Origin of the sequence: Allocoprococcus comes (genome assembly GCF_013300725.1) — a bacterium.
Classification (GTDB): domain Bacteria; phylum Bacillota; class Clostridia; order Lachnospirales; family Lachnospiraceae; genus Allocoprococcus; species Allocoprococcus comes_A.
Genome location: NZ_JAAIMM010000005.1, coordinates 1 through 57,671, shown reverse-complemented (window position 1 = coordinate 57,671; position 57,671 = coordinate 1). Strand labels below are relative to the sequence as shown.

Here is a 57,671-nt window from a genome sequence, read left to right as displayed (position 1 = left end):
GACTGTCTGTGGAAACACTGACCAGGATCATTCCTTTTACCGGCTCTTCCCCTTTTTTGACCGGGACTGCAACTTCAATATACCGGCTTTTTTTATCATAACTTGCCGGCTGCTCGCCGCGGAAGCATTTGACTACATCCTCGGAAATGATCGTCTTCCCTTCCTCCAGATCATAGGTATCTTCCACAATCCGGAATTCATCATCAATAACAAGCACTCTTCCATTGTAAATATTGGATAACTGTGATAGTTCTGTATCGATCACATCGGAAACTCCCGTTTCCAGATAATCAGAATTGACCAGCTGATTACTCAGAATCGTACACTGGTTTTGAATCTCTGCTGTCCGCACGGATACGGTTCTCTGGTCATAGCTTTGCAGAATCGCATTCATCAGGATCACACTGGATAATATGACAAATACGCTCAGGATCACCGTAACCCGCACTTGCAGACTTTTTATGGATTTTGGTACAAAAAATTTAAATTTAACCCCTGAAATAATAGCCAACTCCCCACTTTGTGTAAACGTATTTTGGATCACTTGGATTTACTTCAATCTTCTCGCGCAGTCGTCTGATATGTACATCTACCGTCCTTGCATCTCCCGGGTACTCATATCCCCAGACAATGTTCAGAAGACTTTCCCTGCTGTAAACCTTGTTCGGATTCATCGCCAGAAGCTCCAGAAGATCAAATTCTTTTGCGGTAAGATTCAGTTCCCTGTCCCCGGAAAAAACTCTCCGGCTTTCGCAGTCAATCTTCAGATCTCCCTTTACCACAACTTTACCGCTCGCGCTCATCCCATCTTTTTTAGCGATCCTGCGCATGATTGCCTTCATTCTGGCCTTAACCTCAAGAATGTTGAACGGCTTTGTGATGTAATCATCTGCGCCATATTCCAGTCCGAGGATCTTGTCCATATCCTCGCCCTTCGCAGTGAGCATGATGATCGGTACATCTGAGAAATCACGGATCTGTCTGCATACTTCAAATCCATCGTATTTTGGAAGCATGACATCCAGAAGGATCATATCATACTCTTTTCTTTTTGCCATCTCAAGTGCTTCCTCACCGTCGTATGCGCAGTCAACTTCCATATCATCCTGTTCCAGGCTGAACCTCAGTCCTTTCACGATCAGCTTTTCATCATCTACTACCAATACTTTTCTGCCCATCTTGCGCACTCCTCTACTCTACCGTTATCTGCTCCCGGATCTTCTGAAAGATTCCTTCTTTGATCCCGTCCACTTTCTTCAGATCTTCTATCTTACTGAATCCACCGCTTGTCTCTCTATAAGCAATAATTGCTTCCGCGCGGGACTCGCCAATCCCGCTTAGGCTTAAAAGTTCAGCCTTTGTCGCGGTGTTCAGGTTTATTTTTCCTGTGTCTTTTTCCGTACCGGCATCTGCCATACCCGATGGTGAACCTTCTTCTTTTAAAGTCTGTTCTTCTTCTCTGGATGGCACATAGATCCTTTGTCCATCTGTCAGATGTGCTGCCTGATTCAGATAAACCTGTCCTGCTGCCTCCGTCAGACCTCCCGCTGCTTCTATGGCATGCGTGATGCGGTCTCCTTCCTGCAGTTCATATACACCGGGTGATGCCACCTCGCCACATACATACACCCAGATCGAACCTTCTTTTTCTTCACCACCCGGATCTGCTTTTGCCTTATCCGGCTTTTCTTCGGCATCCTTTGATTCTGCCTCGTTTTTCTTATCCCCGGCATCCGCTTCTGCCGCAGCCACACTGGTAAAGGTCTCTTCTTTTTCATGGCATGCTGACAACATACAGCTGATTCCAAGGAAAATTCCACATATCTGATATAAAATCCGTCTTCTTTTCCGCATACATACTCCTTTTCCACAGAGCATGTCCCCTCGTACTTCCAAGACATGATTATTGTAACGAATTTTTTTCCAAAAGACAACCTATTTCCACTGAAAAATTGCCGTGCCGATCAGAGCGATCCCCATGCCGATCACTTTCCTCCAGGAAAATGGCTCCTTTTCCACACCAAATAATCCCGCCAGTTCAATCAGATACGCCACAATAAGCTGAGCCATAACAATCAGAAGTGCCGCCTTTGCAGGTCCGAGCTGCGCCATACTTTTGATCACAGTCCAGGTGATTCCTGCCCCGATCACACCGCCAAGCAGCATATATTTTGGCTGCACCTCTCCTATCGCGGCAACACTGTCCCTTCCCATGATCAGCCACATTACCAGGCAGATGGCAAATGCACTGAGCTGCACCCAGGCATTACTCACCCACATCCCTGTCGTCTTTGTCACCTGTGTGTTAAATACCCCCTGCACACTCATCAGCGCCCCCGAAATCAGGGCAATAAAAAATCCGGTCACCTTTCATACCTCCTTTTCTTCTGAAAGTATATCCGGTGACCGGCTCTTTTATTCCCTTATTCTAATCAGATTCCGACTTTATGCAAGTGCTTTTTTCAGGATCTCTGCCATCTCATCTACCTGTTCTTTACCAATAACAAGCGGTGGGATCATACGGATAACGTCTGTTCCTGCTCCAATGATCAGAAGCCCTTCTTCCAGTGCTTTTGCAGTCACTTCACCGATCGGCTTGGTGATCTGAAGTCCCTGGATCAATCCTCTTCCCTTTACTTTAACGGCTGCATCGCAGGTATCCACGATCTCCTGCAGTTTCTGTGTCAGATATGGTGCGATTTCATTGACATGATCGAGCATATGCTCTTTTTCAAAGATCTCAATAGTCTTACTGACCGCTGCACAGCAAAGTGGATTTCCACCATATGTAGTTCCGTGATCTCCCGGTACCAGCGAATTTTCTGCAACTTCTTTTGTCATCGCAAATGCGCCGACCGGAACACCACTTCCGATTGCTTTCGCCATCGTCATGATATCCGGTGTGATTCCCATCTGCTGCCATGCAAACCACGCACCGCTTCGTCCCATACCACACTGTACTTCATCGCAGATCATCAGGATTCCGTTTTCATCACAGATCTTGCGGATTCCCTGCATAAATTCTTCTGTTGCAGCGTTGATTCCACCTTCTCCCTGGATCGTTTCCAGAATGATCGCACAGGTTTTATCATTTACCAGTGCTTTTACACTGTCAAGATCATTGTAAGTAGCAAAATGTACACCTGGCATTACCGGTTCAAATGGTTCTCTATACTCTTTGTGTCCGGTAAGTGCAACTGCACCCATGCTTCTGCCGTGGAATGAATTTTCCATTGCGATAAATTCATAACGTCCGGTTTTCTTTGTGTAGGCATATTTTCTTGCAGTTTTGATTGCGCCTTCGATTGCCTCTCCACCACTGTTTGTGAAGAATACCTTATACATTCCGGTGATCTTTTTCAGATCTTCTCCTGCTTTTCCGCAGGTAGTATTATAATACAGATTGGATGTATGGATCATCTTGTCAATCTGAGCCTTTAAAGCATCATTAAATTCTTTATTGTTATATCCAAGAGAAGATACTGCATATCCTGCTGAAAAATCCAGATATTTCTTTCCTTCCGGATCATAGAGGTATGCGCCGTCTCCATGGTCCAATACAACCGGATAACGGTTATAAGTTTTTAAAATCGCGTCGTCCTCTTCCTGCATATACTGATTTGTCATAAGAATTACCTTCTTTCTTTGTCTTCCCGTTAATCTTCTTCACCGTTTCTTAAAATTGCAGTTCCGATACCTTTCTTCGTGAAAATCTCAAGAAGCAGGCAGTGCGGAATTCTTCCATCCAGAATATGGACTCTGGATACCCCATTTTCAATCGCTCCTACACAGTTCTGCAGTTTCGGGATCATTCCTCCCGAAATTGCTCCGCTTTCAATCAGTTCATTTGCCTGATCTACAGTAAGAGCTGTGATCAGGGAAGATTTATCCTCGTAGTCTCTGTATACCCCTTCAATATCAGAGAGGAACGCAAGCTTCTCAGCATGAACTGCCTTTGCGATCGAATAAGCTGCATCATCCGCATTGATATTATAAGTGTTGTAATCATCATCGATTCCGACCGGGCATACGATCGGGAGAAAATCTTTATCCAGAAGATCCAGAAGTACCTCTGCATTGACCTTCTTGATATCTCCTACAAATCCAACGTCCTGTCCTGTCATGGAAAGCTTTTTATCAACTCTTAAAAGTCCGCCGTCTTTTCCACTAACACCGATAGCACGGACACCAAGTTCTTCGACCATACGAACCAGATTTTTATTGACCTTGTTCAGTACCATCTCTGCAATTTCCATGGTCTCTGCGTCCGTCACACGAAGTCCATCGATGAATTTCGGCTCCATTCCGGCTTTACTTACCCATTTACTGATCTCTTTTCCACCGCCGTGAACGATGATCGGTTTGAATCCAACCAGTTTCAAGAATGTAACATCCTTGATGACATTTTTCTGGAGTTCTTCGTCCAGCATTGCACTTCCACCGTATTTTACAACGATGATCTTACGGTTGAAACGCTGAATATAAGTAAGCGCCTCAATCAGAACTTCTGCTTTGTCCAGATACTGCTGCATATCCTGATCCATTTTGCTTACCTCCTAGCTTCTGTAATCTGCATTGATGTCAATATATCCGTGAGTCAGGTCACATCCCCATGCGGTTGCGCTTTCGCTTCCCATCTTCACGTCTGCAACTGCCTTTACTTCTTCCTGCGAAAGGATCTCTGTTGCTTTTTCTTCACTGTAATCTACCGCTGTACCATTTTCGATGATCTGGATCTTACCTGCCTTGCTCTCAAAGAAAAGATCCACCTTTTCCGGATCAAACTGTGCTCCGGAATATCCCATTGCACAGAGGATTCTTCCCCAGTTTGCATCATGTCCTGCAATTGCTGTCTTGGTAAGATTTGAGCATACGATTGATTTTGCAAGTGTCTTTGCAGTCTCTTTTGTATCTGCACCAACTACAGTTACTTCAAATAAAGCAGTTGCTCCTTCTCCGTCCCCTGCGATCTTCTTTGCAAGGTATTCGTTGATCTCATGCAGTGCTTCCGCAAATGTCTTATAGCTTTCACTGTCTGCCGTGATCACTTCATTTTCAGCCATTCCGTTTGCAAGAAGAACAACAGAATCATTTGTAGAAGTATCTCCGTCTACGGAAATCATATTGTATGTATCATTGACATCATCACTGAGGGCTTTCTGAAGTGCCTCTTTTGTGATTGCTGCATCTGTCGTGATAAAGCTGAGCATGGTGCACATATTCGGATGGATCATACCAGATCCTTTTGCCATACCACCGATGGTAACGGTCTTTCCGGCAACCTCGATCTCTACTGCGATCTGTTTTTCACGGGTATCAGTCGTCATGATTGCCTTTGCTGCCTCTGTTCCATTTGCCAGTGTATCATTTTTCTTTTCAGCAAGAGCCTTTACACCTGCCACGATACGGTCAATCGGAAGCTGTTTTCCGATGACACCGGTCGATCCGATCAGTACACCGTCTGCGTTAATTCCAAGTGCTTCTGCTGCCGCATCTGCGGTGTCCTTGCAGTAGCCAAATCCTTCTGCACCTGTACATGCATTGGCAATTCCGGAATTGACGATCACAGCCTGTGCTTTCGCACCGCTCTTTACAACCTGCTGATCCCATTTTACGCATGCTGCCTTTACAACGTTTGTAGTAAATGTTCCTGCACATTCACATGGAACCTGGCTGTAGATCATTGCCATGTCGGTTCTGTCCTGATATTTGATCTTTGCTGCAGTTGATGCTGCCTCAAATCCTTTTGCTGCGGTCACACCGCCTTCGATAATTTTCATCGTATATAGCCTCCTTTATCCTTCTTCGATAAATGCTGTAATATTTTCTTCATTTAAAACGAATTCGTAGTAGTTCACATCCGGTCTCTTAGTCCATCCGATCGTACTCCAGAATGTATTGCCGATATCATTCTTGGTAAATGCGATCAGTGTGATCTTGTTGATGTGTTCGTCCTTCAGAGCTGACATTGCGTAGGCAACCATGCTCTTTCCGATTCCGTGACAGCGGTATGCCGGATCCACACATACATGATAAAAACATCCGGTTCTTCCGTCATGTCCGCAGAGGATTCCTCCTACTACTTTTCCGTCTATTTCGGCGATCACACTGGTTGTCGGATTCCTTTTCAGGAATCGTTCCACGCCTTCTTTTGAATCATCTATGCTCCGGATCCCAAATCCTTTGATCCTCATCCAAAGTGCATGAAGCTGGTCATAATCTTCTACTGTCATCGCACGAATAATTGTTGTCATATATCTCCCATTCCTTTTCTTTTTCTGCCGTGTTCTACGGGAACATCGGAACCAGATCAAGACCTTCACTCTCCGGAAGTCCGAAGATCAGGTTCATGTTCTGTACAGCCTGTCCTGCTGCACCTTTTACCAGGTTGTCGATCGCACCCATCATAATGATACGGTTTGTTCTCGGATCGATCTTAAATCCGATATCGACATAATTGCTTCCTTCTACCCATTTTGTTTCCGGGTAAACATCTTTGTCCAGAACGCGGACAAATTTTTCATTTGCATAATATTTATCGTAAACTGCTTTTACTTCTTCCCAGGTAACATCCTTTGTAAGCTTCGCGTACTCTGTTGCGAGGATTCCTCTGTTCATCGGAACCAGATGCGGTGTGAAATTGATCACAACCTCTTTGCCGCTTGCATATCCAAGCTGTTCTTCGATCTCCGGTGTATGTCTGTGTGTTGCCACACCGTATGCTTTCATATTCTCATTGACTTCACAGTACAGGTTCGGAACCTTTGCCCCTCTTCCCGCTCCGGATGTTCCAGACTTGGCGTCAATGATCAGCGTATCCATATCGATCAGTCCTTCTTTTGCCAGCGGATAAGCGGTCAGGATGGAGCATGTTGTATAGCATCCAGGATTGGCGATCAGTCTTGCGCCTTTGATATCTTCTCTGTTCACTTCACACAGTCCGTAAACTGCTTCTTCGATAAACTGCGGGCTCTTGTGCTCAATACCGTACCATTTTTCGTAGGTCTTGACATCTTTGATACGGAAATCTGCGCTCAGGTCGATGATCTTAACCTTTGATAAGATTTCTTCATTGACAAGTGATGCGCACAGTCCCTGTGGAGTTGCTGTGAAAATCACATCTACCTGATCTGCAAGTTGTTCCATATTGTCATCTAAACATACCGCATCTACGATCTGAAACATATTGCGGTATACATCTGCATATTTCTTATCAATATAGCTTCTTGAGCCAAACCATTTAATTTCTACGTCTTTATGTCCTGTTAAAATGCGAACCAGTTCTCCTCCGGCGTAACCGGTAGAACCGATGATTCCTGCTTTAATCATGTAAACCATCCTTTCGTAAATGCCGTATTTGTGTATAGATAGGCATAATCATAAATACTATAAACCCATTAATCCCTATTGTAAAGGGGTTCGCGGGAATTGGGGGAATGTTTTTTTGAGTGGTGAGGGGACGCTTCTGGGAGAAATCGTTTTGCACGCAACCGCGCTTTCGCTCCGCTCAAACGCAGCGGTACTAGGCGCGGCTTTGCTTACGCTCGCCTTGCCAAGTGCCGGCGTTTTCGAGGGGTTGCTTAGCAAAAGGATTTCTCCCAGAAGCTGTGCACTGACGAACGGGAACATTCTCCAATTGGGTGGGGCTGATGCTTGTCGACTCACTGTGGTGCGACGGGCGGGAGAGGCGGACAAAATTCTCATCTGCGTGCGCTTTTGCGCATGGCAGATGGGAATTTTGTCCTGTCTCCCTTAGAGAATGAAAAAATTTCATACTATGACACAAGCGATATAATTGTCAAAAGTATTCCATTTGTGCTCACATAAATAAGTAATTTATACTTATTGACACACCGGCAGTGAAAATGAGTAAAATTTAGCTTCTCTCATAAAAAGTAATCATTATACCTATTTTATTTTCCGATTGGTTTAGTATACATGGTTTTATTTTGGAAAGCAAGTGATTTTTTGATTTTTATGCATATTTCTGTGTATTTTTATGTGTAATTGCTTATTTTTATGCATTTATATTTATTTTTATGCATTGTTATGCATTTTTATTATTATAAGATGCATTAGGCCTGTATTCTTTTTATTGACTATTGTGGGAAAATGAAGTTAGTATTAAGGAAGTGATTGTAAAGGAGTTGTTATTTTATGGAACGGGATCTTACTTCTGGGAGTGTTTTTCGGAATGTGATTTATTTTTCGATGCCTTATTTTTTGTCTTATTTTTTGCAGACGCTTTATGGGATGGCGGATCTTTTTATTGTGGGGCAGTTTGATGGGGTTGCCAGTACGACGGCGGTTTCGATCGGGAGCCAGGTGATGCATATGCTGACGGTGATGATCGTGGGACTGGCGATGGGGGCTACGGTTTCGATTGGACAGTCTATTGGGGCGGGCGATAAGAAAAGAGCTTCTGTGTTTGTGGGAAATACGGTGACTTTGTTTATGGGGATTTCTCTGGTGCTGGCGGTTTTGCTTCTGTTTTTTGTAAAGCCAATTGTTTCGGTGATGTCTACGCCTGCGGAAGCTGTTTCCGGGACAGCAGCTTATCTGACAATCTGTTTTATCGGGATCCCTTTTATTACGGCGTATAATGTGATCAGTTCGATTTTCCGCGGACTGGGGGATTCTAAAAGTCCGATGTATTTTATTGCGGTTGCCTGTGTGGTGAATATTCTGCTGGATTATCTGTTTATCGGATTTTTCCATCTGGGGGCTTCCGGTGCTGCGCTTGGCACAACGTTTTCGCAGGCATTCAGCGTCCTGTTTGCACTGATTGCCATTAAACGCAGGCAGACCGGACTTTCTCTTTCCAGAGACTGTTTCCGACCACAGAAAAAAACGCTTGGCAAAATTCTGAATATTGGGATTCCGGTAGCGCTTCAGGACGGATTTATTCAGATTGCTTTCATTATTATTACGATCATTGCCAACCGGCGCGGACTGAACGCAGCCGCTGCTGTCGGCATTGTGGAAAAAATCATCAGCTTTCTGTTCCTGGTTCCGTCTTCCATGCTTTCGACTGTTTCTGCGCTCGCAGCCCAGAATATCGGTGCCGGAAAGTATGACCGTGCAAAGCAGACGCTTCGCTATGCCATGATGATCGCCATTGGATTTGGTCTGGTCGTCTCCATATTGATCCAGTTTATAGCAGCTCCGGTTGTCGGACTTTTCACTGCAGACGCAGCCGTTATTCTTCTCGGTGCGCAGTACATTCGCGGATATATCTGGGATTGTATTTTTGCCGGTATTCATTTCAGTTTCAGCGGATACTTCTGTGCATGCGGAAAATCTGGAATTTCATTTTTACATAATCTGATCGCTATTTTGTGCGTGCGTATTCCGGGTGTTTATCTGACTTCGAAAATTTTCCCGGATACACTGTTTCCGATGGGGCTCGCAACCGCTACCGGCTCTTTATTGTCTGTGTTTATCTGCATCATTGCTTACCGGTGGTTATGTAAAAAATCCGGAAAATAGAATACAGGATCGGACTCTTGCAGATTTCTCCAGATCATCAAAAATGGTGACTCACTACGAGCCACCATTTTTGATGATCACTTATCTGATATGCGCTTCCTCATGTGCAAGCAGCCACTCTTTCTTCTCAATTCCACCGGCATATCCGGTCAGACTTCCGTCACTTCCAATGACCCGGTGACAGGGAATGATCACAGAGATCGGATTATGTCCGACCGCACCTCCGACTGCCTGCGGCGAGATACTTTTCACGCCTCTTTTTACAGCAATGATCTTTGCGATCTTTCCATAAGTGATGGTGCATCCATACGGGATTTTTGCGATAATCTGCCATACTTCTTTCCGGAAATCACTTCCTGCAGGCGCAAGCGGCAACTCTTCCGGATCAGGATCCTGCCCTGCAAAATAACGGTCAAGCCAGTGTTCCGCCTGAACAAGCACTGGTAAATCCTTCTTTTCCTCGAAATCTTCTAGAATCTTGTCCATGTAGTATTTCTGTCCTTCAAACCATGCTCCCACCAGCATATCTTCCCGTGCACCGAGCGTAATTCTCCCGATTGGTGAGTCATAGTAGCTTACATACAGCATTTTTCATTTTCCCCTTTTATTGATCTGTTCTGATACATATGCTTTTTATAAAATCTGTTTTAAATTTCCCATTTTTTTACTCCGACAGATGTTTTCTCTGCGCTGCTTACCAGATTTCGTTAAAAACAAATTTGCACTATTTCCGTACCATTCAAATTATAAAATGGAGAATTTTTCCTGTCAATCTTCTTATCCGCGAATTTGTCCATTTCCAAAGATCACATACTTTTTCGTGGTAAGGGCTTCCTGCCCCATTGGTCCGCGGGCATGAAGCTTCTGGGTGCTGATTCCGATCTCTGCCCCGAAACCGAACTCATTTCCATCGGTAAATCTGGTTGACGCATTGACATACACTGCCGCCGCATCTACCCGCTCCTGAAAATACAGTGCATTTGCATAATCCTTCGTGATAATCGCCTCGGAATGCCCGGTATTCCATTTGTTGATGTGCCGGACGGCATCACAGATAGCTGGAACAATTTTTACAGAAATAATCGCATCCAGATATTCCTGTCCCCAGTCGCTTTCCTGCGCCCAAGTGATCCGTTCATCAATCTGCCTTGCCGCTTCGTCTCCCCGGATCTCCACACCTTTTTTCAAAAGCCGGTCACAGATCACCGGAAGCACTTCTTCCGCAATTTTCTCATGAATCACCAAGGATTCACATGCATTGCATACGCCAAGTCTCTGCGTCTTTGCATTCTCGATAATCTCCGCTGCCATCCGGATATCAGCAAATTCATCCACATAAATATGGCAGTTCCCCGTCCCAGTCTCAATCACCGGAACCGTACTGTTCTCCACCACAGATGCAATCAGTGAAGCACCTCCTCTTGGGATCAGTACATCCAGATATTCCTTCATCCGCATCATTTCCAGAGCCGACTCCCGGCTGGTATCTTCAACCAGAATCAGCGCATCCGGTTCCATTCCCTTTTTCACAAGTGCTCCACGGATCACCTCTGCTATAGCCCTGCAGGAATTTGCAGCCGCACTTCCTCCTTTTAAAATGGCGACATTTCCGGTCTTAAAGCAGAGTCCAAAGGCATCTGCAGTCACATTCGGACGGGCTTCATAAATGATTCCGACAACACCAAGCGGAACTCGTTTTTCTCCGATCTGCAGTCCGTTTGGCCTTGTTTTCATGGAAATGATCTCTCCCAAAATATCCGGAAGTGCTGCAATCTCCCTAAGTCCTTCTGCCATTTTCCGGATTCTGTTTTCATTTAGAAGAAGCCGGTCGATCAGTGGCTCTGTCATCTTATTTTTTCTTGCAAGCATAATATCCTTTTGGTTTTCTTCTATTATATATGCCTGTTGTGCCACCAGCGCATCTGCCGCCAGGATGAGCCCTTCCTGTCTTTGAATTACATTTAAAAATGCGACCGTTTCTTTTGCACTTACTGCACGCTTTCCAAGTTCTTCCATATAGATTTTTTTCTCTGCTCTCTGTTCCATTTCATTCACCTCTACTTTCCCACAGCCATCCGATACTGCATATTTCTTTTCAGTCTCCGCTCCATCCTGTACGCATCCCGTTCCGGTCCCAGCTCATTTTCCCCGTCATAGCGGTGATTTTTCGCAAGAAACAGTGTACCAACCTTCTTTCCAGCCATAATATCATTGATTGCGTAAATGTTGTCGCCATTTGCGATCACCATATCTGCTCCCGCTTCTGTTGCAATCTTGGCTGCCTCGATCTTTGTTGCCATGCCACCGGTTCCGACTGCGCTTCCGGCTCCTTTTCCCATCTTCTCCAGTTCTTCATCAATCCGGTTCACGGTATGCACAAATCTTGCTGCCGGATTGGTTCTTGGATCATCCGTATAAAGTCCCTCGATATCCGACATCATGATCAGAAGATCCGCCTCCACCAGCGCCGCTACATCCGCAGACATGGTATCATTATCGCCAAAATTTCCATAGCTGTCCTCATCCACGGAAATAGCATCATTTGCATTGACGATCGGAACCACATTCATTGCCAGAAGCTCTTCAAATGTTTCTCTCGCATGGATACGGCATGTCTTGCTGTAGACAGATTCTTTCGTCAGCAGAACTTGTGCGGTGAGCTGGCTGTATTCTGCAAAAAATTTCTCATAGATCATCATCAGCCGTCCCTGCCCTACTGCTGCACATGCCTGTTTGACAGAACCAACCGGTTTCTCACTGATTCCAAGGACATTTTTTCCGATACCGACTGCACCGGAAGATACTACGATCACTTCTTTTCCGCGGTTTCTGAGATTGATCAGTACACGGACAAATTTCTCCAGTTTTTCCAGATTGATGTTACCGGTTTTGGCATAGGTGACAGTGGAGGTTCCCACTTTGATGACAATTCGTTTCTTTTCCTTTAAAGTCGCTCTTAATTCCATTTCGCTTTTCCTCTTTTCAATTCATATTCTTAGCAGGTATAAATAAAAGAAGCAGAAAAAGAGTATGCGGCGATACCTTTTTCTGCTTCTTTTTTCACTGTCGAATCATAATACTTCAATGACTGAACGAAACCTGTCACTTTTTCAGTCCATCCGAAATGAACATTTTAAGCTGTATATATATTGGATACACGCATTCCCTGATCTGCAATATTGAATTTTCTGTTCTGTGCCCTTAAAGGACACGGTCGATGCGGGAATGTGGAAATGGAAAATACACTGCCTTCTGCCGACAGTGTCAGAACGAGATCAAATATGATGTTCTTATTCATTTTATGCATATCACTCATCTCGCCAGTTCCTTTCTTCCTTTAGCGTGTTACCTTGTTACTTTTTGTTATATTTTACGGATTTTTGTGCAAATGTCAAGTATTTTTCTGTTTTATCTTTATATTTTCTGTTTAATCTTCTTCTGTCTCTTCTTTTTTCTTATTACTTACGTTCTGTTTTTATACATATTTATGCATATTTTATGTATATTTTCGTTTTTATATGCATAAAAATAACATTTTTAAAAGTTTTTTCATTTTATTATTGCATAAATATAAAAAATGGTGTATAGTGAGTTGTGAATTGAATACGAAAGAAAATTTTTAGGAGGTTTATATACAATGAAAGAAAAAGTAGTTCTTGCATATTCCGGTGGTCTTGACACTACCACACTGATCCCTTGGTTAAAGGAGACATTTGATTATGAAGTAATCTGCTGCTGTATCGACTGCGGACAGGGCGAAGAGCTGGACGGTCTTGATGAAAGAGCAAAACTCGCAGGTGCTTCCAAATTATACATCGAAGATATCACAGATGATTTCTGTGACAACTATATTATGCCATGTGTACAGGCAAATGCTGTTTATGAAAATGCATACCTTCTCGGAACTTCTATGGCTCGTCCGGCAATCTCCAAGAGACTTGTTGAAGTAGCAAGAAAAGAAGGTGCTACTGCTATCTGCCACGGTGCTACCGGAAAAGGAAATGACCAGATCCGTTTCGAGCTTTCTATCATGGCTCTTGCCCCGGATCTTAAGATCATCGCTCCTTGGAGAATGACAGATCTGTGGACACTTCAGTCACGTGACGATGAGATCGCTTACTGTAAAGCTCACGGAATTGATCTTCCGTTTGACGCAAGCCACAGCTACAGCCGTGACCGTAACTTATGGCACATCAGCCACGAAGGACTGGAACTCGAAGATCCATCCTGCGAACCAAATTACGCAGATCTTCTTGTTCTTGGAAATACACCGGAAAATGCACCGGATGAAGATGAATATGTAACCATGACATTTGAAGAAGGTGTTCCGAAGACAATCAACGGCGAAGCCATGAAGGTTTCTGATATCATCCGCAAGCTCAACGAACTTGGCGGCAAGCATGGTATCGGTATCGTTGATATCGTTGAGAACCGTGTTGTTGGTATGAAATCCCGTGGTGTTTATGAAACTCCTGGTGGAACAATCCTGATGGAAGCTCACAAACAGCTTGAAGAACTGGTTATCGACCGTGCTACCATGGAAGTTAAGAAAGATCTTGGCAACAAACTCGCTCAGGTTGTATACGAAGGAAAATGGTTCACACCACTTTGTGAAGCTCTTCGTGCTTTCGTAAAATCTACCCAGAAATATGTTACAGGTGAAGTTAAATTCAGACTTTACAAAGGAAATATCATTAAAGCCGGAACTACTTCTCCATACTCACTTTACAATGAGTCTCTGGCAAGCTTTACAACCGGTGATATGTACGATCACCATGATGCAAGCGGATTCATCACTCTGTTCGGACTTCCACTGAAAGTTCGTGCTATGAAGAATCTTGAGGTAAACAATAAATAATTGTATATCCATATACTAGCAAATTCAAAGGACGTTGATATGAAAATATCAGCGTCCTTTTCTGAACAATGTCATTTTTATAATTATGTTATAGTAGTTATCAGCCATTTATGGTTCATATAAAGGCATATCCACCCCGTATTCTCTAACAATCCCCAGATAGATCGGCTCAGATATTGAATCTGACAGATATACACAGTACTTCCTGCTTCCAGACAGCTCTCCCGGTGATAATTTCCCCAACACAGCGCACTTCCAAGACCGGGAGCCTGGCGCAGGGTAAGATCATATTTCAGACAGTACTCCCCTGGTTTTATTCTGGGAAGATCCTGACAAAATTGCAGATCTGGCATGAATTTCATTTCCATTTCTTCTGCTTTCTATCAGTATATGTCGTCTTAATCCTACCGGTTCCGGGTTATTTTATGTTCATTTTTCTAACTGATGCCTCGTTATTTTTCATACAGAATCATGTCTTTACTCTTCAACCAGCCCTCTTTCTGCTGCATTTTCCACAGCATCCATCTGTTCCAGAATTTCTTCACGACGTTCATCCACAAGTAAGCCTTTGTTGTATTTGTAATACATCGCACAGTCATTTTCCCGCAGGAACGCAATGCTGTACACATTACTGTTGAGTTCGGTCACAAATACTGCCATTTCCTGGCTCTCGCCAAAGGCAGCTTCGAGAAATCCAAAGCAGTGATTCAGCGTTTCCAGTGTTGCCTCTGCCATCTTCTCTCTCTGCTCTTCTTCCGTGTCAAACGCTGCTTTTACAGATTCAAATTCCGGGGCTTTCTGATATCCTTCCATTGTCCGCAAAATACGCTCTGCACGGTGCATCTCTGCTTTTGTAAACTGTCCCGCAGCTTTTTTCTGTTCGTTTTCCTTATGAAGAGAGAGAATTCTCGCAGCAAGAACCTCTCCCGGAACTGCACCGTCTTTTTGCACTTCCTCTTTATAAGCACACAGCTGCACAAACAGTCCCTCCACAAATTTTTCCATCTCATATTCTTCTTTAAAAAGATCTGCCATCTTTCCGACCAGAAGATTTACCACGCTAAGCCGTTCATCGAATGGAGCAAATTTCAGGCGTTCCAGCGTATCTGCTTCATAATGTCCGGCAAGGATCCGCTCCAGTCCATACTCCTTCTGATACTTCTGATACAGCTCCAGATAATTTGCAAAATCCTTCGCCGTTTTCCAATGCTGGAGATACTGATGCACAACCTCACGGTCCACCTTTTTACCAAGCTTCTCATAGACCTGGAGCAGCCTTGATAAATCCTCCCAGCCTCTGGCTGTGACAAACATTTTCCCATCCACTGTATTTTCCATGCGGTAGAAATTCTCTTTTCGAAGTTCCAGATAAGAAAGTACCGCCGGATGGATTCCCACCTGATAAGCATATTCCTTCCAGACGTCAAAATTGGCTTCCACATCAATCCGCTTGATCCGGTCCAGTGTCACCACATCAAATTCCCGCACAGACTTATTATATTCCGGTGGGTTGCCTGCTGCCACAATGATCCAGCCTTCCGGCACACTCTGGTTACCAAACATCTTGCACTGTAAAAACTGCAGCATAGTCGGCGCCAGCGTCTCCGAAACACAGTTGATCTCATCGATAAAGAGGATTCCCTCTTTCATGCCGCTCTGCTCGATTTTCTCATAGACAGCGGCAATAATCTCACTCATTGTGTACTCGGTTACAGAATACTCTTTTCCGCCATACACCTTTATCTGGATAAACGGAAGCCCGATCGCACTCTGTCTGGTATGGTGCGTGATCGTATACGCAACCAGTCCGATCTCACATTCCCTTGAAATCTGTTCCATGATCTGTGTCTTTCCAATCCCCGGAGGCCCCATCAGAAGGATCGGTCTCTGGTGGATTGCCGGAATCTGATATTCTCCATATTCATCCTTCATCAGGTATGCCTGCACTGCATCCTTGATTTCCTGTTTTGCACGTTTAATGTTCATCTATCTCTCACTCCTTGCTTATCTTAAATCCTCTTCATCCAGAACCAGTTTCATCGCCCACGGTGGAACTTCCTGCTCTTCTGCTCCGTCGTCCATGAATACAAATGCTGTCTGGTATGGCGGCATTTTCTGAGGATAAATCCCCTGTCCGTCGGTAAAATAAATCACACCTTTCAGCTCGGTAAAACGGTGCGTCTCGATCAGCTCATCAATATAGGAAAACGCCGGTCTGAAATCCGTTCCACCTTCCCCGGCAAGATCCAGCTTTTCCATATATTCCTGTAATTCTTCTTTACAGGTGATCTTCCGGTCCGACTGCACCTGGTCATCACACTGTATAATGTGGATGTTGACTCTCTGAAAAAAGCTGCCTGTCTCACTTAAAATGCCATAGGTCTCCTCCAGGAATTTTTTTACCAGATCTCCTGAACAGGACATGGAGGTATCGATCACGATTGCAAAATCCTCCACTTTTTTCACTTCTTTCCATTCCTGCGGCTCGATCAGGGGCATATTTCCATAAAGGCGCAGTCCATAACTGTAAAATACATAATCAAAGCTGTCATCATCCACAGTAACCTCTTCCTTCAACACAGCAAATTTGCGCAGAAAGCCCCGGTAATCATACCGCTGCCGGTTCTCAACCCGGACCTGATCCAGAAAATGCCCCGTATTTGATGCTGCTTCTTTGGAAAATGTTTCCATATCGGTCTGCATTTTCTCACTGATATCCTGCCATTTCTGGTTCATTTCACTTTTTCGCTCATCATCCTCATCTTTTGCCCAATACTTGTGGTCATCCACCGTAAATTCCCGGATCATACGCTCCATTTCCCGGTCCGAAAGCTTCCATCTCACAAGTGCGCCATAGATTTTTTCCGCAGTAAATACCCCGATTTCCTCTTTCAGATCCCGGTAGGTTCTCTGCCTGAGCCAGGACTGGCTTTTTCGTATATTCGGGAGATTCCAGTCGTCAATCACAGATTCTACCGCAATATCCGCCGCCAGATTCCACATAAGCTCTTCCCTTCCATTTCTGCGAAATACATGCCGGAAAATACAGTGCAGCACCAGATGCAGATAGGCGCGGTTTACTCCGATCCGGTTCTGCCTGTACTCACCTCCCAGCATCTGCCCGTTAAAATACATTGTTTCTCCGTCTGTAGCAAGAAGGTCTACCGAAAAATCCTGCACATAATAAAACGCAGAAAGCGCCACATCCATAAATCTCATTTTCATATACAGTTCGTTCCTTGTCAAAACCAGAATTTTATGTCCGATTTCTTCCAGACTCTGTTCTAATGACATTTCTTCCAATCATTCCACCTTCTTTTACAATACAAACTTTTTCTTCTTTTTGGGAAAACTGCGGTAACGCTCGTCCATCAAAATGGCTGAAATTTCTGTCTGTCCGGCATCTGCCGCATAAGCAATCGTCTTTTCCAATGACTGTTCATCAAAATAATGCTCCTTGCAGCAAAAAAGCAGCACCTCCTGCGGATCTCCCGCGGCAATTTCACGTCTCTCCTTCACTGCACAGATACAGCTTTTCCCAATTTCTTCCATGTGCGCCTTCACATAATTCTCATAGCGCAGTTTCGCAGGCTCTTCCAGCTTCCACGGATATTTCAGCCGGATCAGTGCCACACTGAAAATTGCCTCCTCCGAATCTCTTGCTTCGGAAAGTGCAAACAGCCGGTCATATTTCCCATAATCCAGTTCCCGACGGTAAAAACACTCCCTGTACTCTCCACCGGAACCATAATAATGCGTCTCCACGATCCGCGCCGGCGTATTTTCCACCGCATCTGCATAATATTCCGGAAACAGGATCTTCGTCTCCGTCTCCTGATAACGCAGTGTTGCAATGATCTGATACCGGATCTCCGTCAGAATTTCCTTAAGGCAGGACTTATTTCCATCCATAAAATCAATCTCCACTTTTTCCAGACGGCATCCGGTAAACACACCGCTTCCCATCCGCACGATCGCATCTGTCCCATGGAAAAGCTTCAGATTCATACATCCGTAAAATGCATAATTTCCAATCGACTGTACGGTAGCCGGAAGATGGATCTCCCTTACCATTCCGCCACAGCAGAGCTCTTCCGGCTGCGCAAAACGGTCGTCCACTTCACCTTCTCCGGTCTGATAAACGAGTACATTTTTCTCTTCTTCATCCTTATGCATGGAAAATGTATATGGCGCAATCCGGATAACCGGGGTTCCCTCTATCTGCTCAGGCACTTTTATGATTCCTGAATCCTGCCAGATCCGAAGAATTTCAAGTCCGTTTTCTATTTTCTGATATTGTATCTTCATAAATTTCACTCCTGGAATTGATTCTGTCTGTTCTATCCAATTAAGGATTATAGCAAAAAGAGGCGGATTTTTCCATCCTATTCACTGAGTTTATCTGCCATTCCAAAAATAAGGTTCCACACAAAACAGTTCTCTGCTCTGTCTCATATTCTCTATCGAAATCTCACGAACTATATCGTTATGGACAAAATTATTTACATATCTTTAGAATTCCTTTATTCTATAATTAGATAGTCGATATGGATATTTGAAGGAGGTACCTATGTATGATGTCAGGCATGTCTTAAGAAAAGCCGGCCTTCGTTCCACCTATTCTGGTTATAATTATCTTGCCTCAGCAGTCGCCCTCGTTCTCAAAAATCAGGAATTTTACATGAAGAACGTAACCTCTAATCTCTACCGTGTTGTCGGCGAGCAGTATGGCGTTTCCAACATGTGCGTTGAAGCTGCCATCCGCACAATGATCAACAGTTATCGGAATCAGAATTCCAATAAAATTTTAAGCCCGCTGCTTGGTTATCCTGTATTTGACAAACCGACCGCATCCGAATTTATTTCAATGCTGGCTGATTATATCCAGGATCATTCCCCTCGTTAATTATAAGATACTGAGTAGAATTTATGCATTATCACATATCAGCATGGTATATACAGAATAACATTAGCAGGCAGGCATTAAAAAGGTGCAGCCTATGAGGTTGCACCTTTTTATCGAACCGGATTTTTATAACATAATTTTTATAATTGGGACATTTTTCCATACTCGCTGTTTTAGTTGCCACAGCTACAATTTGAATCCATATCAAACTCCGGATTGATTGCATAAAAGTTCTTACTGTTCAGATTGTCCTGAACGATTCTTAAACTTTCTCCGAATCTTTGGTAATGTACTATTTCCCGTTTTCTTAAAAAGCGAATTGGATCACATACTTCCGGGTCTTTTACAAGCCTTAAGATATTGTCATACGTTGTCCGTGCTTTCTGTTCTGCAGCGAGGTCTTCATGCAGATCCGTAATCGGATCTCCTTTTGACTGAAAGTATGTCGCTGTCCACGCCGGCCCGCTTGCCGCTACCGGATATAATGCAAGTGTATGATCAACATAATATTTATCGAAACCAGATGCTTTTATTTCTTCCGGAGACAGTCCTTTCGTAAGCTGGTAAACAATTGCACAGATCATTTCCATGTGCGCAAGTTCCTCTGTCGCAATGTCCGTCAGTGTTCCGATCACTTCTTTATACGGCATCGTATATCGCTGTGAGAAATATCGCATGGATGCACCTAATTCCCCATCAGGGCCACCAAACTGCGTAATAATAATCTGTGCAATTTTCGGATTGGTCTGTGTGATCTTCACCGGATATTGCAGTCTTTTTTCATAATTCCACATACTAGCATCCTCCTTCCTGCCACGGCCATGGCTCGTTGATCCAGTTCCATCTGTCTGAGCAGGAAGGAACAGCGGTATCTACTGTGAGTGGTCCATAATATTTTGCATATTCTTTCAACAACTGGTTCCTTTTTTTATTATGTTCATAAAAATAGTCCAGTGCTTCCTGATCACGAGGATGAGTATCCAGATAAAGCTTCACATCATCTACCGCAAAGCTCGCATGACCGATCTGCATCAGGAGATCTTTTCTGCAAGGTTTGGAATTCTGCATTTCATTCATGCGTTACATCCTCCTTTCCCCTTAAACGGAAGATCAAGCTCTTCGAATATAGTTCCTCTGTGGAATCCTTTTCCGGCTTCGTAAATGTGTCTCCAGCTCTGCCATGGCACATAAGCCATTGCGATCGGCATTCCATCCAACGCATCGTCCCGGTCGCTACATCCAGATCGTTCTCGATAAACAGGTACTGCCATCGATGGATTTCTTCCATCATTGTTCGCCATACATGAATTACTATTACAGCTATTGTTATTATTGCCACATCCACAATTTGCACGTCTCATATATGGATTATTGTTTCTGCAATTTTGCATCGTTTTGGCTCCCCTTTCTTATATCTGCAATATTATTGTATGGTAATTTTTTAAAAATGGTTCTGACTTTTGCATCCGGTATAATCTGATGCCCGTTTCCATTTCAAACAGGTCGTAACATCAATAATGCCGCCAGACCATTTCTGATCTGACGGCATCTTTCTTTAATATTTTATGATGTAACCGGATTGCTCCATTGCCATGCAATTCCCGCAGTCCTCGAACACCTCATACGCCCATAAAACGGCGTGTTCACATCATTTTATGAATTTTTACCAAGTGTAACCTTGATCTCTTTCTCTGTATATTCACCATTCTTATCCGGGATCTGTACGGTAAGCGTTACCTCTTCTCCTGCTTTATAATACTGAAGCTGTTCCTGAAGAGAGCTCATACCACTGATGGAACTTCCCTCAAAACCGGTAATGATCGATCCTTTTGTAAGACCGGCTTTCTCAGCTCCGCCACCACTCATGACTTCTTTGACATAAACACCGGTCGGCATATTGTACATCTGTGCACCTTCTTCAGATACATCGTAACCTTTGATTCCAAGATATCCTCTTTCCTCATCAGAAACCTTGCTTCTTGTCTCTTTATTCATCAGATTCTGGATAACATCACTTGCATCTGAAATCGGGATTGCAAATCCCATACCTTCTACAGCTGAACTGTTGATCTTCGCAGAGTTGATACCGATTACCTCACCATTGGCATTCAGAAGAGCTCCTCCACTGTTACCAGGGTTGATCGCTGCATCTGTCTGGATGTATTCTCCGTCAAATCCATCAATTGTACGTCCGGTTGCACTGACAATACCAGTTGTGACAGACTGTCCATAACCAAGTGCATTACCGATTGCAATTGCAGGTTCTCCAACCTTCAGAGAATCTGAATCTCCAAGTGTTGCAACCTTAATCGCATTCATTGTATCGTCTGAAATCTTATCAAGCGGAACGGCTACGACTGCAAGATCCCTTGCGGAGTCTGTTCCTTTAATCTGCGCTTCCACACTGTTGCCATCATTAAATGTAACAGTAAGTGTATCGCTTCCTTCTACAACATGGTTATTGGTAACAACCAGAAGTTCTGAATCATTCTGGCTGATGATGATACCGGATCCGGCACTTTCACTCTCCTGCTGGCTGGTTCCTCCGAAGAAATTCTGTACTTCCTGTACGCTCATATTTGTGATAGAAACGATTGACGGAAGTGTATTTTCCACAATGTCTGATACATCAGATGTCACTGTACTGGTAGATGTTGTAAGCTTTGCATTCGATACAGTCTTTGTTGTGCTTACGGTACTCTTTGTATTCTTTCCAAGCAGCTTACCAGTCAGATAACTGGTTCCCTGCATCGTCACACCGCCAACTGCCCCAAATAATACTGCGGCTCCTACAACAAGTGCGACTTTTTTTGTATACCCTTTTTTCGGTTTTGGAGCTTTCTGTGGTCCTGCTCCGAACCCCTGCTGCTGATTGTCTGCTCCTCTATTTTCATCTGAATCTGGTCTGTAATAATTGTATTGATTGTCCATCATTCAAGACTCCTTTCTTTTCCTTTTCTATAGTTAAGAGTTTAGCCTATAATTGTGATGAAAGTGTGATAAAATATGAAAAAAAAGATGAACGGCATATTTTTATGTCGTCCATCTTACTAAGCTCCATCTTATTTGATATTATGACTTATCCAAACTGCGCTTTTTCTTATTCAACCGTTACAGATTTCGCCAGATTACGCGGCTTATCTACATCCAGTCCTTTTGCAACAGATACATAATATCCCATTAACTGCAACGGAATCACTGCAAGGGATGCCTCAAAGTGCTCATCTGTCTTCGGAATATAAACCACAAAATCAGCGGTATCTTCAATGCTGTAATTGCCATAAGTTGTAAGTCCCATCAGATATGCACCACGGCTCTTGCACTCTACCATGTTGCTGATCGTCTTTTCATATAAATCCAGCTGTGTCAGCACACCGATCACAAGCGTTCCATCCTCGATCAGGGAAATGGTTCCATGCTTGAGTTCTCCTGCTGCATATGCCTCTGAATGAACGTAACTGATCTCTTTCATCTTCAGGCTGCCTTCCATACAGATCGCATAATCAATTCCACGCCCGACAAAAAATGCGTCCTTTGCGTTTGCCTGCTTTGCTGCAAACCACTGGATTCTTTCTTTATCTTCAATAATCTTTTCGATCTTCTCCGGGATTGCCTGTAATTCGGCAATATAATTTTCATACTGCTCTTCAGTGATTGTATTTTTTACTTTGGCAAACTGAATTGCAAGGATATACGAAGCCATCAGCTGTGTACTGTACGCCTTCGTTGTTGCCACAGAAATCTCCGGTCCTGCAAGCGTATAGAATACCTTATCCGCTTCTCTTGCAATAGAAGATCCGACTACATTGACAATTCCAAGTGTACGGATTCCCTGCGCTTTTGTCTCACGGAGTGCTGCAAGACTGTCTGCAGTCTCTCCTGACTGGCTGATAATGATCACAAGACCATTTGGATCCAGAATCGGCTTACGGTAACGGAATTCTGATGCCAGTTCCACGCGAACAGGAATTCTCACCAGATCCTCGATCACATACTGTGCCACCATACCTACATGGTAAGCAGAACCACACGCTACAATGTAAATCTGGCTTGTTCTCCGGATATCCTCTTCCGATAATCCGATATCTGTCAGATCAAACTTTCCTTCTTTTAATACAGAATTCAAAGTATCCTTAACCGCTCTTGGCTGCTCATGGATCTCTTTCATCATAAAATGCTCAAAACCAGCTTTTTCAGCTGCTTCTGCATCCCACTCGATGGTCTTCATCTCCTTCTGGATCTCTTCACCATCCAGATTGTAGAAAATGATTCCATCTTTGCTGATCTTTGCCATCTCCAGGTTGCCAATATAGTATACATTTCTTGTATATTTCAAAATAGCCGGCACATCTGATGCAATAAAACTCTCTCCATCTCCTACGCCAAGAATCATCGGACTGTCTTTTCTTGCCACATAAATTTCTTCCGGATAATCCTTGAACATCACAGCGAGCGCATAAGATCCACGGATACGGACCAGTGAATGGTTAATCGCATCTACCGGTGTTCCCTCGTATTTTTTATAATAATAATCGATCAGTTTGACAGCAACCTCTGTGTCTGTCTCAGAGTAGAACGTATATCCCTTACGGAGCAGTTTATTCTTTAATTCCTGGTAATTCTCAATGATACCGTTATGTACAGCAACCACATTGCCATCGTCGCTCATATGCGGATGGGCGTTGTTCTCGGACGGTTCCCCATGTGTTGCCCATCTGGTGTGACCGATTCCACAGGTTCCCGGAACTGCTGTACCGTTGTTGGTCTTCTCAGCTAATACTTTCAAACGGCCTTTTGCCTTAATGACTTCCGTCTCTTCGATTCCATTACGGACAGCAAGCCCTGCTGAATCATATCCACGATACTCCAGCTTTGACAATCCGTCCAGTAAGATCGGTGCAGCCTGCTGCGATCCGACATATCCTACGATTCCACACATTTATCTATATCCTCCAGTCTTTTTGTACGAAAATAAATTTTTACCCTTTTCGTTACATTGTAGCAAATCTGGAACTCTTTGTAAAGAATAAGCGGGAATAACAATCGTCATCCCCGCCTTTCTCTTTAATCCAGATCGATAAAATCCATCTCGAAAGTATCACCTTTTTTACGCTTTTCTTTCTTGATATTATAATCATCGAAGGAATCAAAATCGTCATCGTCAAAATAATCATCAAACTCGTCAACGCTGCGAGTATCATCACTCAGTCCTTCGTCATCATAATCATCGTCGAAGTCATCATCATAGTAATCATCATCATCGAAATCGTCATCGAAATCGTCGTCATAATCATCTTCGAAATCATCATCCTGTCTCTTCTTGAATTTTGATCTCTTTTCTTCTTTGACCGATGGAATCGGCTTTACCGGATTACTCTGTGGCTCATCATCCAGTCCATATTCATCATACAGATCATCCAACTCTCTGTTGCGGTTATGTAACTTCACAACGGAAACAAGAAGGAAGATTACCAGAAGAATAACGATAACTGCTGCCGCTGCTACAAACCAGATCAGATGATCGGAAATCTTTTCCAAAATTGCATCAAACTTGCTTGCACTCTTCTTATCCGGTGTAGTCGCAGACTTCGGAGTCTCCATTCTCTGATAAGTATGCTCTGCAGAGTCGTACAAATAAAGAGATTCTTCACCGTCATTATTTACCGCATATAATACATAGAAACCATCGCGGTCCGGTTCATCCCAAATTTCAAAAGTCTTGCCGTTGATCTCCAGATTTCCTTTTGAATACTTTGATGGCATGGACACTTTACTGCCTGCATCAAAAATCACAATCGAATAATCATCTGAAATTACAACCTGCTCTGCCGGAGAGAAGCTGCTGTCAGATGAATCATACATCCAGAAATCACCTTTTCCGTCACCATCTACCAGGTAAGCCATCTGAAGTCCTGTCTTTTCCTGGACAGCACCTTTATATGTCGAATCATTATAAGTAATCTCTCCTGCTGTAAATCCAGCCGGAATCATGCTGTCTGAAAAATCACCGGATAAGGTATACTCCTGACCATCAATCGTGACACTTGCTCCATTCGCAACATCTTTGATCTTGCTTGGATCTCCTGCCCCGATCACGACATCCGCATATCCTTCTTCACATGCCACGCTTTCTCCAATACTGTCTGTAACTGTCGCATTTCCCTGCTCCAGTCTTGTACTTCCTTCCTGAAGGGCCTGGAATTTCATTGTAAACTCAATCCGGTCACTGCTTCCGTCACCTGAGCCAGTAAATGTCAGATTACCATTGGTGTCTGCATTCACTCCATCTCCCTCTTCAAATCGCATATAAGAAGGATCGTAAGTCATATGAATCGTTGCATCTCCGATTGCATCTCCACTGACAACCGCTGTACCCGTGATCGTAAATTCATCCCCGACACTTGTCTCAAGATCAGAAAAGAATATCACACCATCTGCCGCCAGTACCATCATAGAAAAACATGGCACAATCAGACATACAGATAAAAGAATTGTCGCTATTTTTTTCGTAAACTTCATCTTCATGTACTTTCCTCTTTCTAACCATATAATTGTAAGTATAAATACTCTTAGACTCTATCTTACACTTTTTATGGGGAAATGTCTACTTGTTTGTAGAATTTCCCATTGTATCAATTTACAGACAACTCCGTTCTGCTTTATTTATCCGAAGAAAAACCCCGGCATAAACCGGAGTTCTTCGCTAATTTACATTTTCTGTTGTTCCGCCTGCATTGCTTTCTGCGCCTCCACCGGGATCTGGAGTTGGTGTTGAATCCGGTGCCGGATCTGGTGTTGGTGTCGGCTCTGGCGCTGGATCCGGTGCCGGCGTTGGATCTGGTGTTGGTTCCGGCGTTGGAGCTGGAGTCGGTTCCGGCGTTGGAGTTGGTTCTACATAAGTACTATCATCATATCCTCCATTCCATGAATTGTCCCAGGAATTTCCTCCGTCATACCAGTAATCATTCGATCCGTCATTATAATTATACTGATAATTATCCTGCGTATACCCCTGCCATGCATCCGGCGTTTCAATACCACTTGTATCTACACCTGCATCTGGCTGATTCATTGGCTGGTCCTGATTATCGGTATTTTCCTCCTGCTGGTTTTCAGCCTCTTCAGCTCTTTTCTTTTTCAAAATGTTAATATCTACATCGTTAATCAGCATATCGTAGAATGTAGATTTCTTTTTCAGTTCCTTATCTAATTTTTCTCTTCCGCATTGTTCTGTAAGAGTCTCCACACCTGAAAATAAATTCACACCAAGACCAAGTTTCTCTCCTGTAATCTCTGCTCCCAATGCTGCAAGTGTCGTTGGAAACATATCCATTGTAGAAAATTCTCGATTATGTGTTTTTTCAAAAGAAGTATCAAGATTCTCTGGTAAATTTATAAATGCATTATATACACTTCTCTCATAATCGTCACTCACATCATTACAAAAATCAGAATCCATTGTTAAATGATCCCCGCTTATTATAATTGTTGTATTCTCATAAAATGGCTGCTCCTGAATCCACTTAACAAATGCATCAACCTGTCTACTTGAACATGCCATTACATTTGCATATTGATTATCTCCAAATTCATTTTGACACTGCTCACATACATATCCATCTTCAAAATGAGTATCTACTGTCAACATTGTAAAATTAAATGGCTCGTCCTTTGTTCCTATTTCGCTTAACTTTTCTTTTGCATTTTCAAATAACTTTTGATCTTCATACCCCCACCATACCCAATAACCTTCTGGGATTTTTCCTTCTTCTACAGCCGTAGTATAATCAAATATTTCTGTTTTACCATGACTCTCAAAGTATGTTCTCCTTCCTCCAAAAGTAGCATCTGATCCAATCATAAAATATTGATTATATCCTTCTTCTGATAAAATATCTTCTAAATTTTTTGCTCTTGAAGAAAAGGATGTCTGCTCCGCTAATGTATCATTAATATCCTCATTCACATTTCTAATATCTTCTGTATTTTTTATTGGAATTCCAGATGTCTGAGCGAAAATTCCTCCCATCGTCCATGTGCATCCATACGCAGGATATCCTCCTCCCAACTTATCGCTTTGAGAAAAATTAGTATTTTCTTCTGCAAGAGTCGTCAATTCCGGAATACAGTTGAAATCCATTCCACCGCCATCTTCTTTTGACGCATAAGTGGATTCCATTGACTCCAGATAAATATAAATCAGATTTCTTTTTTGTTCCGGAAATGTAATCTTCGTTGTACGTGGATCCACATAATTCTGTTCAATAAAATGCGATTCTTTCTTCTGACTTACCAGATATTCTTTTACATCCAATTCATCATATACTTCATAAGCCGCCCTTCCTGCACTTCCACATGCAATCACAGCTACAAGAAATAACGCAATCATACATTTTCCATGCTTATTCCTTAATCCTATAATCAGGAAAATAGATAAAAATAATACTAATACTGCCAACGGTACGCATGCATTGATCCCATCCAGTACTACATCTGAGTTTGTCCCATCAAGCGGTACTTTCAGATGAAAAATAATTTCATCGATAGACAACAGCCCCCACGTGTCTAATACCCAGTTTCCCAGATTATAGAGAATAAATCCAAGAACAGATATTATGATCATTAGAATACAATAAAATCCATAGCCGATTTTTTTAATTATCTTTGGTTTTTTCATTTTCCTTTCATTTCCTTTACTTAGTATTTACAAACATACATAATGTAGTAAAGCATAAATATAAAAAAATTGCAATATTCACAAGCAATACAAATTCTAAAAAATGTTTCATTCTGTCATTGCTTAATAACTTACACTTAGTTTTTAAAGCCAAAAATTTTTCTAACCAAAGTAATCTTTGATAAAACAAATGCACCCCCTAAATCTAAAAGCACTTTACCAGCAATAATCAAAATCAACTGAATATTTGCTGACATTCCATTCACAACATATTTTTCTGTTATCTGCCACCACGGAAGAAGATCAAGTTCTACAATATGCACACACAATATCAACAAACTATATCTTCCAAGATATGCCAAACTTCCACCAATATATTTCGTCCTACACTCAATAATTTTGGAGATTAAAATAACAATCACACATGCACATATACAGCCAAAAATATCTATTATCCCTCGTCCAATATCACAATGCACTAACCAGAACGATTGGAAATTTTTTATAAATGAAATCCAAGTAAGTAGTACAAAAAGAACTGAAAAGATTTTCACTTCCTTTGGCAACTCACTAATTTTAGTCTTTGCGCCCCTCCAGAGATATCCCATATAAATGAACATTGTAGCACATGCTCCTGCCTGTATGCTAAAAGGAAACCAAAATATTCTTCTTGAAAAATATCCTACTGCAAACAAACCCACTATAAATAACAATCTAATATATTTATCAAACTTGAACGATATTCTCAAGAAAATACTTCCCCAGAAAGTTGCCCACAAAAACCATATTGCACCAATTCCCGGTATCCAGAATGGCTCTGTATATGTATCACCTGCTCCATATAAAGCTGCATAACACCAGTTTTGAAATTCATCAAAAGCATTATTCCACCATACGCCCTTTAACGTTCCAATAATGATTATGACTATGCTGCTTATTATATATGGAACAAGCAATGTTCTTGCCTTATTTTTTATAAAACCATTCAAATCGCGCTTCTTATTCGTAAAATATCCTGTAATAAAGAAAAAAATAGGAACATGAAATGTAAACACAATTCGATTAATACTGGCATTTCCTAAATGGCCTAATATAATACAGATCATTGCTATCCCTTTAGCTATATCTATATATTGCAGTCTGGTACTTTTTGTTTTCATAACATTTATCCCCACTCAATTTCCACATTTTCTCTGTCTTTTTCCGATATCCTTCACATCAAAATTCGCAAACGGAAGCATCAAAAACACATCATAATACGCTTCAAACATATGATGCTCCATTACTGAATGAATGCAGACAATTGCCATAGCCATTAACATATATGGAAGATTTAAGTTTTTGATCATTATAATTGAAATAATCAGCATAACCAGTATAAATACCACCAGTCCTAACCTCATCAAAATATTCACATAAGAACTATCAATAAAGAAATAGTCTGCTACCACTTCTGTTGATCCTCCATTTCCACGCATTGGAATGTCCTGTCCCCATATCTGAACATCATACCTGTCAAAAACTTCTTTTCCTAAAGAAAGTCTCGTTGAAAAAAGAGTATTTAATTTTGCCATCCATTCTATATCTGGTCGATAAAATCTTGATACTAAGATCATAAATCCAGCTAAACCATATGGTGCCACCAGACATAAAATTTTTAGTAATAGTGATGGTATATATCCCTTTCCTTTCTTTGCACCTAATTTGTTTCTAATTTTCAAATAAACAACACATATAATCAAAATCATCATTACAATTTCACTATTCCGTACATCACAATATTTTTCAAACAGAACCACACTGATTATCATCATTCCAATTTCTATCCATGTGCATCTTGCCTGTCGGAGTACAATCCATACTGTTATCATAAAAACAATACCCGCCGCAAAATCTGTAGGATAAATAAACCCAAATGACATCCGCACCTGATCTCCCCTATGGTAAACCAAATTCGTGATAACTCCTGTATATCCTACAATCATCGTACAGATTATCATCGGAATTTCTACAATCAAATATACCTTTAAAATTTTTCTATAATCAATATCATTTGCACCAGCAATCAATAATCTCGTTTCAAGCAATGCATCAGCTCCAGAATATCTCCTTGCAATTACAAATGATCCAATAATCAGAAATACAAATAATATTTTCTTCATATCCACTGGTCTCATCACCATATACCGGAACAATACTACCAGTCCAATCCCTATCTGAACACAGAAATAAAAAAAGGTGGCCACGGAATATGTGCCATCGTTGTCCAGCTGTAAGTCAAAACCAGCCATACGGCAAAAATTCCAAGAAAAATATTTCTGATAAATTACATTTGAATTCATAAGATGAATTTATCCATTTTCCCTCTACCTTATTGTTAATTTACTTTATCCAATTCATTTTATTTCCTCTCTTTACAGACAGTTTAAATCAGGATATGCTTTGCAACATATCCTGATTTATCCAAACCTTTTATAATTCCTCAGCCACCATCTCCAGTGCCGCCTCAATTACCTTATCCATATCATAATACTTATAATTTCCAAGACGTCCACCAAAGATCACATTCTTTTCCTGCTCTGCAAGCTTTCTGTATTCTTCAAACAGCTTATTGTTCTGTTCGTTATTTACCGGATAATATGGTTCCATTCCTACTTTCCATTCGGAAGAATACTCTTTGGAGATAACAGTTTTTTCCTGCTTTCCAAATTCAAAATGCTTGTGTTCGATGATACGTGTATAAGGAACTTCTCTTTCGGTATAGTTTACGACTGCATTTCCCTGATAGTTGTCTGTTTCAAGCACTTCTGTTTCAAATCTTACCGAACGATATTCCAGTGCTCCGAGCTTGTATCCGAAGTATTCGTCGATCATTCCGGTAAACAGTGTCTTCTCTGCGATATCCGGATTTTCTTTGATGAACTCAAAGTAGTCGGTATCTGTCTTTACTTCGATTCCGTCCAGCATCTTTTCAATGATCTTTGTATATCCGCCGATCGGGATTCCCTGATATCTGTCATTGAAGTAGTTATTGTCAAATGTAAATCTTACCGGTAAACGTTTGATGATGAATGCCGGAAGGTCTTTGCAGGCACGTCCCCACTGTTTTTCGGTATAACCTTTTACTAGTTTCTCAAATACATCTTTTCCTACCAGAGACAATCCCTGTTCTTCCAGGTTCTTCGGTTCTGTAATTCCAGTCTCTGCAACCTGTTTTGCGATCATGTCTTTTGCTTCCTGTGGTGTCTTGATGTTCCACATTTTGCTGAATGTGTTCATGTTGAACGGCAGGTTGTAAAGCTCATCCTTGTAAATCGCTACCGGTGAGTTAATGTAATTATTGAACTCTGCGAACTGGTTGATGTAATCCCAAACCTTTTTATTGGAGGTATGGAAAATATGTGCACCGTATTTGTGAACATTAATTCCTTCAATATTTTCACAATAAATATTTCCACCGATATGCGGACGCTTGTCAATTACCAGACAGGTTTTTCCTTTTTTCTTTGCTTCATGGGCAAATACTGCCCCATATAATCCTGATCCTACTACTAAATAATCATACTTCATAATACTAAATCCTCTCTTTTATTTCTTTGTAATTTTATCTTTTATCATCTTTCCCATTCCAACTACACTTCCTACTCCATAGCTTAAATGAAGCAAAAAGAAAATTCCCGGAAGCAAAAGCTGACATATATGCTTCATCTCATTTTTCACAGCAAGAACTGCCATTCCGATTGCACCACACCAGTAGGTAATCCACATTGCAATCGCCAGAAATGGCTTTTTCAGTGCTGCTAAAATTGATGTTACAATAATCGCAATCACAAATGCAAACGGCACAAAATGATAGATACTGAGACAGCTCGGACATACACCAAGCGTTCTTGCCACCCAGTCTCCATTACCGTATTTCTGCTTCATCATTCCCGGAATCGAACTTCTCACATACTGCCAGGAATGAATCTGCGGATCATAGCACAAACGGTATCCTGCCTGCCGGATCCGGTAATGCATTTCATTATCTTCCGTTCTTCCCAGATTCTCATTGAAAAGTCCAACCTTTTCAAATACTTCTCTCCGATAAGCTGCATGGAACATGGACTTTACATATTTCTTTTCATTCTCTCTCCGGAAACCTGCGATTCCACTTCCGAACATTGAACTTTCCGCACTCAGAAGCAATCTCTGCCACGGTGTATCCTTCTCCGGAAGATTTGGCCTTGGTCCCCCGGTGACATCCTCTCCGCTTTCCATACACTCCACATTCTTGGAAACAAAATCCTCTGGAATGCGTCCATGTGCGTCCAGACGGATAATAATATCTCCGGTTGAACTACGGATTGCCTGATTCCATCCGGATGCCTGATTGTTCCCCGGATTTTCCGTAACAAAGCAGTTATGATACTGCGGATTTTCTTCGGCAAAACGTTCCATAATCCGTCTGGTTCCATCTGTTGAACTGCTGTCCACCATCACAACTTCGATCTGCTCTGCCGGGTAATCCTGTTTTGTGATATCCTCCAGCAAGTGCGGAAGATACTCTTCTTCATTGCGCGCAATCGTGCAAACTGATACTAACATACATTTCTCCTATACTGTAGTTCTTATCGTAATACTGCAAATACTGTCATAAACATGGTCATAAAATCTCTCCACAGACTGTATTTGCGCAGATCTTCCAGATTATAACTCATCTTCTCCGGAAGCACTTCATGAATATAAGCATAATCCACATCTTCTACATGCTCCAGCATTTCACCCTCATCTTTGTAGCATACGCTGGCTCTGGAAGTGATTCCTGCCGGTAACAAAAGAGTCGCATACATTTCTTTAGTATAGCCTTTTACATACTTCACAACTTCCGGTCTGGTTCCAACAAAACTCATCTCTCCACGAAGAACATTGATAAGCTGCGGAAATTCATCAATCCTGCAGCCACGGATCACTTTTCCAACCCGTGTCAGTCTGGAATCCTGACTGATCGTAACCTGTGTTCCCATCTTGTCCGCATTCTGCACCATAGTACGGAACTTTAGAATGTGAAATTTCTTTCCATACTGTGTCACACGCACCTGCTTGTAAATCACCGGTCCCGGTGAATCCAGCTTGATTGCAATACTGATGACTAACATGATCGGTGATAAAATGACAAGCAAAATCATCGAAAGCAGAATGTCAAAATAACGTTTTAATTTTAATTCTTTTTCATGTCTGATCAGGATATCATAATATTTTTTTACTTCGTCCGTTCTCATAAACTTCGGAAGTTCTTCCCATTTTCTCATACAGCATTCCTATCCGATGCATTCCTTTAATACATCCGTCACGTATTTTACCTCTTCATCGGTAAGTTTCGTATGAAGCGGTAATGTAATTGCATTTTCAAATAAAGCATAAGCATTTGGATAATCTTTAATATCAAATCCCATATTTTTGTATGCAGATAACAACGGTAACGGTTTGTAATGCACATTCGTTGCTACGCCATGCTCTGCCATCTTCGTAATGATCTCATTACACTCTTCCCGCATTTTTCCCTGAACACGGATCAGATACAAATGTCCGCTGGACTTATGATCTGTATCAAAATGATTCAGTACACTCACAGGAAGACTTTCCAGTGCTTTATCATACATTCCTATGATTTCCCGACGACGTGCCAATAATGCATCATAGCGCTTTAACTGTACCAATCCAATAGAAGCCATGATATCGGTCATATTGCATTTGAAATAAGGTGCCACAACATCATACTCCCATGCGCCAAGCTGCGTCTTAGCAAGCGCATCCTTGGACTGACCATGCAGTGAAAAGAGCATATATTTTTTATAAATGTCGTCATCATCCACACCTTCGATTGGACGCCATGTAACTGCTCCTCCTTCCGCTGTGGTAAGATTCTTTACTGCATGGAAGGAAAAACTTGTGAAATCTGCAGCCTGTCCACATTTCTTTCCTTTTCGCTCTGCGCCAAATGCATGCGCTGCATCTGCCACCACAATCACTCTGCCAAACTTCTCCTGAAGTTCATTTGCCGGATGGAAAAGTGATTTCTTTGCTTCTACAATTTCAAATATCTTATCATAGTCACACATGATTCCGGCAAGATCTACCGGAATGATGACTTTTGTCTTTTCATTGATAGCGTCTGCCAGTTTTTCATAATCCATCTCATAGGAATCTTTCGCCACATCAATCAAAACCAGTTTTGCGCCCACATGTGAGACAACACTTGCTGAGGCACTATAGGTATAGGCTGTCGTGATCACTTCATCTCCAGGTCCGATTCCCAGAAGACGCAAAGTCATCTCCAGACAAGCTGTGGCTGAATTCAGGCAAACAACCCGATTAGTTCCCATATACTCGGCCAGCTTCTTTTCAAAGAGCTTCGTCTTTGGTCCGGTGGTGATCCAGCCACTTCTTAAAGTATCCACAACTTCTGCTATCTCCTCCTCTGTGATATCCGGAGGAGAGAAAGCGATATGCATGTTTTTCATAAAAAAACTTCTTTCTTCATAAATTTTAGATCTTTATTGATACTTTTCTAATTCTAAATACTCTTTCCAGAACTTATAAGATGTCAAATATTTTCTTCTGTTATAATAAGCTTTATCTACTTCTTTGTGAATTTTTTTATAACGCTTCACTGTTTCAAGATAGTATTTCATGACCTGTCTGAATTTCTTCTTATCCAGATATCTGATTTCTGCAGTATATGCATTTGGATTAATTGCAATGACACTATCTACAAGGCATTGTCTCTGTGGATTATAGAACCAGTCATGAGCAACCGCCGCCGGCCCTTTCCGTAACCATTTTTTTGGCCAGAAAAGCTGTCCATTAAAAGTCAGGCGATAAAGAATGGTATCCTTCAGACTTCTGTGATCTGTTTGATAAATAGAATCAATATCCACCCCATATTCATCAAATTCTGCAAGATCTGCCATATTTGCATTTTTTGCGGACATTGTTTTTAATCGTTCCTGACATTTTTCCGCTTCAATAAAAGCAGGTCCTTTTAAATAATCTCTGATTGCATCAACAATGATTTCTGCAGCATCATAATTAAAGCGCAGTATTTCCGTTAAAAACATACCATTAAAACGTTTCCAGATACGTTCTCTTCTGTTTCTGGACGGATTACATGCCTCTTCAATCAAAAAGTTACGGAATACTTGATAATATTCCATGAAATAATTGAACTTTAAAGTAAAGCCCATATGCCATACGCAAATACCGTTCATGGTAATAAATTTAGCATTATTACGGAAACTGAATTCCGTATCATCAACACGGATAAACAATGGTAATGCAAATCCGTTTTTCTCGATCATTGTTACCGGTACACAACAATACCACCAACCGGCATAGGAATCAGCCTTTTTCGTTTTTGCTTCCTCCTTTTGAAGCATTTCAGCCATCTCCACAATTTTTCCATGACCTTTTGAAGAATTCTGTCCTCCATCTGCTCCTAAAAATCCCACATCTTCATGGAAAACATCCATCTCTTCATAACAAAGCATGGCACCACTGATAATATAATCTTTATATTTTTCTTTTGCCAGTAACAATAATAAATATGTTCTTTTTATACTTTCTGATAAAACAACAACATCATCATCCATCAATAATACATGAGTTGCTTTTGGTTTCTGTCGAATAGATTCAATCATTCCTCGTGTAAATCCACCTGAACCGCCTACATTTTTATTTCTATGATAATAAATATGCGGACCTTCAAATTCTTCCGCCGACAATACTCGGCCTTCATCATTATCAACGATGTGCAAGTAAACATTTTTTCCAATGATATCATCCTGAGTTAAAATTTCATCCTTGATCATTTTAACATTTTTACGAATAAAGTCTTCTTTTTTAAATGTTGTCGTTGCGATTGAAAGTCTCACTTCATTGAAATCACTTTCATTTACCTCAGCATAATAACCGCCACCATATACACAGCACTCTGAATACATGCGGAGCTCAAATGCAATCAATGTGTCCTTATTTGATGGAATCTCAACAATAATTTCTTTTTTTTGATCGCAATGGTATTCTTTCTTTAACAAAACATTTCTTTTTGCTGAATTCTCAATTCTATGATATCCGGACAGAACCAGCTCAAAGTCACCTTTAATTTCAAGCTTCAACACCGTTTTGCCGATTTTTGTGTGTTTTTTCCATTTTTTCATAGAAAAGGCATTTAAATAAGCTCCAAAGTCACATGTACTATATTTTGAAAATACAAAACATTTTTCTTCAGCATCACGGATTCCTAATCCACCCTTATAAAAAAGATCGGCGTTATCTGTATATTCTTCTTTATCTGGAAATAGAATACTTTGTAATTTTAACTCCATTGTTTACATCTCCTTATTTTGTGCTTCTTTTAACTCTAAATAATTGCTCCAAAAATCTTTGCTTTCAAGTTTCGAATGATTTTTTCTATATTCTTCGCAAACCTTATCATAATGCAAATCTATTAATCGAAATACTTTTAACATTTTTATATATGCTTTCAGTAATTCTATTCTACTTCGCTTCACACAAATTGCATTTCCTGCTGCATCAGCATACACAACCTCATTCCAACGGAACAAGTCGTAAATATTTGGATTTGGTCTGGCTACTTTTGTCGCTCTGTTTTTATATGCAGGCAGAAAATGACCATTCATTGACAACATGATCAATATTCGTTTTAATTTACACGGTGGTTCAGCCTCCGGTCTACCACATGGATCCAGATCTTCCGGCTTGATTCCATTATGTCCTATAAATTCTTCTGCCGGCATAGACTGATAATTATATTTTTTTAATCCATCATGAACGCCTAAGGTATCCGCATTATAAAACCACTTAAAACCTCTTAAAAAATCAACCGCACCTTTCAAATTCAGATCTACATATTTATATCTGTATTTTCCGATATTACTGCTGACCTGCACAAAAAGCATCTTTTTGAAATCCTTTGCAGCAAACTGCGGATTATGGATTGCATTCGTAATTGCCAGATTTCTGACATCATAATACTCCAGGAAACCAGGTAATTTATTTTCAAAAGCTTCATGCCAGATCGTTATTCCATTTAAGAAAATAAACTGCCCATTTGCCCTCAATCCATATTCTATATCATCTCTATGGATAAAAAACGGCAAAGGATAATGCATTTCCTTAATAAACGGAACCGGAATACACGAATACCACCAGCCTGTATACTCTGCTTTTTGAATCTGTTCATTTATCACGACATTTTTTAATTGTGTCATGTCAAAATTATGGTTATTCGCAACAATATCACCATCATTCCAGCAGGCACCACATTCATACTGCAGAGTTGGCAAATCTTCTCTTAATAATGAGCCTCCGATTACTGCCATTCTGTATTTCTCTTTAAGCAGGGTCAATAATGTATAAGTTCGTTCTATCGCTTCAGGAGAAATCACAGCATCGTCATCCATCAATAAAACATGTGTAATACTATCATCTCGCATATGTTCGAACATCGTTCTGGTAAATCCACCCACTCCACCAAGGTTTTTATTCTTAACAATGCGAATATGTTCATCCTCGATTTTTTCTCTTACTAATGTACCGCCATTATCGGATATGCATACCGACAAATGTCCATAAGATAAGGCATTCTCATTGTTAAGCAGATTTTCTTTTAATACTTTCATATTTCGCTCAACATACTTCTCACGTTTGAAAGTACAAATGCCTATTCCTATCTTAACTTCCTTCTTTTCCCTCTCTTCATCAGTCATATAACTTGCTGCATAGAGGGCTGTATCCTCCTCAGCGATTATGGATACACCTACTACTCCACTCTCCGGTAAAGCAAATATTGGAGTATTCACGGAATCTTCGCCTTTGCTTTCCATTGGAAATTGCATAATTATCTTCGAACATACTTTTTTATTCTTGCAGGATAAGGCATATATGACAACCTTTATTTTTCCTTTAAAATTAACAGACACACAAACCGATTGAATACCTGTATACTTTCTCCATTTTTCAGCAGAAAAAATATTCATATATGTCAAGAAATCTGCTTCACCACCTGCATTAAGCAATATTCCACTCTCTGACTTAATTCCGTTTTTTAATTTATAGTATAATTCTGGTTCCTCAACAGACTGTTGATTCCATACAATTTTTTGTAATATCATGCTTTTCACCACTTACTGATTCATATGCATATATTCAGTTGTTACTTCTTCTACCAGACCACTCATTCGAACATTTCCTTTGTCAATCCAAATAGCATGATCACATAACTGTCTGACAGAATTTATATCATGAGAAACATATAACAGAGTTGTTCCTCCACTCAACATCTGCCCCATTCTCTCATAACATTTCTGCTGGAACTGGTAATCACCAACGGATAAGATTTCATCAACCACGAGAATATCCGGTCTCACCATGGTAGCTATTGCAAATCCAAGTCTTGCCTGCATACCAGAGGAAAAATTCTTAATCGGAACATCCAAGAAATCCTGCAATTCTGCGAATTCAATAATTTCATCAAAATGCTCTTCCATAAATTTTCTTGAATGTCCAAGTACAGTTCCATTCAAAAACACATTTTCTCTAGCCGTCATATTCATATCAAACCCGGCACCCAATTCAATCAACGGTGCAATGGTCCCTTTTGTAGTAACTGAACCTTTGTATGGTTTTAAAATTCCACAGCAGGCTTTTAAAAGCGTTGACTTTCCGGATCCGTTTGTTCCGATCAGTCCCCACGCCTCTCCTCTTTTTACTTTTAAATTGACATCTTTTAACGCAAGAAATTCCTGGAACATCAATTCGTGTTTGATCAGTTTGATCACATATTCTTTCAGGTTATCTACCTTTTCAGATGCCATGTTGAACCGAATCGTCAGGTTATCAACATCTACAATATATTCTTCGCTCATTCGCCCTTCTCCTAGATATATAAAATGAAGTTATCCTGTGTTTTCTTAAATACACCAAGTCCAATTGACAGCATGATAAAAGCCATTACCCAGCAACCAATAAAGATTCTTGGAGTTGTAAAATGTCTGTATAAAACAAGATCTCTGAAGAACTGGATATAATAAAACATTGGATTACAGTATTCTACCAGCTTTCTGAGCCAGTCCGGAAGCAGCTCGATCGGGTAAAACATTGGGGTTACATACATCCATGCTACTGTGATGGCATTGTAGATATACTGAATATCTCGAAAGAAAACATTCGCAGCAGAAAGGAAAAAGCCCAATCCGCATACAAAGATATACAGCGGAATCACTACCAATGGAAAAAGCAGGATATATGGTGAAAACGGTGCTCTGGTGATCAGCATGACCAGAATCAATGCTCCCATTGAAAAAATAAGGTCGATCAGGGAACTTGTTACTTTTGATAAGGTAAAAATATATTTAGGTACATATATTTTCTTGATCAAAGCTCCATTATCCAACACAGAATACATAGACATATGGGTTGCATTATTCATAAAATCAAATAATGCCTGACCTGTCAGCAGGTAAACCGGAAAGTTTTCGATTCCGCGCTGGAACATTTGGGAAAATACCAGTGTCATTACAAGCATGATCAGCAGCGGATTCAAAATACTCCACACATATCCCAGAAAACTTCTTCTGTATTTTAATTTCACGTCTCTGACTACCAGTTCTCTTAATAAATCTTTATATCTAAAAAATGTATTTATCCTATCTCTTGTTACGCTCATTATTCTTCTCCAATTTAATATGAATCTCTTCGGCCTTTAAATGCAAGTACAGCTAACGGGAATGCAGCATATCTTGTTTTCCGTAAAAACAACACTGCCGGATTCTTTACTCTATCATACACTTCTCTGTTTTTATGATAAAAATATGCATCTAATTTCATTGCTTCTTTTCGCATACCATTCTTCAGAGGAAAGCTGATATAAATTTTCATCTGACTGGTAAGGATTGTTGCTGTCAATTCCCTGATATACTCCAGATTTGCCTTTGGAGCCGTCTTCTCGACTTTTTTGCAGTACTGATTGAGCCGCATAAGAACCCGCAGATGATTCTTCAGATTCTTCTGCATCTTTTCAATGGACATACTTTGTCCCGGAAGTCCCAGACGATATTGGTAAACAGGGTCTTCCATAAAATATACTGTCTTCACGTAAGGAATCGGAAATGCAATAAACTCTACATCTACATAAAAAGTGTGTTCATCAATCTGTTCATTTGCTTTCCTGAAAAGCTCCGTCTTCACAGTCGTGGCATGCATATCTATGATGGTCTTACCAACAATCTCCTCAAACTGGTAGAGCTTGTTATACTCGATTTTTTCAAACGGATATTCCTGTCTCTTTTCCGGCAGCCGTGTCGTATGGTTGATCCAGGTATAATTCGATGCAACGATATCAGCATCAATTTCTTTTAAAAGTTTCACCAGTCGGATGAAGCTTCTGGTGTCTACCCAGTCATCTCCATCAACAACTTTAAAATATTTTCCTCTTGCCTCACGAGCTCCCGTGTTGATGGTGGAACCATGTCCGCCGTTTTCTTTATTGATCAACCGGAACGTATTTTCATACTTTGAAACATATCTTTCCGCAATTGTTACAGTATCATCGCTGGAACCATCATTCACGATCAAAACTTCAATATCATCCATGACTTCAGAATTCACAAAGGATTCCAGACAGTCTTCCAGATATGCCTGCACATTGTAACTTGGGACAGTTACTGTTAATATTTTCTCGTCCATTGTTCTCCTAACCTGATTTAATACTATTTTTCTCAAAAAAAGTTGGTTTTACAGATATTTAGTTCTATCTGAATCACCAACTTTTATTCTGATTACTAAAATATTATACTACACTTTTCTTTAGATGGAAAGATTATATCAAATGCTCGCATCTTTGTCAAATCTGCCCACTTTATATACCACTGTGTTTTTCATCTACAATGGGTCCTTCATGACTGATCCTCCCTAAACTGACCAGTTCCTGAAAAGCCTCACTGTCTCTTTTTTTATCTTCCGGTCTGATATGATAAGTAGAAATCATATCTGCAACTTTTTCTTTAATATCCGGACTTTCTTCCATTGCTGCCTTTTCCAGCTCTCGCAGCTGGCTGAGGAAATGTACTTCATCGAACTCAAGAGGTTTGCCGATAAAAATCAGGTTGTTCGCTGTTTTCTGTAGTCCCTCTTCTTTTGTCAGCAATTCCTCATACAGCTTTTCCCCCGGTCTAAGACCGGTATACTTGATCTCCATATTCACACCAAGTGTATATCCGGAAAGTCGGATCAGATTCTTTGCCAGATCAGCAATCTTCACAGGCTCTCCCATATCCAGCACAAAGATTTCTCCGCCATGGGCATAAGCTCCCGCCTGAAGTACCAGTGAAACTGCTTCCGGTATCGTCATAAAATAACGGATAATATCCGGATGCGTAACTGTCACAGGACCTCCTGCCTCCATCTGTTTTTTAAACAGCGGAATAACGCTTCCATTACTTCCCAACACATTCCCGAATCGTACGATCACGTATTCTGTTCTGGAATATTTGCTGAAGGTCTGTACGATCATTTCACACATACGTTTCGATGCACCCATGATATTGGTAGGGTTTACTGCTTTATCCGTAGAGATCAGTACAAATTTCTTTACCCCGTACTTGTCCGCAGCTCTTGCTGTCTTATAAGTACCAAACACATTGTTTTTAATGGCTTCATTCGGGCTGTCTTCCATAAGTGGCACGTGTTTATGGGCTGCCGCATGAAAAACAACATCCGGTCGATAATGCTCCATGACGCTTTCAATTCGACTTGTATTTCGAACAGAACCTATCAGTACTTCCAGCTTCAGATTTGGATACTTACGAACCAATTCCTGCTGAATATCATAGGCATTGTTCTCATAGATATCAAAAATGATAAGAAGCTTTGGATTGTGGGAAGCGATCTGACGGCATAATTCACTTCCGATGGAGCCGCCGCCTCCCGTAACCAATACTCTTTTATTTCTCACATACTGCCCAACGCTTTCCATATCAATTTCAATAGTATCTCTTCCGAGAAGGTCTTCGATGGATACTTCCCGCAGGTTTGACACTCCTACATCGTCATTGATCAGCTGATACATTCCCGGTAATATCTTAAGTTTACAATCTGTAAGATTACAGATTCTTAAGATATCTCTGGTATTTTTTGTTCCTGCCGAAGGAATTGCAAGGATAATTTCTTCTGCATCATACTTCTTTGCTGCTTCCTGAATCTTATCTCTTCCTCCGACAATGCGGATTCCATGAATGTATTTTCCTTTTTTGGAAGGATTATCATCAATCACGCAGACAACCTTCTGATTCAGGTATTTACTGCTTTTTAATTCTTTGATGATCATATTTCCGGCTTCGCCGGCACCGATCACAATGGTGTTACGGCTATGCCTGGTTGATTTCTTCAATCCATTTTCCATAGTATGCAAAATGCGATAAGAAAATCGAGTGATGATCGTTGTGATACTTAACAAAATAAAATAGAAGAAATAATAACTTCTCGGAACCTGCAGATACAACAAACTGAAACCGAAAGCCTGAAAGACCGTTGACAGCATTGTTGCACCAAGAATGGCAAGCATCTCATTTATGCTGGCATAAGACCATACCCGGTTATACAGATTAAGTACCAAAAAAATGACTACCGTTGTGATAACATTGATGACCATATAGCTCTCGACACTGTACATATACTCTGCCGGTACCCAGATATTATCCAATTTAAAACGCAAAATAATTGCCAGATAAGAATCCAGGATCACACTTAAGATATCTACAATAAACAGTGCGATCATCCGACTTCTGGAATTTTGCAATCCCCATGTTTTTTTCATAAGCGACCTCCATTTGTACAACATAATACTGTCACAAAATATTACCGTTCTCTAACCAATCTCCGCTTAGTTATATAACTCATATACATATGCCTTTTCATCCTGATACAATTCCTTTGAATTTTTAAGTCCGGTTAATTTTTGTATCTTTTCTAAGCATTTTTCAGGATCCATGGTTACCTTTTCACCGAGATCATCATATTTTTTATCAAGTATTCGATCCAAATATACAACTAATTTGGAATTTTCTATTGAAACGTCCGGTACTTTTATATCCAGATCTTTGTAATACATTTGATATAAACGTTGGTAATTCTGTAATTCTAACCCTTCATTAATCATTATATAAGACGTTGTATAAACATACAAGCATGTTGTATCTGTATATTCTTTACTGATTGCAATATTATTTTCTCCTTCCGGATATAAATAACAAGGATCATTTACATAATACGTCAAGCCTCCTATCAGCATCATTGAAATAACCATTGCAATCTGAATCTTTGCTTTATTTTTTATCCATAACTTATAGATAAAATAAAGCAGGTAGCAAAACAGCAGAGACAGAAAAGGAAACAAATTCATGATATACCTGTTCACCTGCCATGGCGAGATTTTTGCTGAAATAACAAATACAAAAGCACAAGTAAGTATTATATCACAGATCAAATATGTTTCTCTTTTTACTTTTACATAAACAGTTTTTGTGTGTTCTTTATTATTCACTGCAATTTCATAGTGATCTGCATGATATTGCAGCTTCATTTCCCACAAAACCTGTGTGATAAGATATGCAAGAATTCCAAGGCAGCAGACAATCAAGAGCAGCATGAAGACACCGCCGAACATCTCTTCACTGACTATAACCCAGAATTTTCTGATTCGTGACGTCCAATCTGAAAAATTATGCATATTCTGAAGTGTTTTCTGGCTATGGCTCACTCCTGTACCTGTCAGATTCTTAAGAATTGCAGGGTATAACGCAACAGCACAAACTCCGCCAACGCCTCCGCTCACTACATATTTTCCGGTCATTTTAAAGTCTTTTCGCATGATCATCCAGATCATCTGAAAGATCACCATAGGAAATGCAAAAATCACAAAATAGTAATGTGTAAATACACCGCCAAAAGTAGCAAGCAAAATACTGATCAAATTTTTCATTTTGATTTTTCTTGATGCCATCATTTCCAAATGTTCATATGCGAAAATGGTACACCACATGGTTAATAACATATACATTCGAATATATGTCACCATATTTACCGCTGCAATACTAAATCCAAAAAACAAAACCGGAAAGAAAGCAAAATATTTATCTTTTTTGATTAATTTCCCTATTTTATACAAAAATATAATTGTTACTGCATAATACAACAAGTTAGGAATGAGACCAAACCATTTACTGAATTGTCCCGGAAAGCATGAACTGATCGCATGCAAAACCATATAAAAAAGAGGCGGATGGGAATCATGGGTCTGATTATAGATAACAGATCCAAATTTGAAGGCTTCTCCCTCATTGACTGTCATATATTCCTTAAACATATCCGGACTGATTTCCGGATTATCTAATGCTCCATCTTCCCAGATCTGTGCGTGGTAATAACTGTTAGAAAGTCCATAGGACCATAACTCATCCACAAAATATCCTTTTTTCATATCACAATAAAAAATCATAAAAATGATCTGTATAAGCAGAACACATATGAATATAATATGACTGCTCTTATCTCTCAAAAACTTTCTCATATTCCTACCTTTCCATTGATTCCTGTATTTTTATTTTTTGACAAATGCTTCTTTGCCCATTTCCGGAGCAGTATCTCCTTTTGTAACAACTTTGATCTCAATTGCTTCTATTCTTTTTGAAAGTCCTTCTGTACCTGCAGGATTACCATTTTTTGTCCATCCGAGCCAGCCATAATCCTGTGCGTGGACACGGTAATACACATCACAGGATTCAGAAAGCGTTCCGGTAAGATTAATCTTGATCGCTTCTACTCGTTTTCCTTTTCCAGTGGTTCCGGCAAGGGCTCCGTCTTTTACAGACTTCTGCCAGCCGATATCCTGTACATGGGCACTATATTCCACACTTCCCTCTGCTTTTTGACCTGACAGGGATATTTTGATTGCTTCTACTCGTTTACTTTCCCCGGTAGTTCCGGCAAGAGCCCCGTCTTTTACATTATTCTGCCAGCCAATATCCTGTACATGAGCAGAATAGACGATGGAGGTCCATTTTTTGCTGAAGCACTGTTCCGTTGTTCCCGGAGCATGTGCACCTTTTTTTACAATTTTAATCTGAATGGCTTCTACACGGTAACCATAGCCTTCGGTTCCGGCAGACTCTCCATTCTTGGCCCATCCCATCCAGCCGAAATTCTGCGCATGGACACGGTAATAGATATCATATCTTTCTTCCATTTCTTCTGTCAGTCTGATTTTTACAGCTTCTAGCCTCTTCTGGCCATTTGCGGTGCCGCTTACTTCACCTTCTTCTTTCCAGCTGTCCCAGCCAATATCCTGTATATGTGACATATATAGAATGGTTCCTGCGTAGCCTTTATCACGCAAATTAACTTTGATTCCACCTAAAGCCAAGGACTTTCCTGTTGTACCGCTGGTTTCTCCATTTTCAACCGGACTCATCCATCCTTCACCATTGACATATGCAGTATAAGAAACGGTCGGATCCTTCTCTACAAATGCATTTTCTGTACTTCCGGGAGCATCCATTCCCTTTTTGCCTGCAACGATCTGGATGGCTTCTGCCTGGCAGTCATAACCTTTAGTTCCTGACTCCTCATCATTCTTTGCCCAGCCAAGCCAGCCATAATTGCTTGTATAAACACGATAGTAAATATCGTAATTCTCTGCCTGCGTTCCTTTTAATCTGATTTTAATAGCTTCGATTCTTTTTAGATCGTCATTTGCTGTCGATTCCTTTCCATCTGCAGCATATTCCTGCCAGCCTGCATTTGGCACATAAGTTGAATATTCCACATTAAGGTCTGCAAGATTGGCATTAATCTTTATACTTTGGATTGCTTTCGACAAACCTACTGTACCACTTTGTTCTCCATTTTTCACCTGACCGGTCCAGCCAAGATCCTGCACAGAAGTACTGTAAGAAAGGAGGTCTTTATTCTCAACATCTACATCCTTTTCTTTTTTCAGCAATACGATCTGGATTGCCTGTAAATCCTTCGATTCTCCGGTTGTTCCTGCAATCTCATCTGTTGTGACATAATTCTGCCATCCATCATTTGCCACATGGGCACGATATAAGATCTGGTATTCGTCTTTCTTTTCGCCTGTCAGACGAATCTGAACTGCCTGTATTGCTTTGCTCTGCCCGGTTGTTCCTGCCTGTTCACCATCTGCAACATAATCCTGCCAGCCATCATCCGCCACATGGGCACGATATTCGATACCCAGACCATCAATTCCTGATATCTGCATTTTCATGGCCTGCATTGCGTATCCAAGGCCTACAGTACCTGCCTTTTCACCATTTCCAGTTTCATCTAACCATCCAAGATTTGTTACGTGTGCCGAAACAAATAAGGCATCCTTCACTTCATCCGGGACTGCTACCGGCTCTACCTCTTCCCCTGTATCCGGCTTGTTATTTTCAGGCGGCTTCACATTTGAAGAAGATCCGTTTCCTTTCTGAATAAGTGAAATGTAATCTGCACTGGCATATCCATACATATCCTGAAAATTATAGTTACCGGTACTGCTGTCTACTCCGTTTCTTCCCTCTGTAAGGACACCATCGCTCTGAACCCGGTAAAATCCATTCGCTGCTTCACCATTATCCAAAAGTAAAAATGCATACTGTGACTGAGCAGCTGTCTTATACAGCACATCAGAAGAAGTATTGCTTTCTTTTCTGACATTCAGCGTGGTATGTTCACTGTTTATCAAATCCTTTATTCCAATGGAATATTTTCCATAATCCTTTGATCCATTTGTCCTGTCGAGGCTCCACATCAAATTGGCGATCTTCTCACCCCAAAACGGATCGGATGCATAGTGGACGTTAATTCCACTTCCTTTATTACCCAGATAGGCTCCTTTATAGGTTCCACATCCCGGTCTTAAATATTGCTTCGACATATAAGTTTCCGCAAAATCCTTGAGACAGGTAGAGACATCCTTGTAACTATTGGCACTCTCTCCAGGAGAGGTATCTACAGCATTTAAACCGAAAAGATTATTCTTTTCCTTTGCAATACTACTCTTTCCCCATCCGCTCTCAAGGGCTGCTGTTCCTGCCATCATCAGGGCATTTACACCGTATGTATCCTGATTTTTCACAAACTGTGCACCGGTATCCCACATTTTAGAGTCCGAATCAGTCTTTGCATTGATGATGGAATTCAATTCATCTACACTATAATTGCTCTGACTGCGAAGCGGCAGATACTGAAAATAATTATAATATGGAGCAGACGGATTCACAGAATGTGAACGGTCACCGTTTTGATAATCTTCCAGCATATTTTCGAAATTATCGTAGGTGTAAAAATAATGTCCGTCATAACTATAATAATCGGTGCCCTCTGCAAGATACTCTGGTGCCGGTCCATTGTCCAGACGGGCATTATAATCATTATTCGTTACGTTTCCAACGATATTATGATAGAGTCTTCCGGATGAGACCTGATAACAACTAAGGGATTCAACCTGGGAAATATCTACGACCTGTACTTCATCCGGATCGATTTCTCCGATCACGCCTGAAAGCATAAACCGCACTTTTCCATCGCTGGTTCCAAGATAAGCAGCGTCCGCACCGTACGCACCGCAGGTATATCCCTGGGCGCCGGTTTCTGCTTCTGTGTATTCTGTAACCACAGCACCTTTTGTATTAAAATTGACGATTTGGGCAGAAGAAGATCTTGCCATTCGAATACTTTTGTCTTCTTCAACTAATCCTATTTCCGGTTCTATTTCATACACGTTTCCATATTCGTCTGTTTCTATCAGCTTTTCTTCGACTTTCTGAGGTTCTTCTTCGGCATATACACAAAACGGCATTTCTGTCATTCCTGTTATCACAGCACCTGCCATAAAAAGTGCAGCCATTTGCTTTGCTTTCTTTCCCATAGTATTCTCCTTACTTATTCATCAGATCCCCCACTGTTTCAGTCTTAGTATAGCACCCACATTCTTAGAGTAGCAACATTTTTATAACTTTCAAGGCAGAGAAACGCTGAAGTTCATGGCAAATCACTTCAGCGTCTCTTCTATTCCTTATGCTTCTTTTTATCCTTCTGTCTTCGGCACAAGTTTAATCTCCAAGGATTCCAGTCTGTATCCCTTGCCTGTAGTCCCGGCTTCTTTTCCATCTTTTACCCACTCCAGCCAGCCAAGTTCTTCAACCTGTGCACGATAATAAATATCGTAATGATCCGCCATCTCACCGGTCAGTTTTATCTTAACCGCTTCCATTTGAAGTTTTTCTCCGACTGTACCGGATATCTCGCCATCTTTTTTCCAGTCCTGCCAGCCAATATTCTGAACATGGGCGCTATAGGTAACATCTCCCGAATACAATGGCTTATATAAATCCAGTTTCAAAGCCTCCATGCGGAGTCCCTGACCAACGGTTCCGATCGTCTCTCCATTATAGACCTCATCCTGCCAGCCAATATTTTGAACATGGGCACTGTAAACAGCCTGGGTATCAAAGGTTTTTGAGGAAGTTCCTACCGGTGTCAGCCCATCTCCGTCTTTACGAACCAGAGCAATCTTTATTGCTTCCATCCGATAACCATAGTTAACCGTTCCTGCAATTTCTCCATTCTTCGCCCAGTCAAGCCAGCCAAAGTTCTGGACATGGACGCGGTAATACACATTATATTCCTTTTCTATCTCACCGGTCAGCCAGATTTTTATTGCTTCAATCCTCTTATTCTGTCCGATCGTCCCTGCCGTTTCTCCATTTGAAACTTCTGACTGCCATCCAATATCTTCCACATGGGTACTATAATGAATGTCTCCTGAAAATCCACGACCAGACAAACTTATTTGCAAAGCTTCCAGACGCTGGTTTTTCCCGATCGTTCCTGCTGTTTCCTGATTGCAGCAAGTCGGCTGCCAACCGACATTTTGCACATGGGCGGTATATTTAACTGACGGTTTATTCCACTCTTCGTTAAAATGATACGCATCTGCCGTTTCTCCAGGAGCAGCGCTTCCCTTTGGCAAAACAGCAATCTGTACTGCCTCTATCGCATAGCCATACTCTTCTGTTCCGGCTTTCTCTCCATTTTTCGCCCAGCCAAGCCAGCCAAAATTACTGCTATGTACCCGGTAATAAATATCGTAATTCTCTGCATCATCTCCGGTCAGATTAAGTTTAATAGCCTCCAGAGCTCTGCTCTGGCCTTCTGTGCCAAGCATTGCGCCGGTTTGAACTTCATCAGTCCATCCATACCCAGCCACAAGTCCGGTATAACTTACTCCCAGATTTTCGCTGTTTGTCTGGATTTTCAGTGCCTCCAGACGCAGGCTCTTTCCGATTGTTCCAAGGGCATGCCCGTTTTTCTTCCAGTCTGTCCAGCCATCATTTTGAATATTTGCACAATAGCTGATAAGGTCGGTATCACCTACTTCTACAACCGGTGTATTCACATCTGCATCACTTAACAGATTGCCATAGTAAAAGCTGACATCCACATCTGTACTGATTCCTTCCACCTGTGCCTTGCTGGTGCACTGCCACATATCATAATTCCCGTTATAATCACATTGATAATTATACTGTGCCACCCAGCGATGCCAATTGTTATAGACACTGCCTGTCAGGTAATTGTTCCACCAATTCAGATTCGCATACACACCTACCTGATATCCTGCATTGCTGATCTTATTGCAAAAGGTTTCAGCAAACTTCTGGATCGTGTCATTTCCAAGGCTGACCTGGCTGTTATCCTCCAGATCATAATACACCGGATATGCCAGATTGTATCCCTTGATCAGTCGCAGTACGTGATCCGCTTCACTTTCGGCTTCCGTTGTATTCTCAGCGTAAGAATAGATATAAACTCCGAAAGGAATTCCTAATCTTGTACACTCAGATACGTTATACTGCCATTTTTTATCATCTTGATAAGAAACATCATTTCCATATCCAACACGGAGAATTGCAAAATCGACATCTGAGTTCTTTACTTTTTCCCAGTCAATATCCTGGTTGTGTTCACTCACGTCGATGACCTTTCCGATTGCTCCCTCAACCGGTTCTCCCTGTGAATTATAGCAAACGCCATTGATTTTTTTATAGGCATTCGATGTATCACTGATGGCATATGCACCGGCTGACCTCTTTTGGATCGGCTGACCGTTGGAATAACGGAAACTGTTCTCCACAAATCCGCTCTGATCCCTTAGTCCTTCACTCTCTGCTGTTTCGTCCGAAACAGTTTCTGCTTCATCCGATACATTCTCTGTTTCATTTGCTATATCTTCCGTTTCATTTAGCAGCTCTTCTGTTTCGTTTGATACATTTTCTATTTCATTTGGCACATCTTCTGCCAGAACTGCCATTGGCTGACTTCCTATAAAAATTACTGCCATCAGCACTGCAAATATTCTATTTATTTTCATTTACTTACTCCGCCATTCTAAACTGTCTGTTCCTAATTGTAAGTATCATAAGCCTTTTTGTAAAAAACCATAATGATCTTTGTTAAAAAAGAAGGCCAGAATTTATTAAACATATCGGTATCTTCTTTGATTCTTCTGTGATCGACGATAAATTCCTTGCTTGTTGCCCCGTCATGAATTCGATAATAAATGATAGGTGTATCACAATAAGCAAAATGTGAATTTTTAATCTCTGCACATTTCAAAAAAGTATCCCAGTCAATACAGAACTTCATCTTGGAAGTAAAGATTGGAAGTCCTACCACACTTTTATTATAGGTAACTCCCGGACAGCAGATGCTGTTTCCCAGAGATAGAATCCTTCTTCTCCACCACTTTGAGGCAGCAAGTTTTTTACATCTCATAGGCTGTCTCAAAAACTTCCGGAGCTTACTGTTTATATCTCGCTTTCCGACTTTTCCGCCTTTCAGAGGCAGATAATCTGCGATAAAGATCGACATCTTTTCATCCGGAATATGTTTCAAAAGTTCTTCCACATAATGTTCATTATACACATCATCCTGATGCGCAACTGTCACATAATTCGTTTTTGTACATGCAACAGAAAAATTCCAGTCATCACAAATATCGCTCTTTCCTTCCCTTACATAATAAGGAAGGTCATATTTTTTTGCCATATTCTCGATAAACTCACAAGGTGTCGACGTACAAACGATAATATTACTTTTTACCTTCTGGTTTACAAGCGATTTGATGCAGCTTTCCAGATACGGCGATTCCTTGTATGCACACACTGCAAATGTGTGATCTGTATTTTGATATTCCATTCCATTTATCCCTTCTTAGCAAATGTCCAAAATTTATTCATCAAAAAATTAATCGGCGTTGTGATCATAATATTGATAATCGGTGCCACAGCCTGTGATATTCCCAGGATGTTAACCTGTAAATAAAGTAAAAGAGTACTGAGGATGAAGCTGAATCCATAAGAAATATAGGTTTTTACCAGGGATTCTTTTTTATTGCCACTCTCTTTTGCTTCTTCTTTAAATACGAATTTGCTGTTCCAATAATATGCATTCAGCGTTCCTGTCACAAATCCAAGTGCATTCGCGATGAGATAATGCACACCAAAAAATGTAAACAAATAATAAGTTGCCAGTGAAACAACCGTATTACTTACTCCTACCATGCCAAATTTAATAAACTGGACTCCGATTTTATCCCATAATTCTTTTAATTTCCGCATTCTACTTCTACCCTAAGAATTTTTCTACTCTGAAGCGTGGTCTTCCTTTTGCTTCCATATAAATCTTTCCAATATACTCTCCGACAACGCCCAGACCTAATAAGATGAGTCCTCCAAAAAGCCAGATGGAAATAACGATGGTTGCCCAGCCCGAAACTGTGTTTCCTCTGACTGCTCCGATAATAAACCAGATAATCATCAGCGCACTGGCGCATAAGGCTCCTACACCGAGAGTTGTGATCAGACGGATTGGTTTAATACTGAATGAAGTAATTCCATCAATAGCAAAGGCAAGCATTTTTTTTAGCGGATATTTGGATTCTCCGGCAAAACGTTCTTTTCTTGCATATTCTACGGTATCGCTTTTGTATCCGATCAGTGGAACGATTCCACGCAGAAACAGATTTACTTCTTTATATTCAGATAAGGCATCTAATACGGTTTTACTCATCAGTCGATAGTCTGCATGGTTAAATACGATGTCTACTCCCATCGCCTGCATGATCTTGTAAAATCCTTCTGCAGTCGTTTTTTTGAAGAACGTATCCGTTGCACGGGAATTTCTGACTCCATATACAACTTCACAGCCTTCTTTGTATTTTTCAACAAATTTGTCTACTACATCGATGTCATCCTGTAGATCCGCATCCATGGTAATCGCCATATCACACAGATCTTTTACTGTCATAAGACCGGCCAGAACTGCGAACTGATGACCTCTGTTGTGTGCCAGCTTGACACCGCCAATTCTCGGATTCTCACTGTGATATTTTTCGATAAGTTCCCATGTTCTGTCTTTTGATCCGTCGTCTACAAAAATAATTCTGCTCTTTTCGGAAACAGCACCAGCTGTAATCATTGTTTCCAGCTTATTGCCCAGTTCTTTTTGCGTTTCCGGAAGAACCGCTTCTTCGTTGTAGCAAGGAACTACTATATATAATACATCACCCATTTATTCTTTTCCTCTTCCTTAATTCTCTGGATATAGTCCTTTTTCTATCAGAGCTTTTACTTCTCTTACGACAAGGTCTTTGTCTTCTTTATAGGTAACCCCAAACCACTTGTCATGGGATTTTAACACTTTTACCGAAACCTGATCTTTTTCCAGAAGATCTCCGATAATGGTCGGAAGCAGATATTCTCCTTTCAGATTGCCTGCTTCTTGTTTGTCAAGGAATTCAGCAAAACCACTCTCTAAAATACCAAAAAATTCTGGTGTAAGTCCCCACATATTCATAGAAACCGGAGTATCCGCATCAATGATTTCTTCCTTTCCATCAGTTAAAACTGCGGCACCTGTTTCTGTTTTCACGATATTGGAAGTTTCCACGATCTTGGTCAGCATCTGGTTCTCATCCACCTTGCAGACTCCTCGTGTCACACCGCCATTCTCACTCAATGTATTCTTAAGAACAAAGCCTACCATGCTGATCTGCATCTTGTCTGACTTTTCTTCTTCCTTCGTCAGTTCACGAAAAGCTTCTACATAAGCTTCTTTTCCATAATAATCATCCGCATTTATTACAAGGAATGGTTCTTTTACTACATCCTTACAGCATAAAATGGCCTGACCGGTTCCCCAAGGTTTCGTTCTTCCGGCAAACTTTTCTTTATATTCCGCCGGTATATCATCCACCTCCTGGAAAGCATACTCGACTTTGATTTTTTTCTCGATACGGTCTCCGATAATTCTGCGGAAATCTTCCTCTAAGTCTTTTCTGATAACGAAAACAACTTTATCAAAACCTGCCTGTATTGCATCATAAATGGAATAGTCCATAATGATCTCGCCCTTTGGTCCTACCGGCTCTAACTGCTTAATGCCACCGCCAAATCTGCTTCCAATCCCAGCTGCCATAACAACTAATGTAGCTTTATTCATAATAATTCCTCCATTTGTATATAGCAAAATTTTAACATTTACCTCTGATTATAACACATACAAGGTTCAATTAAAACATTTTTCCTTTTTTTTAAGATTTTTCTCATAAAATGAAAATCCCCGGCACAACTCATGCCGAGGATAAGTATTCCTGTTATTCAAATCGGAAGGTATCTTTCAAACCTTTCCATAATACATCTTTTTCACTTAAATTCAGTTTGGTTCCATCTGTCAGTGCATAACCTTCGCCGCTTGCTGTACCATGATATTCTCCCGTCAGCTCCGGCCATTCGATGCCGATTTCCGGATCATTCCATGCAAGTCCGCCTTCATCTCCCGGATGATAAAAATCTGTACACTTGTAGCAGAATTCTGCCAGGTCAGATAACACCAGGAATCCGTGAGCGAATCCTTCCGGAATATAGAACTGTTTTTTATTTTCTTCTGTCAGTTCTACTCCAAACCATTTCCCATAGGTTTCGGATCCGCTTCTCAAGTCCACAGCGACATCAAAAACGCTTCCTTTTACAACACGGACCAGTTTTCCCTGAGGAAACTGTTTCTGAAAATGCAGACCTCTGAGTACTCCTTTGGTAGAAGAAGACTGATTATCCTGTACAAAGGTCATTGTAAGTCCTGCTTCTTCCATATCTTTCTGATTGTAGGTTTCCATAAAATATCCGCGCGCATCACCGTGTACGGTTGGTTCGATCACGCAAAGTCCTTCGATTCCACCTGCATTTTTTTCTACTTTAATCTGTCCCATTTTTTCCGCTCCTTACCTAGAACTCAATTTCTTTCAAATATCTCTTCAAAGCATCCTGCCATGTCGGGAGAGGTGTAAAACCATTTTCCACCAGCTTCTTCTTATCTAATCTGCTGTTGAACGGTCGTTTTGCCTTGGAAACTCCGTATTCTTCCGTTGTAACCGGAAGCACTTTCACAGCATCCTCGGCATATTCTATTCTTCCCATCTCTACGGCCTGTCGGAATATTTCCTTAGTAAAATCATACCAACTGATATAGCCGCCTTCGTTTGTCGCATGATAATAACCATATTTGTCGGTTTCGATCATATCCACCAGCAAACGTGCCAGATCATAGGTATATGTCGGGGTACCGATCTGGTCATTTACAACCTTCAGCGTATCATGAGTCTTCGCTACATTCAGCATCGTTTTAATAAAGTTCTTTCCATTTACTCCAAATACCCATGCAATACGAACGATAAAGTAGCGTTCAAGATTGCTGCTGACCGCCTGCTCACCTTCCAGCTTTGTCTGTCCGTAAACATTCAGGGGCTTATAAGCAGTGCAATCCGGCTGCCATGGTTCTGTTCCCTGTCCGTCAAATACATAGTCTGTGGAAATGTAAACCATCTTGCAGTCAAGCTTTTTGCAAACCTTTGCAATATTTTCTGTCCCTCCGGCATTGATAGCACGAACCTTTCCCATCTTATCCTCATCTTCTGCAAGATCTACCGCGGTCCATGCAGCACAGTGGATCACAACATCCGGTCTGCATTCTGTGAGAACTTTTTCTACTGCTTCTTTATCTGTAATATCTAAAGGAACATATGGCATTGTGGTAACAGCACTTCCGTCCTGCACTCCTGCATATTCCGGTGCAAGATCGGAACCGATGCCCTCATAGCCTCTTTTTTTCAATTCATTCATGACATCATGGCCAAGCTGGCCTGCCACACCTGTTACAAATACTTTCATTCGACTATCGCTCCTACTATTCTTATCTGTTGCCATACATTTTTTCATAGTAATTCTGATATTCGCCGGAAATAATTGTCTCCCACCATTCCTTGTTATCTAAGTACCACTGAATGGTCTTTTTGATTCCATCTTCAAATTTGGTTTCCGGAAGCCATCCAAGTTCATTGTGGATCTTAGTTGGATCGATGGCGTAACGCATATCATGTCCTTTACGGTCGGTTACATGTGTGATCAGACTTTCCGGTTTTCCAAGTTCTTTACAGATAATCTTTACGATGTCAATATTCTTCATTTCATTATGTCCGCCGACATTGTACACTTCTCCGACACGTCCTTTATGAATAATAAGGTCGATGGCACGGCAATGATCCTCAACATATAACCAGTCACGTACATTTAAGCCTTCTCCATAAACCGGAAGCGGCTTATCAGCTAATGCATTGGCGATCATCAGCGGAATCAGTTTTTCCGGGAAATGATATGGGCCATAGTTGTTGGAGCAACGGCTGATGGTTACAGGAAGTCCATAGGTTCTGTGATAAGCAAGAACCAGAAGGTCTGCTCCTGCCTTGGAACTGCTGTACGGAGAGCTTGTGTGGATCGGTGTTTCTTCTGTAAAGAAAAGGTCCGGTCTGTCCAGCGGAAGATCACCATATACTTCATCTGTACTTACCTGATGATATCTCTGGATTCCATATTTACGGCAAGCGTCCATCATAACAGCAGTTCCCTTGATATTGGTATCCAGGAATACTTCCGGATTCTCAATAGAACGGTCTACATGGGATTCTGCTGCGAAGTTTACAACCATGTCCGGATGTTCTTCTTCAAACAATTGATAAATTGCCTCTCTGTCACAGATATCAATCTTACAGAAACGGAAGTTCGGATTATCCATGACCGGTGCCAAAGTAGATAAATTTCCTGCATATGTCAGCTTATCTACACACACAATTCTATAGTCAGGATATTTTTCCAGCATATGAAATACAAAGTTACTTCCTATAAATCCGGCTCCTCCGGTTACAATTATCGTCATTCTTATTTCCTCACCTTTCTTAATACAAATGTTCCTGATATTTTCCATCTAATACATCTTTCAGGTACTGTCCATACTGATTTTTCTTTAAAACTTCATAAACCTCGAGAACTTCTTCCTTTGAAATCCATCCGTTCAGATATGCGATTTCCTCGAGACACGCGATTTTTCTATGCTGATGCTGCTCTACTGTCTTTACAAAATTCGTTGCATCTACCAGTGATTCATGGGTTCCTGTGTCAAGCCAGGTAAATCCCTGTCCAAGAAGTTCCACATTCAAGCTGTTATCTTCCAGATAAATGCGGTTCAGATCTGTGATTTCCAGTTCTCCTCTTGCACTTGGTTTTAAGTTCTTTGCGTATTCAACAACACGGTTATCGTAAAAATAAAGACCTGTTACACAATAATTACTCTTTGGATGTTCCGGCTTCTCTTCAATAGAGACAGCTTTTCCATTCTTATCAAACTCTACAATTCCAAAACGTTCCGGATCATCTACATAATATCCGAAAACGGTTGCCCCTTTTCCTGTTTCTGCATTTTCTACTGCGGCTTTTAATCTCTTCTTCAAACCATGTCCGGCAAAAATATTATCTCCTAAAACCATTGCCACCGGCTCATCACCAATAAAGTCTGCTCCTATGATAAATGCCTGTGCCAGTCCATCCGGACTTGGCTGTACAGCATACTGAAGATTTACGCCAAACTGGTGTCCATCTCCTAACAGATCCTGAAATCTCGGTGTATCTGCAGGTGTCGAAATAATCAGAATATCTCTGATCCCCGCATTCATAAGCACTGACATTGGATAATAAATCATTGGTTTGTCATAAATCGGAAGTAGCTGTTTCGATGTTACCATGGTTAATGGATAAAGTCTTGTTCCTGATCCACCAGCAAGAATGATTCCTTTCATCTAAAATTCTCCTCTCTGTACACGATCTTGTCTGTATGCAGCAATTTAGTTCTATAATTTACAATTACTATTATAAAAGATGACGTTACGTTACCTTCAAGTCTTTTTTTATGATATATTTAAGGATCTAGATTAACACATATAATATAATTGTAGAATAGAAAAATGCACCATGTTGCAAAAATCTTTCGCAAGGAGGTTTTAAGATGGAGATTCACAAAGATTTTTATTTTGAAGCTGTTCTGAATGACTACCTTCGTAAAGATAATATGGATGTATTTGTGACTGGAAGATCTTCTTAACATTCTTTCCTAATTGAATCGGTGCAAAGATATGACATTAAAGGAAAAGCATATATTGAAACACCAAAGAAATGTAAGTAGGTAATCATCTGTACCTTGATTTTTCAAAAAGAGCCACCTGTTGATCA

50 protein-coding genes (1 of these 50 running past the window's edge) are annotated in these 57,671 nt (G+C 41.0%); 3 read left to right on the top strand and 47 right to left on the bottom strand.

What is annotated here, in order from left to right; genetic code table 11:
* The 9 genes from G4407_RS03960 to argC all read right to left on the bottom strand — a co-directional run.
* Positions 1-544 carry the start of a sensor histidine kinase gene (locus tag G4407_RS03960; RefSeq protein ID WP_173687832.1) on the bottom strand. The gene continues 944 nt to the left of window position 1, outside the view, so 544 of the gene's 1,488 nt are visible here — the first part of the coding sequence; the start codon lies at positions 542-544; the stop codon falls past the left edge of the window.
* Positions 489-1,178 carry a response regulator transcription factor gene (locus tag G4407_RS03955; protein ID WP_173687831.1) on the bottom strand — a complete coding sequence of 230 codons (690 nt, stop codon included), beginning with the start codon at positions 1,176-1,178 and terminating at the stop codon, positions 489-491. Before G4407_RS03955 ends, G4407_RS03960 begins: the two co-directional genes overlap by 56 nt.
* Positions 1,179-1,191: 13 nt before the next feature.
* Positions 1,192-1,854: a helix-hairpin-helix domain-containing protein gene (locus tag G4407_RS03950; protein WP_173687830.1), complete on the bottom strand. Its 663-nt coding sequence runs from the start codon at positions 1,852-1,854 to the stop codon at positions 1,192-1,194.
* Between the two features lie 81 nt (positions 1,855-1,935).
* Complete coding sequence (locus G4407_RS03945) at positions 1,936-2,367, bottom strand: DMT family transporter (RefSeq protein WP_173687829.1); 432 nt, start codon at positions 2,365-2,367, stop codon at positions 1,936-1,938.
* 78 nt (positions 2,368-2,445) lie between these two features.
* A complete protein-coding gene (locus G4407_RS03940) occupies positions 2,446-3,627 on the bottom strand; it encodes an aspartate aminotransferase family protein (protein WP_173687828.1) in 1,182 nt (393 codons plus the stop codon).
* Between the two features lie 29 nt (positions 3,628-3,656).
* Positions 3,657-4,544: an acetylglutamate kinase gene (gene argB, locus G4407_RS03935; RefSeq protein WP_008374684.1), complete on the bottom strand. Its 888-nt coding sequence runs from the start codon at positions 4,542-4,544 to the stop codon at positions 3,657-3,659.
* A 12-nt stretch (positions 4,545-4,556) separates the two neighbouring features.
* Positions 4,557-5,780, bottom strand: coding sequence for a bifunctional glutamate N-acetyltransferase/amino-acid acetyltransferase ArgJ (argJ, locus tag G4407_RS03930; RefSeq protein WP_173687827.1), 1,224 nt, complete (start codon positions 5,778-5,780; stop codon positions 4,557-4,559).
* A gap of 15 nt (positions 5,781-5,795) precedes the next feature.
* Entirely contained in the window at positions 5,796-6,245 is a 450-nt protein-coding gene (locus G4407_RS03925) for a GNAT family N-acetyltransferase (protein WP_334297093.1), read from the bottom strand.
* A 43-nt stretch (positions 6,246-6,288) separates the two neighbouring features.
* Positions 6,289-7,329 carry an N-acetyl-gamma-glutamyl-phosphate reductase gene (gene argC, locus G4407_RS03920; RefSeq protein WP_173687825.1) on the bottom strand — a complete coding sequence of 347 codons (1,041 nt, stop codon included), beginning with the start codon at positions 7,327-7,329 and terminating at the stop codon, positions 6,289-6,291.
* An 828-nt stretch (positions 7,330-8,157) separates the two neighbouring features.
* Between argC and G4407_RS03915 the strand changes: the two genes are divergently transcribed.
* A complete protein-coding gene (locus G4407_RS03915; protein ID WP_173687824.1) occupies positions 8,158-9,489 on the top strand; it encodes an MATE family efflux transporter in 1,332 nt (443 codons plus the stop codon).
* Between the two features lie 81 nt (positions 9,490-9,570).
* Here the strand turns inward: G4407_RS03915 and G4407_RS03910 are convergent, their stop codons facing one another.
* The 4 genes from G4407_RS03910 to G4407_RS03895 all read right to left on the bottom strand — a co-directional run bounded on the left by G4407_RS03910 (position 9,571) and on the right by G4407_RS03895 (position 12,805).
* Positions 9,571-10,077, bottom strand: coding sequence for a methylated-DNA--[protein]-cysteine S-methyltransferase (locus G4407_RS03910; RefSeq protein ID WP_173687823.1), 507 nt, complete (start codon positions 10,075-10,077; stop codon positions 9,571-9,573).
* 189 nt (positions 10,078-10,266) lie between these two features.
* On the bottom strand, positions 10,267-11,535 hold the full coding sequence (locus G4407_RS03905; protein ID WP_274597640.1) for a glutamate-5-semialdehyde dehydrogenase: 1,269 nt from the start codon (positions 11,533-11,535) through the stop codon (positions 10,267-10,269).
* Between the two features lie 11 nt (positions 11,536-11,546).
* Positions 11,547-12,455 carry a glutamate 5-kinase gene (gene proB, locus G4407_RS03900; protein ID WP_173687822.1) on the bottom strand — a complete coding sequence of 303 codons (909 nt, stop codon included), beginning with the start codon at positions 12,453-12,455 and terminating at the stop codon, positions 11,547-11,549.
* A gap of 167 nt (positions 12,456-12,622) precedes the next feature.
* Positions 12,623-12,805, bottom strand: a complete 183-nt coding sequence (locus G4407_RS03895) for a hypothetical protein (RefSeq protein ID WP_173687821.1) — start codon at positions 12,803-12,805, stop codon at positions 12,623-12,625.
* Positions 12,806-13,126: 321 nt separating this feature from the next.
* On the opposite strand from G4407_RS03895, the gene G4407_RS03890 reads away from it, so the two are divergent.
* Complete coding sequence (locus G4407_RS03890) at positions 13,127-14,347, top strand: argininosuccinate synthase (protein ID WP_008374664.1); 1,221 nt, start codon at positions 13,127-13,129, stop codon at positions 14,345-14,347.
* A gap of 83 nt (positions 14,348-14,430) precedes the next feature.
* Here the strand turns inward: G4407_RS03890 and G4407_RS03885 are convergent, their stop codons facing one another.
* The 4 genes from G4407_RS03885 to G4407_RS03870 all read right to left on the bottom strand — a co-directional run bounded on the left by G4407_RS03885 (position 14,431) and on the right by G4407_RS03870 (position 18,655).
* Positions 14,431-14,709 (bottom strand): hypothetical protein, encoded by a 279-nt coding sequence (locus G4407_RS03885; protein ID WP_173687820.1) that lies wholly within the window; start codon positions 14,707-14,709, stop codon positions 14,431-14,433.
* A gap of 115 nt (positions 14,710-14,824) precedes the next feature.
* The gene (locus tag G4407_RS03880; protein ID WP_173687819.1) at positions 14,825-16,333 is read right to left on the bottom strand and encodes an ATP-binding protein; all 1,509 of its coding nucleotides are present in this window, start codon (positions 16,331-16,333) and stop codon (positions 14,825-14,827) included.
* An 18-nt stretch (positions 16,334-16,351) separates the two neighbouring features.
* Positions 16,352-17,641 (bottom strand): vWA domain-containing protein, encoded by a 1,290-nt coding sequence (locus G4407_RS03875; protein ID WP_173687818.1) that lies wholly within the window; start codon positions 17,639-17,641, stop codon positions 16,352-16,354.
* Between the two features lie 24 nt (positions 17,642-17,665).
* The gene (locus tag G4407_RS03870; protein WP_173687817.1) at positions 17,666-18,655 is read right to left on the bottom strand and encodes a leucine-rich repeat protein; all 990 of its coding nucleotides are present in this window, start codon (positions 18,653-18,655) and stop codon (positions 17,666-17,668) included.
* 262 nt (positions 18,656-18,917) lie between these two features.
* Between G4407_RS03870 and G4407_RS03865 the strand changes: the two genes are divergently transcribed.
* Positions 18,918-19,253: a sporulation initiation factor Spo0A C-terminal domain-containing protein gene (locus G4407_RS03865; protein ID WP_173687816.1), complete on the top strand. Its 336-nt coding sequence runs from the start codon at positions 18,918-18,920 to the stop codon at positions 19,251-19,253.
* Between the two features lie 173 nt (positions 19,254-19,426).
* On the opposite strand, the gene G4407_RS03860 is transcribed toward G4407_RS03865, so the two are convergent.
* From G4407_RS03860 to rfbA, 30 genes are all read right to left on the bottom strand, one after another.
* Positions 19,427-20,047 carry a manganese catalase family protein gene (locus G4407_RS03860; protein ID WP_173687815.1) on the bottom strand — a complete coding sequence of 207 codons (621 nt, stop codon included), beginning with the start codon at positions 20,045-20,047 and terminating at the stop codon, positions 19,427-19,429.
* 1 nt (position 20,048) lies between these two features.
* Positions 20,049-20,321: a spore coat protein CotJB gene (locus G4407_RS03855; protein WP_173687898.1), complete on the bottom strand. Its 273-nt coding sequence runs from the start codon at positions 20,319-20,321 to the stop codon at positions 20,049-20,051.
* Positions 20,322-20,326: 5 nt separating this feature from the next.
* On the bottom strand, positions 20,327-20,644 hold the full coding sequence (locus G4407_RS03850; RefSeq protein ID WP_243002763.1) for a spore coat associated protein CotJA: 318 nt from the start codon (positions 20,642-20,644) through the stop codon (positions 20,327-20,329).
* Positions 20,645-20,906: 262 nt separating this feature from the next.
* Positions 20,907-22,184, bottom strand: coding sequence for a S1C family serine protease (locus tag G4407_RS03845; RefSeq protein ID WP_173687896.1), 1,278 nt, complete (start codon positions 22,182-22,184; stop codon positions 20,907-20,909).
* Between the two features lie 169 nt (positions 22,185-22,353).
* Complete coding sequence (gene glmS, locus G4407_RS03840) at positions 22,354-24,192, bottom strand: glutamine--fructose-6-phosphate transaminase (isomerizing) (RefSeq protein ID WP_173687814.1); 1,839 nt, start codon at positions 24,190-24,192, stop codon at positions 22,354-22,356.
* A 125-nt stretch (positions 24,193-24,317) separates the two neighbouring features.
* Positions 24,318-25,778 (bottom strand): cohesin domain-containing protein, encoded by a 1,461-nt coding sequence (locus tag G4407_RS03835; protein ID WP_173687813.1) that lies wholly within the window; start codon positions 25,776-25,778, stop codon positions 24,318-24,320.
* Positions 25,779-25,956: 178 nt separating this feature from the next.
* Positions 25,957-27,930 carry an LTA synthase family protein gene (locus G4407_RS03825; protein ID WP_070097319.1) on the bottom strand — a complete coding sequence of 658 codons (1,974 nt, stop codon included), beginning with the start codon at positions 27,928-27,930 and terminating at the stop codon, positions 25,957-25,959.
* A gap of 137 nt (positions 27,931-28,067) precedes the next feature.
* Complete coding sequence (locus G4407_RS03820; RefSeq protein WP_179963095.1) at positions 28,068-29,090, bottom strand: acyltransferase family protein; 1,023 nt, start codon at positions 29,088-29,090, stop codon at positions 28,068-28,070.
* A gap of 15 nt (positions 29,091-29,105) precedes the next feature.
* Complete coding sequence (locus G4407_RS03815; protein WP_156330630.1) at positions 29,106-30,092, bottom strand: hypothetical protein; 987 nt, start codon at positions 30,090-30,092, stop codon at positions 29,106-29,108.
* A 310-nt stretch (positions 30,093-30,402) separates the two neighbouring features.
* A complete protein-coding gene (gene glf / locus G4407_RS03810) occupies positions 30,403-31,500 on the bottom strand; it encodes a UDP-galactopyranose mutase (RefSeq protein ID WP_173687812.1) in 1,098 nt (365 codons plus the stop codon).
* An 18-nt stretch (positions 31,501-31,518) separates the two neighbouring features.
* Complete coding sequence (locus G4407_RS03805; RefSeq protein WP_173687811.1) at positions 31,519-32,517, bottom strand: glycosyltransferase family 2 protein; 999 nt, start codon at positions 32,515-32,517, stop codon at positions 31,519-31,521.
* A 23-nt stretch (positions 32,518-32,540) separates the two neighbouring features.
* On the bottom strand, positions 32,541-33,221 hold the full coding sequence (locus G4407_RS03800; protein WP_055156525.1) for a sugar transferase: 681 nt from the start codon (positions 33,219-33,221) through the stop codon (positions 32,541-32,543).
* 9 nt (positions 33,222-33,230) lie between these two features.
* The gene (locus tag G4407_RS03795; RefSeq protein ID WP_055156569.1) at positions 33,231-34,424 is read right to left on the bottom strand and encodes a DegT/DnrJ/EryC1/StrS family aminotransferase; all 1,194 of its coding nucleotides are present in this window, start codon (positions 34,422-34,424) and stop codon (positions 33,231-33,233) included.
* Between the two features lie 42 nt (positions 34,425-34,466).
* On the bottom strand, positions 34,467-36,296 hold the full coding sequence (locus tag G4407_RS03790; protein ID WP_055156528.1) for a glycosyltransferase family 2 protein: 1,830 nt from the start codon (positions 36,294-36,296) through the stop codon (positions 34,467-34,469).
* A 3-nt stretch (positions 36,297-36,299) separates the two neighbouring features.
* Positions 36,300-38,105, bottom strand: coding sequence for a glycosyltransferase (locus tag G4407_RS03785; RefSeq protein ID WP_173687810.1), 1,806 nt, complete (start codon positions 38,103-38,105; stop codon positions 36,300-36,302).
* A gap of 12 nt (positions 38,106-38,117) precedes the next feature.
* Positions 38,118-38,858, bottom strand: a complete 741-nt coding sequence (locus tag G4407_RS03780; protein WP_055156532.1) for an ABC transporter ATP-binding protein — start codon at positions 38,856-38,858, stop codon at positions 38,118-38,120.
* Between the two features lie 11 nt (positions 38,859-38,869).
* A complete protein-coding gene (locus tag G4407_RS03775) occupies positions 38,870-39,658 on the bottom strand; it encodes an ABC transporter permease (RefSeq protein WP_022220079.1) in 789 nt (262 codons plus the stop codon).
* A gap of 14 nt (positions 39,659-39,672) precedes the next feature.
* On the bottom strand, positions 39,673-40,677 hold the full coding sequence (locus G4407_RS03770; protein ID WP_173687809.1) for a glycosyltransferase family 2 protein: 1,005 nt from the start codon (positions 40,675-40,677) through the stop codon (positions 39,673-39,675).
* Positions 40,678-40,849: 172 nt separating this feature from the next.
* The gene (locus G4407_RS03765; RefSeq protein WP_055156534.1) at positions 40,850-42,805 is read right to left on the bottom strand and encodes a polysaccharide biosynthesis protein; all 1,956 of its coding nucleotides are present in this window, start codon (positions 42,803-42,805) and stop codon (positions 40,850-40,852) included.
* 66 nt (positions 42,806-42,871) lie between these two features.
* On the bottom strand, positions 42,872-44,449 hold the full coding sequence (locus G4407_RS03760) for a glycosyltransferase family protein (RefSeq protein ID WP_173687808.1): 1,578 nt from the start codon (positions 44,447-44,449) through the stop codon (positions 42,872-42,874).
* Between the two features lie 138 nt (positions 44,450-44,587).
* Positions 44,588-47,923 (bottom strand): glucosaminidase domain-containing protein, encoded by a 3,336-nt coding sequence (locus tag G4407_RS16695; RefSeq protein WP_173687807.1) that lies wholly within the window; start codon positions 47,921-47,923, stop codon positions 44,588-44,590.
* A 159-nt stretch (positions 47,924-48,082) separates the two neighbouring features.
* Entirely contained in the window at positions 48,083-50,428 is a 2,346-nt protein-coding gene (locus G4407_RS03750) for a GH25 family lysozyme (protein ID WP_173687806.1), read from the bottom strand.
* A 32-nt stretch (positions 50,429-50,460) separates the two neighbouring features.
* Positions 50,461-51,255 (bottom strand): glycosyltransferase family 2 protein, encoded by a 795-nt coding sequence (locus tag G4407_RS03745; RefSeq protein ID WP_055156542.1) that lies wholly within the window; start codon positions 51,253-51,255, stop codon positions 50,461-50,463.
* A gap of 5 nt (positions 51,256-51,260) precedes the next feature.
* On the bottom strand, positions 51,261-51,677 hold the full coding sequence (locus G4407_RS03740; protein WP_055156544.1) for a GtrA family protein: 417 nt from the start codon (positions 51,675-51,677) through the stop codon (positions 51,261-51,263).
* Between the two features lie 7 nt (positions 51,678-51,684).
* Positions 51,685-52,629, bottom strand: coding sequence for a glycosyltransferase family 2 protein (locus tag G4407_RS03735; RefSeq protein ID WP_055156546.1), 945 nt, complete (start codon positions 52,627-52,629; stop codon positions 51,685-51,687).
* Positions 52,630-52,647: 18 nt separating this feature from the next.
* On the bottom strand, positions 52,648-53,559 hold the full coding sequence (locus G4407_RS03730; protein ID WP_055156548.1) for a nucleotidyltransferase family protein: 912 nt from the start codon (positions 53,557-53,559) through the stop codon (positions 52,648-52,650).
* A gap of 154 nt (positions 53,560-53,713) precedes the next feature.
* Entirely contained in the window at positions 53,714-54,325 is a 612-nt protein-coding gene (rfbC, locus tag G4407_RS03725) for a dTDP-4-dehydrorhamnose 3,5-epimerase (protein WP_055156550.1), read from the bottom strand.
* Between the two features lie 16 nt (positions 54,326-54,341).
* The gene (gene rfbD / locus G4407_RS03720) at positions 54,342-55,283 is read right to left on the bottom strand and encodes a dTDP-4-dehydrorhamnose reductase (RefSeq protein ID WP_055156552.1); all 942 of its coding nucleotides are present in this window, start codon (positions 55,281-55,283) and stop codon (positions 54,342-54,344) included.
* Between the two features lie 22 nt (positions 55,284-55,305).
* On the bottom strand, positions 55,306-56,325 hold the full coding sequence (gene rfbB, locus G4407_RS03715) for a dTDP-glucose 4,6-dehydratase (RefSeq protein WP_055156571.1): 1,020 nt from the start codon (positions 56,323-56,325) through the stop codon (positions 55,306-55,308).
* A 19-nt stretch (positions 56,326-56,344) separates the two neighbouring features.
* A complete protein-coding gene (gene rfbA, locus G4407_RS03710) occupies positions 56,345-57,241 on the bottom strand; it encodes a glucose-1-phosphate thymidylyltransferase RfbA (protein WP_055156554.1) in 897 nt (298 codons plus the stop codon).
* Positions 57,242-57,671: the final 430 nt, after the last annotated feature.

Bases quoted from the DNA above. Each gene is read 5' to 3' on its own strand.
- G4407_RS03955 (WP_173687831.1), bottom strand. From the start codon at position 1,178: ATGGGCAGAAAAGTATTGGTAGTAGATGATGAAAAGCTGATCGTGAAA.
- G4407_RS03950 (WP_173687830.1), bottom strand. From the start codon at position 1,854: ATGCGGAAAAGAAGACGGATTTTATATCAGATATGTGGAATTTTCCTT.
- G4407_RS03940 (WP_173687828.1), bottom strand. From the start codon at position 3,627: ATGACAAATCAGTATATGCAGGAAGAGGACGACGCGATTTTAAAAACT.
- argB (WP_008374684.1), bottom strand. From the start codon at position 4,544: ATGGATCAGGATATGCAGCAGTATCTGGACAAAGCAGAAGTTCTGATT.
- argJ (WP_173687827.1), bottom strand. From the start codon at position 5,780: ATGAAAATTATCGAAGGCGGTGTGACCGCAGCAAAAGGATTTGAGGCA.
- argC (WP_173687825.1), bottom strand. From the start codon at position 7,329: ATGATTAAAGCAGGAATCATCGGTTCTACCGGTTACGCCGGAGGAGAA.
- G4407_RS03915 (WP_173687824.1), top strand. From the start codon at position 8,158: ATGGAACGGGATCTTACTTCTGGGAGTGTTTTTCGGAATGTGATTTAT.
- G4407_RS03910 (WP_173687823.1), bottom strand. From the start codon at position 10,077: ATGCTGTATGTAAGCTACTATGACTCACCAATCGGGAGAATTACGCTC.
- G4407_RS03905 (WP_274597640.1), bottom strand. From the start codon at position 11,535: ATGGAACAGAGAGCAGAGAAAAAAATCTATATGGAAGAACTTGGAAAG.
- proB (WP_173687822.1), bottom strand. From the start codon at position 12,455: ATGGAATTAAGAGCGACTTTAAAGGAAAAGAAACGAATTGTCATCAAA.
- G4407_RS03895 (WP_173687821.1), bottom strand. From the start codon at position 12,805: ATGAGTGATATGCATAAAATGAATAAGAACATCATATTTGATCTCGTT.
- G4407_RS03890 (WP_008374664.1), top strand. From the start codon at position 13,127: ATGAAAGAAAAAGTAGTTCTTGCATATTCCGGTGGTCTTGACACTACC.
- G4407_RS03885 (WP_173687820.1), bottom strand. From the start codon at position 14,709: ATGAAATTCATGCCAGATCTGCAATTTTGTCAGGATCTTCCCAGAATA.
- G4407_RS03880 (WP_173687819.1), bottom strand. From the start codon at position 16,333: ATGAACATTAAACGTGCAAAACAGGAAATCAAGGATGCAGTGCAGGCA.
- G4407_RS03875 (WP_173687818.1), bottom strand. From the start codon at position 17,641: ATGTCATTAGAACAGAGTCTGGAAGAAATCGGACATAAAATTCTGGTT.
- G4407_RS03870 (WP_173687817.1), bottom strand. From the start codon at position 18,655: ATGAAGATACAATATCAGAAAATAGAAAACGGACTTGAAATTCTTCGG.
- G4407_RS03865 (WP_173687816.1), top strand. From the start codon at position 18,918: ATGTATGATGTCAGGCATGTCTTAAGAAAAGCCGGCCTTCGTTCCACC.
- G4407_RS03860 (WP_173687815.1), bottom strand. From the start codon at position 20,047: ATGTGGAATTATGAAAAAAGACTGCAATATCCGGTGAAGATCACACAG.
- G4407_RS03855 (WP_173687898.1), bottom strand. From the start codon at position 20,321: ATGCAGAATTCCAAACCTTGCAGAAAAGATCTCCTGATGCAGATCGGT.
- G4407_RS03850 (WP_243002763.1), bottom strand. From the start codon at position 20,644: ATGCAAAATTGCAGAAACAATAATCCATATATGAGACGTGCAAATTGT.
- G4407_RS03845 (WP_173687896.1), bottom strand. From the start codon at position 22,184: ATGGACAATCAATACAATTATTACAGACCAGATTCAGATGAAAATAGA.
- glmS (WP_173687814.1), bottom strand. From the start codon at position 24,192: ATGTGTGGAATCGTAGGATATGTCGGATCGCAGCAGGCTGCACCGATC.
- G4407_RS03835 (WP_173687813.1), bottom strand. From the start codon at position 25,778: ATGAAGATGAAGTTTACGAAAAAAATAGCGACAATTCTTTTATCTGTA.
- G4407_RS03825 (WP_070097319.1), bottom strand. From the start codon at position 27,930: ATGAAAAAACCAAAGATAATTAAAAAAATCGGCTATGGATTTTATTGT.
- G4407_RS03820 (WP_179963095.1), bottom strand. From the start codon at position 29,090: ATGAAAACAAAAAGTACCAGACTGCAATATATAGATATAGCTAAAGGG.
- G4407_RS03815 (WP_156330630.1), bottom strand. From the start codon at position 30,092: ATGAAGAAAATATTATTTGTATTTCTGATTATTGGATCATTTGTAATT.
- glf (WP_173687812.1), bottom strand. From the start codon at position 31,500: ATGAAGTATGATTATTTAGTAGTAGGATCAGGATTATATGGGGCAGTA.
- G4407_RS03805 (WP_173687811.1), bottom strand. From the start codon at position 32,517: ATGTTAGTATCAGTTTGCACGATTGCGCGCAATGAAGAAGAGTATCTT.
- G4407_RS03800 (WP_055156525.1), bottom strand. From the start codon at position 33,221: ATGAGAAAATGGGAAGAACTTCCGAAGTTTATGAGAACGGACGAAGTA.
- G4407_RS03795 (WP_055156569.1), bottom strand. From the start codon at position 34,424: ATGCATATCGCTTTCTCTCCTCCGGATATCACAGAGGAGGAGATAGCA.
- G4407_RS03790 (WP_055156528.1), bottom strand. From the start codon at position 36,296: ATGGAGTTAAAATTACAAAGTATTCTATTTCCAGATAAAGAAGAATAT.
- G4407_RS03785 (WP_173687810.1), bottom strand. From the start codon at position 38,105: ATGATATTACAAAAAATTGTATGGAATCAACAGTCTGTTGAGGAACCA.
- G4407_RS03780 (WP_055156532.1), bottom strand. From the start codon at position 38,858: ATGAGCGAAGAATATATTGTAGATGTTGATAACCTGACGATTCGGTTC.
- G4407_RS03775 (WP_022220079.1), bottom strand. From the start codon at position 39,658: ATGAGCGTAACAAGAGATAGGATAAATACATTTTTTAGATATAAAGAT.
- G4407_RS03770 (WP_173687809.1), bottom strand. From the start codon at position 40,677: ATGGACGAGAAAATATTAACAGTAACTGTCCCAAGTTACAATGTGCAG.
- G4407_RS03765 (WP_055156534.1), bottom strand. From the start codon at position 42,805: ATGAAAAAAACATGGGGATTGCAAAATTCCAGAAGTCGGATGATCGCA.
- G4407_RS16695 (WP_173687807.1), bottom strand. From the start codon at position 47,923: ATGGGAAAGAAAGCAAAGCAAATGGCTGCACTTTTTATGGCAGGTGCT.
- G4407_RS03750 (WP_173687806.1), bottom strand. From the start codon at position 50,428: ATGAAAATAAATAGAATATTTGCAGTGCTGATGGCAGTAATTTTTATA.
- G4407_RS03745 (WP_055156542.1), bottom strand. From the start codon at position 51,255: ATGGAATATCAAAATACAGATCACACATTTGCAGTGTGTGCATACAAG.
- G4407_RS03740 (WP_055156544.1), bottom strand. From the start codon at position 51,677: ATGCGGAAATTAAAAGAATTATGGGATAAAATCGGAGTCCAGTTTATT.
- G4407_RS03735 (WP_055156546.1), bottom strand. From the start codon at position 52,629: ATGGGTGATGTATTATATATAGTAGTTCCTTGCTACAACGAAGAAGCG.
- G4407_RS03730 (WP_055156548.1), bottom strand. From the start codon at position 53,559: ATGAATAAAGCTACATTAGTTGTTATGGCAGCTGGGATTGGAAGCAGA.
- rfbC (WP_055156550.1), bottom strand. From the start codon at position 54,325: ATGGGACAGATTAAAGTAGAAAAAAATGCAGGTGGAATCGAAGGACTT.
- rfbD (WP_055156552.1), bottom strand. From the start codon at position 55,283: ATGAAAGTATTTGTAACAGGTGTGGCAGGCCAGCTTGGCCATGATGTC.
- rfbB (WP_055156571.1), bottom strand. From the start codon at position 56,325: ATGACGATAATTGTAACCGGAGGAGCCGGATTTATAGGAAGTAACTTT.
- rfbA (WP_055156554.1), bottom strand. From the start codon at position 57,241: ATGAAAGGAATCATTCTTGCTGGTGGATCAGGAACAAGACTTTATCCA.